The organism is Acinetobacter sp. YH12255, assembly GCF_013417355.1.
Taxonomy (GTDB): Bacteria; Pseudomonadota; Gammaproteobacteria; order Pseudomonadales; family Moraxellaceae; genus Acinetobacter; species Acinetobacter pseudolwoffii.
Map to the genome: position 1 here is coordinate 1 of NZ_VPEC01000026.1, position 42,679 is coordinate 42,679.

A 42,679-nucleotide genomic window follows, 5' to 3' on the forward strand; every position below is an offset into this window, starting at 1 on the left:
TCAAACGAACAAATAGAGCAGATAGAATTTGCACTCAACCATCGTCCTAGAAAAACACTAGGTTGGTATACGCCTAGTGAAGTTATGGCTGGTTTTTATACTGTTGCACTTGCCGCTTGAATCCGCCTAGATAAAAATAACCATATGCCGCTTACTTTTGTTCTTGCTCCAGATTCCTTTAAAGAAAGTATGAGTGCTGAACAAGCCTGTCAGGCCATGCAGCGTGGCATTCAAAACGTGTTGCCTGATGCTTTGTGCATTCATGTTCCTATGGCGGATGGAGGGGAAGGCACGGTCGATACACTGATCTCAAGTTCAAAAGGACAGCGCATTCCCTGTGAAGTGACAGGGCCATTGCCTGATCAGCGCATCCAGACGTATTTTGGCGTAATTGATGCAGGAAAAACCGCAATCATTGAAATGGCCAAAGCCAATGGCATAGATCTGCTGGAAGCTGCAAGGCGTAATCCTCTGCTGACCTCAACCTGTGGCACAGGAGAAATGATCAAGTCTGCGCTCGATTTAGAGGCCAGTAAAATCATCATTGGCTTAGGTGGCAGTGTGACGAACGATGCCGGTGCGGGAATGATACAGGCCTTAGGCGCTCGGTTTTTAGATGCCCAAGGATTAGAAATACAGGTTTGCGGTGGAAACCTAGATCAAATCATAGCAATTGATTTATCCGAACTGGATTCACGGCTGGCGGATATTGAAATTATCATTGCATCGGATGTGAATAATCCGCTGTGTGGACCCAATGGTGCTTCAGCGATCTTTGGCCCACAAAAAGGTGCGACACCGGAAATGGTCAAGCAACTGGATCAAAACCTCAGTCATTTCGCCGATCTGGTTGCTCGGCACATTGGACGTGATCATCGTCATGTTGCAGGTGCGGGTGCGGCAGGTGGACTCGGTTTTGGCTTAATGGCATTCACAGCTGCTTCTATTCGATCAGGTGTGGAACTCATCATTCAGCAGACAGATTTAGCCAATAAAATAGCTCAAGCCGATTATGTTCTGACCGGTGAAGGCAAGCTTGATCAGCAAACTAAATTAGGCAAAACCCCATTTGGCGTGGCACAAGTAGCACAAAAATTCAATAAACCGGTGCTTGCATTTGCTGGACTGGTGGGGGATGGGATTGAGTCACTATATGAGTCTGGATTTAGTCAGATTATCGGGATTAATCCACCAGATTGTAGCCGGGAAGAAGCCTTAAAAAATGCGGAAGTGAATCTGGAAAAAGCAGTGTCCAAAACAATTAAAAATATTGAGGAACAGCGTATTTAGTTTTCTTTTACAAGATCGTCATTGCTGCACAAGCTTTACGTAATGGCAGATAATAATGCATAAGCAGATCTTGCTTTTCATGAATGAGAAGCACTGCTTCGCAAGGTAACAAAAATTCTTTGCTGGATTGAGGAAATATCCCTATATCTCAATCCAGCAGACGGCATCCATGCTGTCGACCCTCTAGCAAACAAATCAAGAGATAAAATTTTCTGCTGTTTCAGGGCGGATGAAAAGCCATAATTATAAGAGCGATCTGCTAAACTACAGCCATCCACAAAACGATGAGTGAAAATGAGTTTAGCCAACCTGATTGATGAATTAAATCCCCAACAAAAGCAAGCATCGACCACAGAAACAAAACATAGTCTGGTGCTGGCCGGGGCAGGTTGTGGCAAAACCAAGACCATCGTGGCACGTGCAGCTTACCTGATTGAGCGGGGTGTACCCGCCAACCAGATTCAGATTCTGACCTTTACCCGCCGTGCAGCCAGTGAAATTGTAGCGCGGGTGGAATTAGCCTTGGGTGATCAAGCTAAAGGTCTGCGTGCCTCGACCTTTCATACGTTCTGTATGTATCTGTTGCGCCGTATTCCGAAGGCCTTTGGTCTGGAACAGTTCTCGATTATTGATCGTGATGATCAGTTGATGATGTTCCGTCTGATTCGTGGCCGTGATGACAAAAAAAATCCCAATCATCTGCCCAAGCCACAAGAACTCTGCGATTTATATTCCTTTGCACGTAATACTCGGCAGAAGCTCAGTCTCGCGCTGGAAAAGCAGATGCCGGAATATCTGGCCTTAAAAGACCAGATTGCCGAGATTATGAAAGAGTACGAAGTACGTAAGCAGGCACGCAGCTTTCTGGATTATGACGATATTCTGGCAGTGGTGGCGACAGCTTTGGCACAATCAGAAGGTTTGGTCGATTATGTGGCGTCAATCTGTCGACATATGCTGGTCGATGAAATGCAGGATACCAATCCATTGCAATGGGCTTTGTTGGAGCCACTGAAAGACCGGATCAGTCTGTTTTGTGTCGGCGATGATGCCCAGTCGATTTATGGTTTCCGTGGCGCAGACTTTGAAAATATTCATCATTTCAAAGAACGGGTACCAGATGCGCAGATTTTTAAACTGGAAAAAAACTACCGCTCGACCCAGGAAATTCTGGATCTGTCCAACTGGCTGCTGGATCAGTCTGAAATCAAATATGACAAACGTCTGGAAGCTTATCGTGGCGAGGGTGTAAAGCCGCGCATGCATATATTTCCGAATGAGTTTGATGAAGCCAAATGGATCGCAATTGATATTAAAGAGCGTCATTATCTACAGGGCAGCAAATGGGGCGAACATATGGTACTGGTGCGTTCCAGTTTTGCCGCGCGGCATATTGAAGCAGCCTGTATCGCGGCCAATGTACCGTATCGATTTATTGGCGGTATGAAGCTGCTGGAAACGGCACATGTCAAAGATTTGCTCAGCATGCTGCGTGTGGTCGCCAATCCGCTGGATGATATCGCCTGGATGCGTTTCTTGACCCTGTGGAATGGTGTCGGTGATGTCGGTGCAAGCAAGCTGGCGCAACACATTTTGCTGGAACCTGAAATCGATAAAATCTCCGATAAACTGGAGAAATTTGGCAAGATACCTCTAAATGCGATTCTGATCATGAAGCAGATGAGCGTGCTGAAAGGCGAAGTGCAGGCTTGTGTCAGTCTTGCGATTCAGGCAATTGAAACACAACTGGCAGAGAACTATAAAAAAGACTGGCCACGTCGTCAGGGTGATTTTGAACTGGTGAAACAACTGGCCTCCAAGCATTCACAACTAAGTGAATTTTTAGAGGAATATGTGCTCGATCCAGTGTCGATTTCGGAAATTGAACGCCAGTCCGATCATGATGTGGTGACCCTGATTACCATTCATTCAGCAAAAGGCACCGAACAGAATGTCTGTTATGTGGCCAATGTCACGCCGGGAAATTATCCGCATGCACGCGCCCAAGGCGACTTTGATGATGTTGAAGAAGAACGTCGTGTGCTGTATGTGGCGCTGACCCGAGCCAAAAATGAATTGATTCTAACCAAACAAAATCTGAATCACTGGGCGCGGGAAACGATCGATGCGCAGGGACGTAAAGTCGCAAGTTATTTCTTGAATGATCTCACCCGGCATTTATGCACCACGGAAACCCATTACAAAACCCGGCAGCAGACCGTGAAAAGTGCCTTAATTGAACGTCAATCGATTAATTTAGATTTTGGCATTGATCTCGATTAAACTATAGCAAAGTTGTTGCATACAAAAAGTAGAGTAGGCGCGTGCTTTTTGATATTTTTTGCCTATCTTCTTAAGGTTATCAGATGAAAATTTTAGTTCGTAATTTAGAACGTACGGTCACAGAAGCCGAGTTGCTGAAGTTGTTCCAGGAATATGGCACAGTGAATACTTGTACTTTGGTGCTCGATGCGGCAACCGGGAAATCAAAAGGTTTTGCCTTTGTAGAAATGCCGCATGCACGTGAAGCCATCAAATCCATTAAAGGCCTGAATACTTTGCGCTTGCACGGACATGGAATCCGGGTAAAACAAGCAGAAGATAAGCCCGAGGCTTAAACTGGAAAAGGAGCACTTGATATGCTCCTTTTTTATGGCTGAAATTTAACCTTGTTGTGCTCATGGTTGTACTCGTGCAGGCAGTTAGATTTTCTGGATTTCAGTACTGGATGGATTCAGTTTAAACATGTTTTGATTGCGAAATGAAAGCGAACCTTTTACTTTATAAAAGCCAAAATTTGTTTAAAACCTTAGGAAATATCAATGACCCGTGTTGCTCGCTATCATGCGGACCGTACCAATCAAAAACTGTATTTTGCCCGTCTTGCCTGCCAGCAGGCAGAGCAAACCCAGCATGTGCAACAGGCTCAGGCACAACGTGAGGCGACTGTATTTCATTTACATGGCGCTTTATTGGCATTTTTGCAGGAACTGGTGCGTTACTATCGCCTGAATGATGCCAATCCGACGCTGAAATCAATCGAAGAACTAATGGCAGCCAAAGGCCAGATTTCACCCGAAGTAGCCGTATTACAACACTTATCCAAGAGCGGTTTCATTGCTGAACTGAAACGTGCCTATCGTCTGTGCCAGTATGCGCCTGAACCGAGTACACCGGAACCCGAAGACGAAACCTCCTCAAATCTCATCATTAAAGTCACACAGTCTCCACAAGCATGGTTACCTGATCCTGCTATATTAAGAGAATGGCATCGTGACTTAACACAACTCATCGATGGTTTTCGCAATGAGATGATTGAATTTTAATCGGATCGACCGTACTTGAAATTAGAATTTTTAACCCTATATCAATTACTCTAATGATGCAAAGTGCACCCGGCTCTTTGCCACCATGTTGAACATGGAGGATATATGTCTATAGAACAGTTGAAAGACTTATTTGGTAATCAAGACGCGATTTTAGAACTCGTTCAACTTGAAGGTGGTGCCTTGGCTTTACGCAATGCAGGTTCGCATAAACAGCCTTTGGTCATGATTCAGTTTAATGACGAGGTGAAGGCTCTACTCGGAGAGCAGACGCCTGTGATTGCGCAGCAGATGATTCAGGCGGCCCTGTATGGCTTGCTGGAACAGCAGGTCAATGAATGGCAGGCTGAAGTCGTAGATGAAGAGCCGAAGTATATGAGTTAAGATTACAATGTATTCAAAAGCACACTATCGGTGTGCTTTTTGATTTTAAAGGGTTGGGGAATAAGTTAGATTTTAAGTACGAGCTCAAGGTGAGTTTCAAGAAATGAAAACCTCGTTTCTTTGATTTTACTCCTGATGATTTGAAGTCAGCTTATTACAAAAAATCTTGTGATTATGCATAAAAAAAGTTGCCATATTGGGCAACTTTTTTTATGCAGAGAGATTAATGAGAAGGGGGATGCTGATGCGCAATTTCGATCTGGTTTAAAATATGATTACTCATATTTTTCGCCATTTCTTCTTTGGCATAATACACCGCGCCGATATTATCACGACGGATCGCTTCAGCTTCTTCCTTGCTTTCTGCACAGACCAGTACCTGAATTTGTGGATTCAAGGTCTTAGCAATGTCGACAATTTTATGAATATCGATGATATCCATAGGGGAAATGACCAGTAAGCGCGCATGCTGAATATGTGCCTGAATCAGGACCCCGGCTTCAGTAGCAACACCAGACACCGCAGCAATACCTTTTTCACGCAGATTTTCGACGATGTCACGGTTTTCTTCGGCAATGACCACCTTGATGTTTTCTTCCATCAATGAGCGGGTAATGCGACGACCGACCTCACCATGGCCAATAATCACCACCTGATCGCGCAGGTAATCCTGTGAGACTTCATCGGGTAACATTGCCAGAGGGTCACCACTGCGTTCCAGTAAACGTGCCAGGGTCGAGCGTTCCCGAATCCATTTCTGTACTGGCTCAATTGCGGAAAAGATAAAGGAATTGAGGGTAATCGAAATCAAGGCACCTGCCAGAATCAGGTTTTGACCTTCCAGCGAAAGCAGGTTGAGTGAAACACCGAGTACAGCCAAAATAAAGGAGAACTCACCAATCTGTGCCAGCGAAGCGCCAACAGTCAGCGCGGTATTGATTGGATAGCGGAAGAACAATACCAGTGCCATTGCTGCAAGAGTTTTACCAATCAGAATAATGCCGACGACTGTCAGCACATGGAGTGGCTGTTCCAGTAAAATACGCGGATCAAACAGCATGCCGACAGAAACAAAGAATAAGATTGAGAAGATTTCACGCAGCGGCAAGGTTTCTTGTTCCGCGCGATGACTGAAATCTGACTCTTTCACCACCATCCCGGCAAAGAAAGCCCCCAGTGCCATAGATACCCCAAAAACCTTATAGGCCCCAAAGGCAATCGAGATGGCCGCAGCGACCACAGTCAGGGTAAACAGCTCACGAGAACCCAGACGTGCCACGACTTGGATGATCATCGGCACCAGACGTTTACCAATAATCAGCATAAAGGCAATAAAGCCTGCGACTTTCAGCAGGGTAATGCCTAAAGTGGCCCAGATATTTTCATCGCTCGCACCTTCAAGTGCTTGTCCGCCTAGAAGTAAGGCAGTGGCCGGCAATAATACCAAGGCCAAGACCATGACCAGATCTTCGACCAAAAGCCAACCGACGGCAATCCGGCCATTAATTGAATCGAGCAGACCACGATCACCGAGTGCTTTGAGTAGAACCACCGTACTGGCACAGGATAGGCTTAAACCGAATACGAGCGCAGAGCCAAAGCTCCAGCCCCATAACATCGAGACTCCCACTCCGAGCAGAGTGGCGACTGCAATTTGCAAAATTGCACCGGGCAATGCAATCCGCCGCACCTGCATCAGATCACTTAGCGAGAAATGCATCCCGACCCCGAACATCAGGAACATGACACCTAATTCTGCCAGCTGGTTGGCCAGATGAATATCGCCGACCACACCGGGTGTATTGGGACTAATCAGAATGCCGGCCACCAGATAGCCGATAAGTGGAGGGAGGCGCAGACGTGCAGCGATATAGCCAAAAACCAGGGCTAAGCCAAAACCAACAGCCAATAATATAATGAGTTCTACGTCATGTGGCACTAAATACTCCTTTAGTTAGGTTTGCTGGGAAATAAGCACAAAAAGTGCCAAAACATGTAGAAAGTTTATCAAGTGGGGTAAAAAAAATGCAAAAAAAAACGACCTGAAAGGGTCGTTTTTTTAAAAAGCCAAAATTATTTGATTTTAGCTTCTTTGAAGATTACGTGTTGACGGATTTTTGGATCAAATTTTTTGATTTCCATTTTTTCCGGCATAGTACGTTTGTTCTTAGTCGTGGTATAGAAATAACCTGTACCAGCTGAAGAAACTAAGCGAATTTTATCACGCATGGTTCAGACTCCTTAGATCTTTTGACCTTGAGCACGTAGGTCAGCAACAACCTTTTCAATGCCCAATTTGTCGATAATACGCATACCTTTAGTGGTTAAACGAAGACGTACAAAACGTTTTTCGCTTTCTAACCAGAAACGGTGGTGGTGCAGGTTCGGCTCGAACCGGCGTTTAGTTTTGTTGTTGGCGTGTGAGACGTTGTTACCAACGACTGGACGCTTGCCGGTAACTTGGCAAACCTTAGACATGGTGTAACTCCATTGATTTAGCCAACAGCAAATCTGTATGGCCAGTCAAAAATAAACGGATTGAAATCATTCAAGGGGCGTTTTATATCAAAAATGCGCTTAAAAGACAAGCGATTTTCGTCAAAACGCAGCACGAGCTATATCGATAGCTCATGCCTTGATCATTTAACGGAGAAGTGTCTTCGAAATCAGCTTGTGAATCGGTTTATTGAACGGCGGCAGAATGTATTTCAAGCTATACAGCTTGGGATTCGACATTACCGAGCGTTCATGCGACAAACTGAAGAAGCCTTCTGGACCGTGATATTTCCCCATACCTGATGCACCGACACCCCCAAATGGTAGATCGTCTTGTGCAACATGGGTTAATACCGTATTTTGCCCGAAATGCCCTGAATGGGTACGCTGTGCGACATAATCGGCACGCGCTTGATCAAAGTCGAAGTAGTATAAAGCAAGTGGGCGTGGACGGCTATTAATAAAGTCGATAACTTCATCAATTTGATCATATTCCATGATTGGCAGCAGTGGACCAAAGATTTCATGCTGCATGATTTGCATGCTTGGTGTGACATTGGTCACAATGGTGGGGGCAATTTTACGCAGATCAGCGGAATTTTCATGGCGCGGATTGATTTCAATAACATGAGCACCCTGTTCACGTGCATCATCCAGATAGCCTTGCAGACGGTTGTACTGTTTGTCATTCACAATCGAGGTGTAATCCTGATTATGGGTGATATCCGGATACATACTTTCTACGCAGGCTTTAAAATGATCAATAAATTCTGCCGTCTTGCCACGAGGCAGGAACATATAGTCCGGTGCGACACAGGTTTGACCGGCATTCCAGAGTTTGCCCACTGCAATCCGCTGTGCGACATCACGCAGATCAATTGATGGATGCACCAGCACTGGCGATTTACCCCCCAGTTCCAGAATCACCGGAACCAGATTTTCTGCTGCGGCTGCCATTATGGTTTTACCCACAGCAGTCGAGCCGGTAAAAATCATTTTGTCGAAGGCTAGACGACAGAAAGCATCTGAGATCACACCGCCACCATTGACCACTGCGACCAGTTCTTTCGGAAAGGCTTCTGCCAAGGCTTTTTCAAGCACTTCACCAAACGCAGCCGATGCGCTAGAAATCTTGATCATGGCGTGGTTGCCGGCAGCCAATGCACAAATGAGCGGGCCAACGGACAGCAACAGCGGATAGTTCCACGGTGCAATAATCCCAATCACGCCCAAAGGCTGATATTGCACCCAAGCTTTGGCCGGTTGATGAATAATGCCGACATGACGCTTGGAGGGTTTCATCCATCGGGTCAAGTTTTTGCTATAATATTTGATATGTTCCAGACAGGTGAGCAGTTCACCAATTTTGGTTTCCCCAATCGAGCGGTTACCATAATCCTGATTAATTGCCTCTGCAAATTGATCTTGATACTTAACTAAGATACGCTTAAGTCGAGCTAAACGATCGATGCGTTCCTTTGCCGTCGGCAAAGGATAGTTTAAGTAAGCATGTTTTTGTTGTGCCAAAAGCTCATTTAAGTATTGGCCATCAAAAAAATGTGGTGTCATTGATATTGTTTTTGTGTGACTGTTCATGCCGCACTACCATTATTCAAAAATCGATTAATTAATTTTTAGAGCAAATACTCTAATTAGTCAAGTGACTTTGTGTGTTAGCCTGCTAATGCACGAACTGAATGGTTATTTTAGGATGTCCCAAACCAAAACCTTAAAAACTAAAGAGCGTATCTTGCAGCTCAGTTTGCAGCTGTTCAATGAGCGTGGCGAACGCTCTGTGACCACCAATCATATTGCGGCTGAACTCGGGATGAGCCCTGGTAACCTGTATTATCATTTCCGTAATAAAAATGAAATTATTAAAGAACTGATGGAGGAGTACCAGCAGCAAACTCTGGAAATGCTGGCGCTGCCGGATGATCGTGCTCTGGATGCCAATGACAAGATTCATTATTTTCAGGTACTGAGCAGTCAGCTGTGGGCTTATCGTTTCCTGCATCGCGATGTCTATCATCTGGTTGAAAATAACGAAGATTTCCGCAAGATGTATCCACGCTTTGCCGGCGAGGTGATGCAGCAAGGTCAGAAAATCTATAAGGCTTTTGTGAATGCTGGCTTGATGGACATGACCGATTCAGAAATTGAAGCACTGATCATTAACCTGTGGATTGTACTGACCAACTGGACCAACTTCCTATATATGTCAGGTCATCTGACCGATTCCAATACGCTGGAAGAAAAATGGGTCTGGCAGGCATTGCGTCAAATGGTGTTCCTGGAAGGGGCCTATTTACGCGGTGAAAGCCGTCAAACTTATGAAGGTTTGCTAAATAGCCTAGGTTCTTCGGAACTTTTTGCCAGCCTGTCATCTGCAAAAAACACAGAAGTCGAGTCGCCTATTCAGAATATCTCGGAAACGCGCTAGAATACTCGGCTTATTTTTTAATTTAACTGATTAGTGACTTAAACCAACATGAATATGACGACTGCTAACACCGCACGTTTATTGATTACTTGTGAAGACAAGCCGGGCATCGTGCAGGCTGTTTCGAGCTTCTTGTATCATCAAGGTGCCAATATTACTGCGCTTGACCAATATGCGACAGCAGCGCAGGGCGGCCGTTACTTCATGCGCGTTGAATTTGAACTGGATCATCTGCAAAGCCGTAAAGAAAGCATTACCCAGACTTTTGCGGTAAATGTCGCAGAGCGTTATGGCATGCAATGGCGTCTGGCTCTGGTCAGCGATGTGAAGAAAGTCGGTATTTTGGTGTCTAAGGTCGATCATGCCTTGCTTGAGCTGTTATGGCGTCATGCCCGTGGTGGTTTGCCATGTGAAATTACCAAGGTGGTATCGAATCACGAGACTTTACGCGAAGCGGTTGAAAACTTTGGGATTCCATTTGAAGTGGTGCCGGTGACCAAAGACAACAAGCCTGAAGCCTATGCAGAAATTGACCAGTTAATGCAGGGCAATGACCTGTTGGTATTGGCGCGCTATATGCAGATTCTAGATGAAGAATTTGTAAGCAAGTGGGAAATGAAAGTGATCAATATTCACCATTCATTCCTGCCCGCATTTGTCGGTGCAAATCCGTATAAACAGGCGCATGAAAAAGGTGTCAAGCTGATCGGTGCGACTGCACACTATGTCACTGCCGATCTGGATCAGGGCCCGATCATCGAGCAGGACGTAGAACGTGTCAATCATGACTTTACCGTTGAACAGTTGCGTGAACTCGGTCAGGACGTAGAACGTAATGTACTGGCACGTGCAGTGAAATGGCATCTGGAAGACCGTATTATTGTCGATGGCAATAAAACTGTGGTGTTCCAATAAAACTTGCATCCCTATTTAAAAAGGCATACTTTTAGTGTGCCTTTTTTGTTTTGATGCAAAAAAAGTCAGTGAAAGGCATGATTAGTAGTTGCAAATGAAAACACTTCTCATTTATTATTGGCGTACTTTAATTGTGCTAACCGATGAGCTTGATTGTTTGTTTCACATCATCTCCTCAAGGTAATAGATTTAATGAGTCAAGTTGCTGCTCCCATGCCACCTACACCGCCCAACAAGATGAAAAAGAAAGTCATCTCGATTCTGGCGGCCGTGTTCGTCGGACATGTGGGCCTATTGTGGGCAGTGAGCCAGATGGACGCACCGGAGCTCAAGCCTGTAGAGAAAGAGCCGCTTAAAGTGCGCTTTGTAAAATTGCAGGAAGCACCAAAACCTTTACCGCCAAAGCCGAAGGCCGAGCCACAAAAAGAGCCGCCTAGGCCCAAAGAAGTCAAAATTGTAGATAAACCGCTGCCACCACCACCAAAAAAAGTTGAAAAAATAGAACAGGTGAAGAAGGCAGAAGCACCTAAAGTCGTGAAAGCACCACCCGTTGAAGCTAAACCAACCCCAAGTCCGGTGGTACCGACAGTGGTCACCGAAACCAAAGTGCAACCGGCACCAGCTCCAGTCGCGCCACCTGCGCCTGTAGCACCGCCAGCACCTGCTGCGCCGCCATCACCAAAAAGTGTCTCGATTGGGGGTGGAGTGAGCTGGCAGCGCGCACCGAAAGTTTCCTTGTCTTCAGGTGAGTTAAGAGCGACTTGTTCGATGGTAGTCGATGTGGCGGCAAATGAGCAGGGTAAAGTGGTTTCTGCGACTGCACGTAATTCGGATTGTAGCTCGGCAGTGAACCGTAAAGTTGAAGCAGCGGTACGCCGCGCGCAACTAACCAAATATGTGGAAAATGGTGTGGCTTATCCAACCCGGGTTGAGCAGCCTTTCGATTTTCAAATTACCAAATAACGGCTAACCCATTAGGAGTTCGAAGATGAACTTTTCAGTTTATTGGCAACACGCTGATGCAGTCAGTAAAACGCTGTACTTCGTGTTATTGGCAATGTCGATTGCGACATGGACCATTTTTGTGCTGCGTTTAATGGGCACTCGCCAGCTTAAACAAGTTGCTTATACCCAGCTGTCTCAAGCATTGGAGCAACTGAAAACCAAATTGGCTCCTTTGGGCTTTGAACAGCGTAAGGCAGTGGCAGAACAGGCGTTATTACGTCAGATTTCAGCCGAAAAAGCCAATGCTGAAAAAGGGGTATCCGTCCTCGGTACGATTGCTTCGATTTCACCATTTGTCGGTTTGTTTGGTACCGTGTGGGGTATTTTCCATGCGCTGGTTGCAGTGGGTAAAAGCGGTCAGGCTGGTCTGGCACAAGTGGCAACCCCAGTCGGTGAAGCCTTGATCATGACGGGTCTAGGCTTGGCCGTCGCGATTCCTGCGGTACTGGCTTATAACATCTGTGTGCGTTTCAATCGTGGTTTGGCGCATGAGTTACAAGATCAGGCACATGGCTTGTTGATTGACACCATGTTGCAACAGGAATCTGCTGCAAAAAAGTCTGATGAAAAAGTAACACAACAGAGTTTAGTGGGAGGTCAAGCTTAATGGCTTTTCAACTGGGTGAAGACAACGATGTAGGTATGAATGAGATGAACCTCATTCCCCTCATCGACATTATGTTGGTATTGATGATCATCTTCTTGGTGACAGCGACCGTTGCGAACCCATCAATTCCATTAACCTTGCCACAAACCACTGCGGAGATTATTGATCTGCCGCCTGAAAATGTCACAATCAGCATCAATGCGGAAGGTGAGATTGCCTGGAATGGCAATGTCCTGACCCTAGACGAATTGCAGACCCGTTTTAATGAAGCAGGTCAGACTGAACGTCAGCCGACGATTGTGCTGAAAGCAGATAAAGAATCCCGTTATGACACGGTAGCTCAAGTCATGTCGCGTGCGAGTGGAGCCGGACTCAGCGATATTGCCTTTGCAACCGATAACTAAGATTCAGCTAACAAAAAAAAGCGACTGATTTCAGTCGCTTTTTTTATCCCCATTTTTTATGCAAATTAATGGGTTTTTAACAAAGTCATAAATTTACTGCGTAATTTATTCAGTTTTGGCGGAATGGCAAAATTGCAGTAACCTTGGTTTGGGTTTTTCGCAAAGAAATTTTGGTGATATTCCTCAGCAGGATAGAAGGTCGGCATCGGGCTGAGTTCAGTCACAATATTCAGGCCTTCATTTTTTAAAGCATCCATGGCTGCTTCTGCCTGAGTTTTTTGTTCAGCATTCAGATAATAAATCACGGAACGATATTGGGTGCCGACGTCATTGCCCTGACGGTTCAAAGTGGTTGGATCATGCGTCGCAAAAAACACCTCAAGGAGCTGGGCATAGCTGATCTGGTTTTCGTCGAAATCAACCAGAATAACTTCAGCATGGCCGGTTTCACCGCCGCACACGGCCTCATAATTTGGCTCAGGGGTATGACCGCCGGCATAGCCACTCAGGACTTGCTGAACGCCCTGAATTTGTAAAAATACCGCTTCGGTACACCAAAAGCATCCACCACCAAAAAGTGCTTGTTGCATGGCTGATTCCTCATTCGATTGAACTGGGCTGATGGTTAAATCCTGGCCCATCAGTATGAAAGATAAAAAAAGCCCGCCAATACAGGCTTTTTGTAGGGAAGTCTTAACGTGGCTGAACTGCACTTTCCAGCTGAATTAACACATTACCATGACGATCCAATAGTTTTAGGGTTTTACCAAATACCTGATAATGCGTCACCTTGGCTAAAGCTTCATTAAATTTCTGATCGAGCTGATCATTATGCATACAGGCCATGCGTGTTGTTGCCATCTGGCTTAAATTCAAAGTATCTTTGCCCGCCATATAGCTGCCCATGATCCGGTTACAACCATCTGAACCGGAAACACGCTGGGTGCTGGTATCAAATTGCAGACTTGGAAGATGAGATGCAGTAGCTGCGGTTTTGATTTCAGTATTGCCAATCTGTGTGGCAATCCAGGTACGATTTTGCAAAAGTTGTAAATGATTCGTGGTTTGTGTGGTGGCGGTATTCGGCACGGTCTCGCAGCCCATTACAGCCAATACCGAGCCTAATAGGGCAATTGCAGTTAATTTTTTTAGCATGAAAGATACTCTGATTATTGACTAGCTATTTGTATATAAACAAAAAAATGACTCAGGTTCCAGTTGATTTTGTATCTTTATTTACAGTGATAAAAACGCCAGTTAATGTGTCTGAGGTGCAGGCAGGCCTTGACGAAGTCGCTGCGAATATTCCTGGCTGGACAGATCGGCGCTCTGTTTGACTCGTGGATTCACATGCGCCCGTTGGTACCAGGTGTGCATATCCCAGGATTGATCCAGCACTTTCAGATCATAGAGATAATTCGGTAAATAGCCGGACGCTAACAGTCGATAATCTGAAGGCAATTGTTGTTGCGATACTGCCTGAACCATATCAAAGACCAGAGTGGTGCAATTACTGGTCAGGGTGTTATACCACTTGGGTTCTCTGGCCAATTCATCGGCCTGGGCCAGATATTCTTTGAATAAGGCTTTGGCCTGAGCTTGTGGCATATTTACCGGAAAGAAATACACCTGCTCCCCGCGAATATTACTACGTGTATACACAATATCTTTTTCGTCCGATGCCACCAGACTCAATTCATATTTACGGAAAAACCCACCAATTGCAGAAAACTCTTCATGTTTTTCCTTGCGGATTTCAATCGAGAAAGTGAGAGGTTTTTGATTGGCAAAATCGAAGCTGACCAGCGTGTGGGCAATTTTCGGACCCATCCAGTAGGAGGTAATGATATTCACCCCGCTAATCTGGTTCAGGTCAAAACTGCGGCTTTCCCAACGTTCGATATAACGACCATCAGCTTGCCAGTCAAAGTTCCGGATATTGTGCAGGGTGACCTGATCGCCTTGTTGTTCATAGTGCAACAACTGAGCCACTTCAGGATTCCACTCCCGATCCTGACGCGCTTGCAGACTAAAATAGCCCAGCAGACAAAACAGAAAGACCAGAAGATATAGAATGCTATCGACTTTACGCGAGATCAGGTGCCGGGTGAAGTAGATCCCGAGTACCAGCAGGGAAAACGTTAACCAAACACCAATCAGGATCAAGCTGCCAATCTTGCCGAGAGGTTGCTGAACCCAGAGCATCAGGCTGAGCCACAGGCTCGACAGAATGACAAAGAGGATAAACAGGCTGCCCAGCAGCCACAGAATCCAGTGCTTGGAAATATATTCGCGTCCCTGCATCATCACTTTTTCATGAGAAATAGGCTTTATTTTCTGTAGGTTGTAAACTCAAAAGCAATCCCGGTTTTGTCGTCAATATGTTGCTCGGTCGCGACTTTTTTGAATTCTGCCGGAATTTCAGGATAATAGGCATGACCTTGTACATCCAGGTCGACATGAGTCAGTTCCAGACGGTCGGCAATGTCCATGGTCTGTTTAAAGATTTCACCGCCACCAATAATAAAAATAGACGTCGGTTTTTCTGAGCTGTGTACATCAGTAACTGCCTGAATAAGCGCATCTTCAATGTTATGAGCAACTTTAGTGCCTTGAAAAGACCAGTCAGGATCACGGGTAATGACCCAGTTCACGCGTTTAGGGAGCGCACGCCCCATCGATTCAAGGGTCTTGCGGCCCATGATAATCACACCGCCCTGAGTGATTTCTTTAAAATGCTTGAGATCGGCTGAGATATGCCAAGGCAGGTCATTGTCCTTACCAATACAGCGCTGCTGATCCATTGCAACGACATGAACGACTTCTAAATCCTGAAATGCCATACCTACACTCAAAAACAAATAAAAATTTGCTCCTATTAAAATGCAAAATCCCACTTTAAGCAAAGTGGGATTTTGATTTTCTTTGGTTTGGGAACATTTACACTGCAACGGGTGCCTTAATCCCCGGATGTGATTCATAACCAATAATTTCAATATCTTCAAATTTGAAGTCGAACAGGTTTTTGATTTCAGGATTCAATTTAAGTTGGCACAGGCCCAAGGGCTCACGGCTGAGCTGTAACTGGGCTTGCTCGAAGTGATTGCTATACAGGTGTGTATCGCCACCGGTCCAGACAAAATCACCGACCTCCAGCTGACAGACTTGCGCGATCATATGCGTCAACAGGGCATAGCTGGCGATATTAAATGGAACACCGAGAAAAACATCGGCGCTACGCTGATACAGCTGACAAGACAATTTGCCATTGTGGACAAAGAACTGGAACAGGGTATGGCAAGGCGGTAATGCCACTTGGCCCGCTTCATTCGGATTCCAGCCAGATACAATCAGACGGCGCGAATTCGGATTGGTTTTAATTTCATTAATCAACCATTTGATCTGATCAAAACCATCCTGATTATAGCTATTATCTGCATTTTTGCTGGCACCAAAATTACGCCACTGGTGACCGTAAACTGGCCCCAGTTCACCTTCAGGGCGGCCAAAACGCGCGGTCTGTTCGGCGGTTGCCCACTCATCCCAAATCGAAACTTTATGCTCTTTTAAATATTGAACGTTGGTATCGCCTTTTAAAAACCATAATAATTCAATCACGATAGAACGGAAATGAACTTTTTTGGTGGTGAGTAAAGGGAAACCTTGGGAAAGATCAAAGCGCATCTGATGACCAAATACCGAACGTGTCCCTGTACCGGTACGGTCGCCTTTATCGCCGCCGTTGTCGAGAATGTGTTGTAAAAGGTCAAGATATTGGCGCATAGGTCTCTCTATTTAAATCTGTTGAAAATCGCCGTTTTAACAGCAGTATAGATTATTTCAAAAATAATTTGCTGTCGAAAGGGACAATTTAAATTGCGCATATCATAGCATTTTTTGATGAGCTTTCATCGCTCAAACCAGAATAAAAAAGACCTCCTGATAGAGGTCTTTGTACAGTAAATTAAGCCGTTTTATGGCCAGTATGCACGGTGTGAATCAGATCGGACAGATCATAACCCAAGGATTCTGCATAGCTTAAATATTCACGTTGAGTGGCTTCATCTAAAGTCGTCCCGCGATGTAGCAGCCATAAGTATTCTTTACCAGGTTCGCCCACAAGGGCCGTCTGATAATCCGGATCGATTTTTAATACCCAATAATCGCCCTTGGTAAACGGAATCCAACGCAGGCCTTCAGGTAAAAAACTGACTTCGAGCTTGGCATGTTCTGCATCGACAATGGTCGCTTCAGCAATGGCTTCATCCAGCTTACCCTCACCATCCAGACAGCGGTTCTGAACCCGAACCTTGCCATTTTCATTTAAGCTATATACCGCAGAAATATCGGTGCTGTTCTCGGGTTGGTGTTTCATCGGCAAACGTGCAATTTCATACCAGGTGCCTAAATATTGTTCTAAATTAAAATTTGAAACGGTACTTAAAGTCTGACTCATTTTTCTTCTCCGTTTAGTTCAATATTTAAAAATGCCGCATCAGTGTAATACAGGGTACAAAGCTCAAAATGATGTAATCATGTAGTGAAATGTTGTCTGAGAATGGCCGAGCCACAAATTAAATCCATAAGGTTTGAGTAGAAAAAAATAACGGCTCATTTTGCGTATTTCAGGCTAAAAAAGCTTTGCAAGGCGTCGAAGTTGGCTTTGCTTTACATTTTTTTTGCAAAGATGATGGGTTTTGTAACTGTATTAGAAAGAACGGCTTAATTTGAATGCCGGAAAAATAGACAAATTTATTTACATTTTTAATGTGAAAGATAACATTTAAACGACTAGTATTCTCGGCTTGTTAACAATATGAAAGCCTAAATTACAGGCGAGGAGCGGTTGGTAAGGCATGATCTATGATCATCAAGTAAACATGAGCGAAGTATATGCTCCTGTCCAAGCGAATATCATGGTGCGTTCCCAATCGGAGCAAAGACCTAAAAAGTCATCCCAGCAAGCCACTGTCCGTAACGCTTCAGGCGTAAGCAATGGCCATCGTATCAATATCGAGAAATTTACCAGTTATCTGCAAGGCATTACCCGAAATACCAGTACACAGAAATGTGCGCGCAGTATTCGTGTCGGTCTGCAATCCTCGGGTGCGAAAATTGTGAATCATCCGGTCGCAGCGGCAGATTGGGGAAGTACCCTGATGCAGCTGGGCTATAAGAAAATTAATGCTTCTTTTGATCGGCCGAAAAAAGGCGATATCTATATTATTGACCGTACTCAGGGACATAAATATGGACATATCGCGGCTTATTCAGGTAGTGCCTGGGTATCGGATTTCAAACAGCGAGATCATGCGGTTTATCGCAATAAAAACGTGACTTATAGTTACTATCGTCTGGAAACTTACTTCTAAGAAAATACTGCGAAGTGATCAGTCCTCAAAACGCTTCGCACGGTTTTCATAGACCGATACGATAAATAATCCAATCGCGGCAAAGCCAAGACATTGCAGACCCAAGGCAAATTTGCCCCATTGCTGGTGCTGTTCTGGTAAATAGCCAAACAGGGTAATTAAGGCAATGATGGGAATCACCCGGCTCAAGGCGCTAAAGCCATTTGCATAGGGATTGGATTTTGAGATTTTCAGGCGGAAATGGTGCAGTAAATGCACGACAATTCCAATCGCTAAACTCACCCCAACAAATACCGGATCTAACTGGGCCACAGTCGATGCCGCATAAATAAAAATACAGGTCGCGATGATGACGATGAGTTTGATTTGACGGCTACAACGTTCTGAATACCAAAAATCAAGCATGCGGCGGCTCTGAATCGTGAGTGTTCTGATTTAACAGAGACAGGGGTGAAAACAGGCAAATTGCCAGTGCCATAAAGGCAATGCCTTGTGCGCCCGGAATCAGGATTTCGCCCTGTTGCATGTTCATAAAAATTAAAGCAATCAATAAGGCAATGGGAATCCAGGTCAGTAATCTATACAGCAAACCGGTCGGATTTTTGCGGGCAAAGTGGATTTTGCAGTAACGACAAATCAGAAAAATGACGCCAGTACCGACAAACATCAGAATCGCGTCCAGGGGCAGTGGTTTCATCCAGTACAACCCTGCAGCAACCAATGCAATCACAATACAGATCAACAGTTTTTTGAGAACAGAGACTTGTGGATTAAACCAGAACTCAAGCATAGTGATGAAGGAATAAAAGAGATAAATGGCACTTTAGCATATTTTCGGTACAAAAAAGCGAGGCTGTTGCCTCGCTAAATTACGCGATTTTCTCAGCTATTTTTGTTTGGACCCCAGTCATAAATTTTCTTCTGGTAGGCATACCACATCATCCACAAGCCAATCAGGATCATTGGCAGACTCAGGAATTGTCCTTTGCTCATCCAGCCAATAAACAGCTGACCATTGTCCGGTTCACGGAAGAATTCAACCACAAAACGTGCCAGACCATAGCCAATCAGGAAGAGCGCAGATACGGCCATACGCGGACGCGGCTTGGAGCTGAACCACCATAGTACAATAAATAGAATTAAACCTTCACACAGCGCCTGATACAGTTGTGAGGGATGACGTACCAGTTGCAGCGGATCGGTCGGGAAGATCATGCCCCAGGCAAAGTTTGGATCGGTCACCTGACGGCCATATAGTTCACCACCAATAAAGTTACCAATCCGGCCAAACATCAAACCTGTGGGTACGCAAGGCGCGATAAAATCCAAGGTCTGGAACCAGGTCATCTTGTATTTCTTGCACCACCATAACATGGCCAGAATGACCCCGAGGAAACCGCCGTGGAAACTCATGCCCCCGGTCCAGATCTGGAACAGCCATAGAGGATCGGCCAGGAACTGGGGAAAACCGTAAAATAAGACATAACCGACACGGCCACCGATGATGACACCGAGTGCGCCGAAGAAGATCAGGTCAGACACCATATCCGGTGTCCAGCCACGTTGTTTGGCGCGAAACGTCGCCAATCCCCAGGCAAATAAAAATGCCAGTAAGTACATCAGTCCATACCAGTGAACTTGTAAGGGCCCGAGCGAAATCGCAACGGGATCAATATTGGGATAGGTGAGCATTCCTGTTCCTTGTGATTCTGTTTTGCACAGATTTTAGCTGAAAGCAAAGAAAAATGTTGTACATTCAATGTGTAAAGATCGAGAGCGTAAATTATGTGTATCGTGGCATTGGCGTGGCGGGTTCTAGATCAGGCCCCGTTATGTCTGATTTCGAACCGGGATGAATTCTATCAGCGGCCTACACAGGCACTGCATGAATGGGAAAATAGTCCGATTATTGCCGGACAGGATCTGCAGTCAGGCGGCACCTGGATGGGAGTGACGGCGGCAGGAAGATGGGCGGTGATTACCAATTTTAGAGATGGGCAGGACCAAAAGTCTTATCCGACTTCACGCGGTCATATTCTTCAGGATTTTCTTGAAGCTGAATTAACACCAATTCGGTTTGCCCAGGAACTGGAAAAAAAGCAATGTGACTATGCAGGCTTTAACCTGTTTGTCGGTGATCGAGAGCAGGCGGTCTATATGAGCAACCGTGGTGAAGCAGCGCAAGTATTGGCGCACGGTGTATATGTGGTATCCAATGGTTTGCTGACTGAGCATTGGGAAAAGACCCGTCACTTACGCAAGCGCTTTACCCAGGAATTCCTGCCCATGATGCAGCATCCCGATATACCTGAGTCGGATCTCTGTTATGCCGTGTGGGATATTCTGGAAGATGAACGTAAAGTGATTCCTGAACTACTACCCGAAACAGGGATTTCGATTGAAATGGAACATCTGCTGTCTTCGACATTTATTCAAAGCCCAGCCTATGGCACGCGCTGTTCCAATTTTTTGAGAATGCAGCCTCAACAATGGCACTGGATTGAAAAGTCACAACAAGGTGCAACCGCAGGTCATACCATTGAGAAAATCATTGCTCTGCAAAAATAATGGAATAAAAAAATGCCGACAGATGTCGGCATTTTAAAAAATTATCTAAATTTTTGAAGTTAGACAAAAAATTACTTAGCTAGCAATGGTGCCTCCATCATTACGCGTAATCACAACAGTTGCTGAACGTGGACGTGCTGTCTTGTTCGAACGATCTGTTTGGCTGGCAGGCCAGTTACTGGTTGGAGCATCAAATTTTTTAGAATCTTCACCCGGATGTTGTACGTTGATGAAAATTGCTTTGTAGTCCGGTGTCATGGTGACACCAGTGATTTCACACTCTACTGGACCGGTCAGGAAGCGACGTAGATTTTCATCGGTCACTTTGGCACCAGCAATTGTTGCTTGACCATTAGAGGTTGTTACTACACCACCATCACCAACTTGTCCAGGTAATGCTGCCAGCATCATACAGTTGGTTACATCTGTATAAGCGCCGTCATCAGTCTGAATCCAGAGTACACCGCGAGGGTCAAACCACATACCATCTGGTGAAGACAGATTATTATTATCATTTAAGCCAGACAGGTTGATATTGGCATCCATCGATGCTTCAGCACCGAACAAGTAGATATCCCATTCAAAGCTTTCTGATGCGGTATTTTCCTCTTTAAAGCGAATAATATGGCCATTCACATTACCTTTACCGCCTTCAGGATCTGAGTAATTACGTGGGTTGGCAGCATCAACAGGTTGTGCCGAGTTATTGCCACGGTTACTGTTATTGGTCAGGGTAACGTAGACCTCACCATTCTCTGGGTTAACAGCTACCCATTCAGGGCGGTCCATCTTCGTTGCACCAACGGCATCGCCTGCTAAACGTGCAAAAGTTAATACATCTGCATCAGAGCTAAATGGATATACTGCATTTTGTGCAGTTAAACCGTTTTTACCATGAGCAAGTTCAATCCATTGACCAGTTCCATCTGCATTGAACTTGGCCACATAGAACTTACCGTTATTCATATATTTGTCACCAGCACGGTAGCCGGTATTGATATCTTTTGGATCCCATTTTGCATCAGAGACAAATTTGTAAATGTATTCACCACGTGAGTCATCGCCCATGTAGAAGGCAAACTGTTGACCTTCAACGGCACGGCTAGCACGACAGTCTTCATGCGCAAAACGACCTAAAGCTGTACGTTTTACTGGGTTTGAGCGACTATCAAATGGATCAATCTCTACAATCCAGCCAAAGGTATTCGGTGCATTACGATAGTCTTGACTTGCTGACGCCTTAGTAACGTCCGCTGACCAACGGTCATACATATCTTGTGATTCAAGACTTGCTGGCGCTGTTTCCCAGGCATAACGAGAAGATTTATCTAAATAAATAGTGCGGCCTTGGTCATCCAGTTCAGGGATTTTTTCACCAAAGGCATCTTTAATATAAATGATGCTGCCTTTCTCATCACGTTTAACTGTACCGTCGGCATTTTTTTCAGTTTGATAAGAAATCTCTAAACCTAAGCCATAACGTTTAAGTGCTATTTTTTCAGCTTCAGTGCGTGCTGCATACTGGTCTGTTCCTGAACGTTGGAAATAACCAATAAAATTTTCTTCGGCAGTTAAATATGTACCCCATGGTGTATAGCCATTACCACAGTTATTTTGTGTACCGCGAGTTTGACGACCGTTAGGAGAGAAAGCTGTGTGGATTAATGGAGAGGTCGTTACCGGCCCAGCAAAATCCATCACTGTTGAAGCCGTAATACGGCGGTTAAAGGGAGATGATTTTACAATTTCAACAGCCTGAGACTCTGTATTTTTCTTAACATGCACAATTGAAACACCATGTGCATTCACTTCACGAATGACTTCATCTTCTGGACGGCGACCATCTACTTTAGTTGCACCCTTAGGGTGTAAAAAAGTTTGATTGATGTATTCATGGTTCATCACCAGCAGGCCATGCTCAGATGCATTTTCCTCATAACGGCCAGTTTTAGTGCTTAAACCAAAATAGCTCATACCATCATGGCAGTCACCCGCACGGAATTGAAAGCTTGGACCCGATGGAACCTCGCTATCATTCCAGTCTGGGTAAAGTGGATGAATCGAGTCACCCATTGCATAGAGGACAGTGGCTGTATAGCCTTCAGGAACAGTAACCCAGTCATCCAGGTTTTTCTTCACCGGGCTAAAGCTTAATTTTTCTGGACGTACATTGTTGTCCGCTGGAGGAGTTGGTTTGTTCTCATCATCCCCAATATTTGCATTATCATCGTCATCGCTACATGCGGTCAGGCTAGAAGCCAAAGCCAATGCTGCAGCGCCACTAGCTGTTTTTTTAATTAAGCTACGACGAGAAATACGCTGCTCTAAAATATCACGAAAGTGCATGTTATTTGAGTTGTTATTATCTAGCTCTTGATCTTCATGATAGGGTGTTTGGTATGTCATTTTTAGTTCCTAGCAAAAAAGGCTTGGTTATAAAGTTATGAACAAATTAGACCTAAAGTATGACAAAATGGTTAAGTCTATATTTCAATAAAGTTAAATAAATCAATATATTGGTGTAAATTTAAACAAAAAGACAGCCAAGGCTGCCTGAGTTAAATACGATTCTTTTTGTTTTTGGATTCTTGTTATTGTTGATCGGTTAAACGGCGTTTTTCAATCAGCTTTCCTGCCAGTAAACCCAGTTCAAACAGTAACCACATGGGGATGGCCAGCATGATCATTGACAGCGCATCGGGTGGGGTCACAAACATCGCCACAAAGAAGCAGCCAACGATAATAAAGCGGCGTTTTTCGACCAGCGTCTGGGTTGAAACCACTCCAATCAGGATCAAAATCAGGGTAATAATCGGGATTTCAAAGGTAAAACCAAAGACCAGAAACAGTTTTAAACAGAAGCTGAGATAACTGTTGATGTCAGTCATCGGGGCCACTGTTTCCGGTGAGACACTGATAAAAAAATGCAGAATAGACGGCAAAGCCACAAAGTAGGCAAAGCAGATCCCGGTGTAAAACAGCACAATACTACCGATCAAAAGCGGCAGGGCCAGGCTCTTTTCTTTGGCATACAACGCAGGCTTAATAAAGGTCCAAAGCTGATACAAGATGAACGGCATTGTGATCATCAGCGCCACAAAGAAATTCAGCTTAAACGGTGCCATGAATGTTGCCGTCACATCCGTGGCAATCATGGTCGAGCTGGCAGGCAATTGTGCCCGTAAAGGTTCAGATAACCATTGATAGGTCTGATTGGCGAAAGGCAGCAAACAGAAAAACAGGCCAATCAGGACAGCAACCACTTTAAACAGATGTTTTCTTAACACCACCAAATGCTGGGTAATCGGCATCTCTTCAAGGTTCAGCGCTGCAGCATCATTTGAAGCAGGTGTGGTCGGTGAAGACGTCATACGGCCACCTTCATTTCTGTATAGCGTTGTTGGGAAATCACTGCTTGAGTTTGTGCAGGCTGAGGTAAATACACCACTGATACGGGCTGTACTACAGGCTGATAGCGAAGCACGGGCTGGGCAGCCTGAGGCTTTACTTTTAATTCATCAGTTGCAATCGGCTGCTGCAAATCTGCCATTTGTGCCTGCATCTTGGCTTCCAGTTGCTGGATCCGCTGCATTTCGGCCTGCATCTGTTCTCGCAGTTCGGACAAGCGTAATTCACGATCCAGATCGTTCTGAACATTGCTGACCATGCGCTTGATCTTGCCATACCATGTTCCGACAAAACGGACTGCCTCAGGCAACTTGTCTGGCCCAAGCACCAGAAGTGCAATAATCCCGAAAATCAGCAGCTCGGTCATTCCGATATTGAGCATAGCGGACTCTTAACTCTTGATCGAGGTTTCAGGGGTTTTGACTTGTGCATCAATCGTTCGCGGTTCTTGCAGCTTGGCCATTTCTGCTTCTTCATCTTTGACTGATTTTTTAAAGTCTTTAATTGCACCGCCGACATCTTTACCCAGGTTTTTCAGCTTCGATGTACCAAACAATAAAATCACCACAATTGCAAAAATCAGCACATGCCAAATTGATAATCCTGCCATTATTTTATCCTCTATATTTCATGCCCCTATCTCAGCAGGCTTGTATGACAATGCAGTGACGCTTTAATGACAGTTTGCCGACACGGCAGCAGGGTAATGAGTAATTCATATGAAAAATCTATCATTAGATGAAAAGGATGCTGTGCTAGCATATAACCTGATATGGAAATCTCAGCAGCACTGTCATGGCCTTGATTCTTCCCCTGCTGTCTTTTTTGATTGGTTATTGGGGTGTGCAATATTTAAAGCCGGTTCGACCTGTCTTGGCGGCTTTATTGGCACGTGTCCTGATTCCTGTGCTGATTATTTACAATATGGTGTTTTATAAAGCGGGCAGTCTGTGGCTGATGGGCTTTAGTATTTTTAGTTCAATTGTGCTGTTTAGCCTGTTTTATTATTTTGCCAAAGATAAATTGCGTGCGCTGTGTTTTAGCTATTTGAATGGCGTATGGCTCGGTCTGCCGTTTGCCTTAGCAGTGTTTGGCACTGACGCAATGTCGACCATGATTGCACTTTATATTGGTGGCTCATTATTTGGGAATGTCAGTGCTGTCATTGCCGTGAGCCAAACTCGCCAAGATTGGACATTTATTCTGAAAAATATCCTGCAATCGCCACCGGTGATCGCACTCAGTATTGCAGGGGTTTTATCATTTTGGGACTTTAGTCATTATGAGTTTCATCCCACCCTTCAATGGGCATATGCAGCCAATAAATTTTTAGTCACTTTTGCAGGAATGTGCATTTTGGGCATGTGGCTTCGTCATGTCCGTATTCAGCTGAGGGATTTAAAGCGCAGTCTGGTGCTGATCAGCGGGCGCTTTATTTTTGCATTAGGCTTGGCTGGTATTGCCTATATATTCTTGCCGATTCCACATCAGCTCCTGACTTATAGTGTAATGATGATGTATTTCTTATTGCCACCGGCAGCGAACATCGTGGCTTTAGAAACCCATTATCAGGGCACAGGGCATTCTGCCAAATATATTGCTTCGGGGACGATTGCGAGTGCAATTTTGATTGGGATCTATGGGCTGGTGTTGCATGCGGTGATGCCTACGCTATAAAGTTTCCTTTTTTGGAGAGAAGGCTAGAAAGAGTTATAAAGTCCCCCCCCCTTTGAAAAATGGGGATTTAGGGGGATTCTTGATAAGAGGTAAATTTGAATCCCTCCCGACCTCCCTTTGGAAAAGGGAGGGGTAAAACAAATTATTTCGCCAAACTGGCTTTAAACAGCTGCATGGCCTGACCACGATGACTGATTTTATTCTTTTCTTCTTTGCTCATTTCTGCACTGGAAATACCGAGTTCCGGCAACCAGAACAGCGGGTCATAACCGAAGCCATTTTCACCGCGTGCTGCTTCTAAAATTTCACCCGTCCAGATGCCCTGGAAAATTTGTGGCAGTGGATCTTCAGCATGTTGAACCAGTGCCAGTACACAGACAAACATGCCTTCAATCGCTTCGCTATCTTTACGCAATGGTTTCAAATCTGCCAGCAGTTTCTTATTGTTGGCGGCATCATTGCCATGTTCACCGGCATAACGTGCTGAGTAGATCCCAGGAGCTCCGCCAAGAACTGGCACACAAATGCCTGAGTCATCGGCAATCGCAGGTTTACCTGAGATTTTAGAGGCATGACGTGCCTTGATAATGGCATTTTCAACAAAGCTTAAGCCATCTTCGATGGCATCTTCGATATTCAATTTACCTTGCGCCACGACTTCAACAGGTAATTGTAATTCAGCAAACATTTTCTCAAACTCGGCAATTTTACCTTTGTTATTACTTGCCAATACCAGTGTGCCTTGGGATAACCAATCTGTAGAAGCCATGTGTCACTCATTCTCTAAATATCAATCGTGCTATTTTAACTGCCATTGCGGGTTTGTAGGCAATAAAAAAGCACCCGAAGGTGCTATTTATACCATTCAGCTTTATTGTGCCTGAATCCATCTGTCGGCACGGTCACGCGCCTGACGGATCTGTTCCTGGGTCAAGTTGGCCGCCAATGCTGTTTTCTTGCCTTCAGAAAGGGTAATCACTTTATTGTCGAGCATGCCATCACGGGTAGACAGTTCATACCACTGATAAGCACCCATGTAGTTTTTCTTTTTCTCTTCCATCATGGCCAGGTTAAAGCTGGCACGGTTATCACCACGGCTGGCTGCTTTTTCAAAATACTGACGTGCCAGCGCTTCATCTTTTCGGGTGCCCATGCCATCTGCCAGCATACGGCCGACATTTAACTGCGCCACGGCTAAACCTTGATCGGCAGCAGCTTTGTACCAGGCAAAGGCCTGTCGTTCATCTTTTTGAATGTCTTTGCCATACTGGTATTTGGTGGCCAGATAAAACTGTGCACCGGCCTGACCTGCTTTAGCTGCTTTGATCAGACTGTTGATATCCATTACTGAATACTGAGCCGCTTGACTGGCAACAGAAGGACTTGGAGCAACATAGTCTGCATGGGCTTGCATGCCAAAAAGTCCAGCCAGTAGCGTCGTACCTAATAATAATTTTTTCATAGCGCGCTCACTCGATAAATTGCGACTTCACCAAATAGATTAGGGAGATGTTTGCTGAGCAAACTATCTTCTTGATTCCCGTTCACAGCGAGTCGATTAATAATTTTGATGTTATTTTCCGCACAGAGTGCTTCAAAGTCACGGAATGTACATAAGTGGATATTCGGGGTGTTATACCACATATAAGGCAAGGCTTCAGAAACCGGCATTTTTCCTTTGATCGCCAAGAAAGAACGGGTCTTCCAGTGGGCAAAGTTTGGAAACGTAATAATGGCCTGTTTCCCTACACGCACCATATCACGCAATAATACGTCAGGTGCATCTACAGCCTGCAAAGCTTGTGCCATGACCACATTGTCAAAAGACTGGTCGGCAAAGCGGCTTAAACCGAGGTTTAAGTCTTGTTGGATGATATTTAACCCGCGACTGACCGCAATTGCAATCTTTTCCTGATCAATTTCCAATCCGTATGCACGAATATCGTGTTTTTTACTCATTTGTGCCAGCAATTCACCATCGCCACAACCCAGGTCGAGCACGCTAGAACCGGGCTTAATCCACTTTTCAGCGAGTTGTTGATCGATACGCATTATACGGCCTCCTTCGGTGTGGCTTTCAGGTGTTCTTCACCACCCAGGAATGCACGCAAAGATTTTACATACAGGGGAATCGGGAACAGGAAGGAATCATGACCCTGTTCGGCATCAATATCTAAATAGCTCACCGGTTTATGGTTGCTAATTAATGCATCCACAATTTCCTGCGAGCGGGCAGGGGTAAAACGCCAGTCAGTCGTGAAGGACACCACCAAAAATTTGCACTGGGTATGGGCCATGGCTTTTTTCAGTGACTGCTCATATTCACGTGACGGATCAAAATAATCCAGTGCTTTGGTCATGATCAGATAGGTATTGGCATCAAAGTTACGGCTGAACTGTTCACCCTGATAACGCAAATAACTTTCGACCTGGAATTCGACATCAAAACCATACATAAATTTGCCAGATTTCAGATCACGGCCAAATTTCTGCTTCATGGCTTCTTCGGACAGGTAGGTAATATGACCGACCATACGCGCCAGGATCAGGCCACGTTTGGGATAGCTGTCATTTTCCAGATAACGGCCGTTGTGGAAGTCAGGATCAGACAAAATTGACTGACGTGCTACTTCATTAAAGGCAATATTCTGTGCTGAAAGTTTTGGCGCACTGGCAATAATCACACATTTTCTTAAACGGTTCGGGTAATCCACTGACCATTGCAGTGCCTGCATGCCACCGAGTGAACCACCAATGATGGCATCCCAAGTCTGAATGCCTAAACGATCGGACAATAAAGCCTGAGTTTTAACCCAGTCGCGGACCGTGACCAGCGGAAAATCTGGACCATAAGGACGGTTTTCATTTTCAGGATTTGGTGAGGTTGGACCGGTAGAGCCACTACAGCCCCCAATATTATTCAGTGAAACCACAAAGAATTTTGCAGTATCAATGGCTTTGCCGGGACCAATACAGGCGTCCCACCAGCCGGCCTTTTTATCATCTTCATGATGATAACCTGCGGCATGATGATGACCAGAAAGGGCATGACAAATCAGAATGGCATTCGACTTGTCAGCATTTAAGGTACCGTAAGTTTCAACCATCAGTTCAAAACGGGGGAGGATGCGACCGCATTCAAGCTCTAACGGCTCTTCAAATTGGAACTTTTGTGGGACAACAATGCCCACTGAGTCAGCTGGAAAAGACACGGGGAGGATTCGCCTTAAAATCTTGAGTATGAATAATAAAAGGATACCACTAGCGGATATCCTTCTAAAGTCATTTTAGTGCTATGAATTATCGCTAATTCTAATACAGCCGGTTAGACCGCAGCAGCGATTACCTGATCAGTGCTTAATACACCTTGATCAATCAGACGGTTGGTCGATGCAAGAATTGCTTCGATCGAAGAGGTCACGATGTTGTCATGCACACCCGCACCAAAGGCAGACTTGCCAGTGCCTTTGACTTGCAGTTCAATCAAGGCCAAGGCTTTGGCATGCGCACCTGAACTGATGCTGCGCTCTTCATAGTTCACCACATCAATCGGTAACTGAAGTGCATCCAAGATTGCAGAAATTGGACCATTGCCTTCACCGCGAACACGGCGGGACTGACCCTCAACTTCAAGATCCAGCTCAATCACCTGATTGCCATTGTCATCCGATAACTTGTAGTTCTTAGTTGAGTAATGTACATGTTTAACATCGACATAAGTCTCTTTAAACAACTTCCAGATCTCGGTTGCAGAAATTTCAGTGCCTTGTTCATCGGTACGTTTTTGTACAATTTGCGAGAACTCGATTTGTAAACGACGTGGTAAAGTCACGTTGTAATTCGATTCTAACAAGTAGGCGATACCGCCTTTACCTGACTGTGAGTTAACGCGAATCACCGCATCATAGTCACGGCCCAAGTCTTTTGGATCGATTGGTAAATATGGCATATCCCACATTTCTTGGTCTTTCTGGAATTCGAAACCTTTTTTGATCGCATCCTGATGTGAGCCGGAGAATGCAGTAAAGACCAAATCACCTGCGTATGGATGACGTGGATGTACTGGCAAACCGGTACATTCTTCTACAGTCGCGATAATTTCATTGATATTGGAGAAATCCAGGTTTGGCGCAACACCTTGGGTATACATGTTCAATGCGATTGCTGCCACATCGACATTACCGGTACGCTCACCGTTCCCAAACACACAACCTTCAACACGATCGGCACCAGCCATAATCGCCAATTCAGATGCCGCGATGCCGCAACCACGGTCATTATGACAGTGCACTGAAATAATCACGCCGTCACGACGCTGAATGTTGCGGTGCATCCATTCGATTTGATCGGCATAGATATGTGGACCTGAAACTTCTACCGTTGCTGGCAAGTTCAAGATCACTTTATTGGTCGGTGATGCTTCCCAGATTTCAGTCACAGCATCACAGACATCTTTTGCAACTTCTAATTCAGTCGCAGTGAAACATTCCGGGCTGTACTGGAAGACAAATTCAGTTTCAGGCTGTTTTGCGGCATATTCTTTGACTTTTTGTGCTGCATTGACGGCTAATTGTTTTGCGCCCGCTACATCTACATTTAAGACTTTCTCGCGGAAAGTCGGTGAATTGGAGTTGTAGATATGCACAATGGCACGTTTTGCACCCTGTAAAGATTCAAAGGTACGAGCAATTAAATGATCACGGGCTTGAACCAAAACTTCGATATAAACATCTTCAGGAATATGATCTTCTTCAATCAATTTACGAGTGAAATCAAAGTCAATTTGCGATGCTGAAGGGAAACCAATTTCAATATGCTTGAAACCGATTTTCACCAACATCTGGAACATCTTGAATTTTTGCTCCATGTTCATTGGCTCGAAGATCGCCTGGTTACCATCACGCAGGTCAGTACTCATCCAGATTGGCGCTTTGTTGATTTCATTGTTCGGCCATTGACGGTCTGGTAAGTCCACACGTTGATACATGCGACGGTATTTTTTACTTGGATCAGCCAACATCATGAGAGAGCTCCTTGTGTAACCTGATAGAGTCTGCGCTTGGTTGAAGCACTGGCAAAGGTTACCGAATAGATTGTGTCTATAATCGTCTACATACAGATTGGAACCAGCATTAAAACTAAAAATCTTCTGGAATATTTGGGATTTAGTTTTAATCAAAAAAACCTGCATGATCAACTTATAACTTTAAGTTTAATCCAGTTAAACCGAAAAGTTTTTGCTTTTTTAATAGATTTTAGTCGTATCTTAATAAAGATTTTCTTATAAGCTTTAAGTTTTGAAAAATATTCCCATATATTTTAAGTATAGTGTTTTATATTTTCTTGATTTTGAAATAAGCCGTTATTTTTTACACCCAATCATGCCATATCAGCCTATATTTTTAGAAAAAATAGCCCTAGATGGCTAAAGGCATTTAATCCGGGCAAGCTTTTAAAGCTCGGCCCATTTGCGCATGAGGTTGTGATACAAATTGGTCAGTTTCATAACTTCTGCATGCTGATCGCCCAGTTGCATTCTCAAGTTTTGAATGCTTTGATCCAGATTAAACAGCATATGCCGTTCTGCATCATCACGAATCATGCTTTGTATCCAGAAAAATGAGGCAATTCGGCAACCTGAGGTGATTGGGGTGACTTCATGCAAACTGGTGGATGGATACAGAATCATATCCCCGGCAGGCAGTTTTACTTCGTGATAGCCATAGGTGTCTTCAACCACCAGTTCACCACCGGCATATTCTTCAGGTTCACTCAAAAAAACCGTACAGGATAAATCTGTTCTGAGACGTTCATTGCTCCCACGAATACGACGAATCGAATTATCGACATGAAAGCCGAAAGATTCATTATTTTCATAGCGGTTAAACAGGGGAGGAATAATATCCAGAGGAATTGCCGCTGATAAAAATAAAGCATGCTGTCCCAGAGATTCCAGAATAATATTGCTGAGATGATGAGTGAGTGGATGATCTTCAGGCAATTGCTGATTCTGTTTCACGCTGGCAGAGAGTGTACCCGCGGTGACTTTGCCATTGACCCACTCAATCTTCTTCATCTCCTCACGGAAATATTGCACCTGTTCTTTGCTCAGTACATTTGGAATATGATGCAGCACTGGAAACCCTCGAATAATTGCATTTTCAAAATAGCATAGCCTCCCATCAGGAGGCTATGCGCTTATATCGAATTAATATTTAAAGTTGACTGCCAGCACTGCACTGCGGCCTTCTGCTTCAGTGGCATAGTGAGAGGCATAAGCTTTAGTGAAGTAACGTTCATCAGACAGGTTGTTGACGTTTAATTGCAAATCAACATTTTCATTCACGTTATAACGCGCCATGGCATCATAACGGACATAACCTGGAACCCACTTGGTATTGGCTGCATCACCATAAACTTTATCCATTGCAACAGCACCCGCTCCTAAAGTTAAAGCAGGTGTTACAGCATAGGTAGTCCAAAGGGTTGCAGAATTTTTAGGTACATTCTGCATTTGCTTACCTTTGGCAGGATTGTCAGGTGTACATACCCCTTGACGGTTACAGGATGGGCCCGGGTTCACAGTTTCACTGTCGAGATAAGTATAACCAGCAGATACAGCCCATTTATCCGTAATTTGGCCATTTACGCCCAGCTCAAGACCGTCTACTTGGGTTTCGCCGCCATTGGTATATGTAGCAGCATCCAGTTGAATCCGTGTATTTTGTTTTTCAGTACGGAACACGGCAGCGGTTAAACTCAGTCTTTCATTTAATACATCCCACTTTGTACCGATTTCAAAGGTACGGCTCTCTTCTGGATCTAAGTCCATATAGACTTGGCCAATTGCTTCTGAACCATCCCCGCCATCTACACCGACCGGATTGGCAGAAGTCGCATAACTTGCATAGATAGAACCATTTTCAACAGGTTTAAAGATTAATCCAGCCTGATAGGTCAGGAAATCGGTATTATTTTCAATAGAGTCGCCAGTCGCGTTTGTGGTTTGCTTGGTATCAAATTTATCCCAACGTAAACCCAAATCTAATAACCATTGCGGGCTAAACTCGATATTATCTAAGAGATAGACAGATGTAGTCTCGGTCGTGGTTGTCGTGAGATTTTTGTTGGCTGCGGAAGAGCCCAACCATTGATCACGTGAGTCTGGATTAGTTAATGATGTACACCATGCATCGTTGATAGCACAGTCGCTGTTGAAACCACCTGTGGTGGTACCTGGATAGCCTGGATAACTTGTTAAGTAGTTACCTTTGTCAGATTTTTGATCTGAGTACTCTGCACCTATATTAAAGCTATGCTTGAATGCACCTGTATTAAACTTACCTGTCAAAGCAAGCTGGTCGGTAAAGATGTTGGTATCAGTAATACGTGAGTTTATACGATGCCAGACTTTATCATTCAGCACGTTCCCTTTGGAGTCATCTGGCTGGGTCCATAAGTAGTCATTTTTGGCAGTGCTATATACCGCTGTATTACTCAGGGTCAGGTTATCCGTTAAATCGTGTTCCAGTTTGATGGTACCGATCTGATTTTCCTGTTTCTGGAAATCACGACTTAATAAACCATAATAAATGCCCTGTTTTACATCGACAGGTTTACCGACGGTGGCTTTTTTTGCCGCATCATACTTATAAGGAACCCCTGAATCCGGCGTGTCATCCGATTTTAAATAGTAATAACTTAAAGTCGCACGGGTAGGGGTGTCCAGACCAAATACAATACTCGGTGCAATACCGGCACGTTTATATTCGGCACCATTTTTCTGGCCAGCTTTTTCATTATGGTGACCCATCACGGCCACACGTGCTGCTATACCATTTCCAAAATCTTTATTGCCATCCAAGGTTATGCGTTGATAGTTGTCAGTACCACCCGCGACAGAACCTTCTAGAAAGTCACCCGCTTTAGCAACTTTAGAAATCATGTTGATACTACCACCAGTCGTTCCTGCACCGCCCATGGCAGATGCAGAACCTTTGGTGACTTCAACCTGTTCGACAGCAAACATTTCACGGTTCTGTGAAGTGGCGTTGCGTACGCCGTCTACATACATGGAGCTTTCAGAATTATAACCCCGAATAAAAGGACGATCACCGTTTGGATTGCCACCTTCACCCGCGCCCAAGGTAATCCCTGGAACTGTACGCAAGGCATCACTTAAGGTAGTGACTTGTGTATCTTCAATTAACTGTTTTGAAATGAGCGCAACTGACTTGGGGGTATCGAGTAAAGGCGCTACAAATTTGCTGTTTGCAGATTGGCTTACTTTGAAGCTAGGTGCCGGTTCAGCTTTGACTTCTTGATGAATCGTCTCTAACTGGATCACCTGTTCTTCTGCCATCGCAGATCCAGCCACCATTGATAAAGATGAAACAATTGCAGAGGAAACGATTTTTTTACGTGTTTTAATGAAAGTCATGTTAAACCTAAAAAATGAATATTAAAAAAGTATGAGAATAATAATGATTCTTGTTTTTATTTTTATCCTTTTGTCATAGGAATTCATGATCTTTAAGAAAATATTAAATGAGATTTCAAATGTAATGTTATATCAATACTTGATTAAACAATTGATTTTAATAAATATTGATAAATAAAGCTGATTGTTAACTTTTTATTGAGAATAATGATGTTTATTAGAAGGGCATGAATTAGCAATGTTTTGGAAAGTATTGATCGCACGATAAGAAAAAAACCCTGCCAGGGCAGGGTTTTTTTAAGAGATGTATTTCTTAGAATTTAAAAGTTGTACTTAACTGAACGCGACGACCTTCTTGGGTATTGCTATATAAGTTATAGGCAGTACCATCAACGATTTCATACTTATTAAAGTCTTTATCGAAAATGTTGTAGAGTGCAACACCAATATCCCAGTTATCATTCACGGCATAATTTGTGCCTAAGTGCATTAAACCATATGCCTCATAGTCACCCAACGTATTATAAACAGTAAGATCATCTCCAGTTAAGTTTGTGGTTTTGAAGCGAGAGCGTTCGGTACGGTATTCACCACGTAACCAAAGATCAGCATTGTCAGCGACATTCCATTTTACAGTTGCATTAAACATATGCTCAGGGGTGTCTTGTAACTTTTTCCCTTTATCTTTACCTTTGGTAACCTCAGTTTCAGTCCAAGTGTAGTTAAAGTTTAATTTCCAATCTTCAGCAAAGCCCCAATTAATACCTAGCTCTGTACCATAAATTTCAACTTCATCAACGTTGTCAGGTCGAGTGATCATAAAAGCACGATCACTGGATTGATTAAGCCACTGCCATGGAGTGCCGAGACCAGTTAAATAGTCTGCACAAGTTTGGTTTACTAAACATTCACCTGGATTGCCACCTGTATTTACCGAAGTATCTGTGATTGCACCTGAAACAATTTTATCTTCAACGGTACTGATAAAACCTGTCAAGTTAATATTTAAGTCATTATTAGGTGTGAAATAAATGCCAAGCTCATAGTTATCGCTAGTTTCAGGTTTTAAATTTTGATTACCAAAAATAGGTTGAGCACCTTGACGTCCAACGTTTACTACACCATTTGTCAACTGTTCTAAACGAGGAGCTTTATAGCCTTCTGAATAACCGCCTTTTAGTGTCCAAGTATCGTTAACATTCCAAACAGCATAAGCACGAGGAGTAATGAAATCACCAAAAGTATCGTGATCATCATAACGCAGACCTAATGTTAAGGCGAAGTTTGGTAAGATATTCCATGTATCTTCTGCAAACAAACCAACTTGAGTAAAGTTAACCTCAGGTTTAGATGAACGTAGGCCATCTGAAATGCTGGCATCCCACCATTGGCCACCTAAGATCAAGTTATGATTTGCTATTGAATTTACAGACAGTTTAGTATCAAAAATAGTATCTTCACTTTCAATTAGTCGCGGGGTTTTAGTAACTAAATCGCCACCTTGCATACGTGATGGAATAAGACGACCAACAGTTTCACTTTCATTACGGGTAATGCTGCTGTCTAAAGTACCAATGTCATTACGCCATTGATGAGCTAGCACATATTTATCACGATTAAATTCCATCTCATTATCATAGCCACCTGCTGGGCCTACAGTACCTAATTGGAAACCGCTGGTATTTTTCGGATTTTCATATGATTGGCGCTGAGACTCTGCATCAATAGATATGTCATGCTTGTCTGTGGGTGTTAATGTTAAACGTGCACCTAGGGTATCAATTTTACCTTCAGATGGATTATTACCTGTACCTAATGTTGTTTGGTCAATATCTCTAGTTACATTCGATTCGTCACGTTCCCAATGTTTTGCGCGAATTTGTAAGCCCAAAAGGTTTTGTACTAAGGGACCAGTTGCATACAAATCGATACTACGTTGGTTACCAAAATCAGAGCTTTTCGGCAAGATTGATCCTTCTAAACCAATCGAACCGGTCCATTCGCTGCTTACTTTTTTAGTAATAATATTTACGACACCTCCCATTGCATCCGAACCATATAAGGTAGATGCCGGGCCACGAATAATTTCGATGCGTTCAATTGCAGACAATGGAGGAATAAAATTATTTTTTGTTTCACCAAAGCCATTCGGTGTAATATCGCCGGTACTGTTTTGACGGCGACCATCAATGAGTACAAGTGTGTACTCAGATGGTAAGCCACGAATGCTAATATCTAGACCGCCTGTTTTACCAGCCGTAGGACTAATATCAATACCTTCTACATCGCTTAAAGCATCTGCTAAAGAAGTAATACGTTTTGTTTTAAAATCTTCTTCGGTGAGTACAGTAATTGAAGCGGGTGCGTCCTTAATCTTTTGTTCATAACCCGCCGCTGAAACCACAATCGTAGACAATTGTGTTACTGGTACAGTGGTATTATTTGTTTCAGCATGTGCAGAAGCAGCTGTAACCCCAAGAATAGCCACTGCAAGTGGGCGAAGATTAAAATTACGCATAACCGAAATTCCGAGATGGAGAAAGTTAAAGATTCAAATCAAATTTCAGGAATATTAATGATAATATTTATCATTTGCAATAAAAATATACAATTCCTTCATTTCAATTTAATCACCTGAATATTTGAAAAGATGCCAATTCAAGTAAAAAAAGGGTTTAAAAACTGGAACTCGCGCGTATTTTTTGTATATCCTTAAATGTTGTCATATAATGTGGCACATTTTTATAAACCTGTTATAACCTAATATATAGAGGAAGCCATGCAAGTAACTTCTGAAGCGGTTTCGGGCGTTGCCCGTCGTTTAAATGTTTCTGTACCGACGAGCCGTATTAATGAGCAATTTGAAGCTCGTTTAAAACGCACTGCTAAAACTGCGAAGATCAACGGCTTCCGTCCAGGTAAAGTGCCTGTAAACGTAGTTCGTCGTGAATACGGCGCGGGTATCTACCAAGAAGTGGTAAACGATATTATTCGTGACACAGTTTTCGAAGCAATCCAGCAAGAGAAAATCAATGCTGTGGGCATGCCAAACATCGAAAAAACTGAAATGAAAGACGACGCGCTGGTATATACAGCGACTGTTGAAGTTTATCCAGAAGTTGAAGTGAAATTCGAAGGTCTGGAAGTTGAACGTAAAGCAACTGAAGTCAACGATAAAGACGTTGAGAAGATGATCGAAAATCTTCAAAAACAACGTGCTGCTTGGGCTGAAACCAAAGGCATGGCTAAAAAAGACATGCAAGTGACTTTCGATTTTGAAGGTACGGTTGATGGCGAGAAATTTGAAGGCGGCGCTGCTGAAGACTTCAAACTTGTACTCGGTTCTGGCCGTATGATTCCTGGCTTCGAAGACGGCATCGTTGGTATGAAGAAAGGCGAAGAGAAAGTGATTGATGTAACTTTCCCTGAAGATTACCAAGCTGAAAACCTTGCTGGTAAACAAGCTCAATTCAAAATCACTGTGAAGCTTGTTGAAAAACAAAAACTTCCAGAAATTGATGCTGAATTCCTGGAAATCTTCGGTGTATCTGAAGAAGAAGGCGTTGAGAAGTTGAAAGCTGACGTTCGTAAAAACATGGAACGTGAAGTGAAAAACGGCCTGCGTAACCAGGTAAAAGGTGCGACTTTTGATGCGCTTGTTGCTGCAAACGAAGTTGAACTTCCAGCGGCTATGCTTGCTCAAGAAATTGACCGTCAACGTCAACAAATGATTCAGCAGTTCACTCAACAGTTCGGTGCTCAAGGTGCGCAAGCATTTGATTCAAGCATGCTTCCAGACGAATTGTTCAAAGAACAAGCTGAAAAATCTGTAAAACTTGGCGTATTGGTTAGCCGTGTTTTAGCTGATGCGAAAATCGAAGTAGATGCTGCACGTGTTGAAGCGTATATCCAAGACATGGCATCTTCTTATGAAGATCCAAACGAAGTGATCGAATACTTCAAAAACGATGCGCAACAACGTCAACAAATCGAAGCTGTTGTACTAGAAGACCAAGTTGTTGATTACATTTTGGCTTCTGCTAAAGTAACTGATGCGACTGTAAGCTATGAAGACTTATTGAAAGAGCAGCAAGCTCGTCAACAAGCTTAATTTTAGCTTTCCATAAAAAAGGCGCTTGATGCGCCTTTTTTTCATCGAACTCTCTGTGGAAACCACCTCTCTTTAGGGGTGGAGGAAACGGAGGATTTTTTTAGAATACAAGCCAAATAAACTTGTTTTTCAAAGCATTTCAATTAATGATAAAGTTATGAAAAATGATACCCTCGTAATAACTGCTAAAGTGCAGATATTCCCGAACAAGCAACAAGTTCTTGAGCTTAAACAAATGTTTGAGCTGTATTCGCTTGCTTGTAATTGGTTGTCAAAAAAAGTTTTTCAAAATAAAATTCTCAATCAAGTTAAATTGCACTATCTTGTTTATGACCAAATGCGGTCTGAATTAGGCACAAAAGCCCAATTTACTCAGTCTGTGATTAAAACCGTTGTTGCTCGATATAAGTCTGCTAAGTCAAATGGTCACGATTGGTCATTGGTGAAATTTAGTGGTAACGATTACGACCTTGTATGGAATCGTGATTACTCACTTGTAGGTAATCAGTTTTCGTTAGGTGTAAGCTCAGGGCGCATCAAGGTTAATTTCGCTAAAAAACCTTTAAATCAATTTCAGAAAGCTAAAACCAAGTTTGGTTCTGCCAAGATGGTTAATAAATTCGGGAAATGGTTTTTACATATCCCAATGAGCAAGGAAGCCCCTGCTTTAACAATTGATGACGTTACTAATGTGGTCGGTGTTGATCTGGGCATCAACCATCTTGCAACCACCTACGCTAGTAAAGGAAAAACTGACTTCTATCGGGGTGGAATAGTTAAACAGAAGCGTGGCATATTTAAAGCAATACGCAAATCTTTACAGGAGAAACAAACTTCGTCTGCAAGGCATAGGCTTAAGCAGATTGGGAGTAGAGAAAACCGTTATATGACTGATGTTAATCATCAGATCACAAAGGCACTCACTCAAAAGCATCCAAAAGGCACTGTATTCGTTCTTGAGGATTTGACAGGTATAAGGCAGGCAACCGAAAAGGTACGTCTGAAAAACCGCTATGTCAGTGTATCGTGGGCGTTCTATCAGTTTAAGCAATTACTCTGCTATAAAGCCAAAGAAAATGGTCAGTCTGTTATTTTGATTGACCCCAAATACACATCACAAACTTGCCCGAAATGTGGACACCGTGAAAAATCAAATCGTGATAAGAAAAAGCATCACTTTGACTGTAAGCGTTGTCATTATCAATCAAATGATGATCGTATTGGCGCAATGAATATACATCGCAAAGGCATTGAGTTTGTTTCTCAATCTGACCCTTCGATGGTAATAGAACAAGCTTCTATTGCTAAGGTTGAAGTCAATCAACCTGATATGCCGACAGCCTAATTTTAGGTAAAAAAGGTGGGAGTAGAAATACGCTTGCACCACTTGTCAGGCATGAGCCTAGTAAACACCATGATTGGTGTGGCAAACCTCCTCATTTATGGGGAGGTCATTGATATTGATGCCTGAAAAAAAGCATTTCTGATTTTCACAAAACTAATGCAAAAAATATGATGGATTTATTGGCGAATTTTTTGCAATTTCAGTGATTATCCCTCATATTGTGATTATGGGTTAGGTCACAAAAAATTTAGGAATAAATAAACGTATGTATGTTCCAACGATTGAAAACGCTTTAGTGCCAATGGTGGTAGAACAATCCTCTCGTGGTGAGCGTTCTTTTGATATTTATTCACGCCTTTTGCGTGAACGTGTAATTTTTATGACGGGCGAAGTTGAAGACAATATGGCGAACCTTATCGTTGCGCAAATGTTGTTTTTAGAGGCTGAAAATCCAGATAAAGATATTCATTTATATATCAACTCGCCAGGTGGTTCAGTGACTGCAGGTATGGCAATTTATGACACCATGCAGTTTATCAAACCTGACGTGGTGACCTATTGTATGGGGCAGGCAGCATCTATGGGTGCCTTCCTGCTCAATGCCGGAACTAAAGGTAAGCGTTACTGCTTAGAAAATGCCCGTGTTATGATTCATCAGCCACTCGGTGGTTTCCGTGGTCAGGCTTCGGATATTGAAATTCATGCCCGTGAAATTCTATTTATTAAAGAACGTTTAAATCGTTTAATGGCTGAACACAGCGGTCAGGAATACGAGAAAGTAGCACGCGATACAGACCGTGATAACTTTATGACTGCTCAGCAAGCGAAAGAATACGGTCTTGTGGACGAAGTTTTAACTAAACGTCCATAAGTTTTAAAGATTCAGATAGTGGAGTAAATATGTCCGAACATCCTCAAGGACAAAAGCATTGTTCATTTTGCGGTAAAACGCAGTCTGAAGTCGGGAAGCTGATTGCAGGCGAGGACGCATACATTTGTAACGAATGTGTGGACGTATGCTTAGATTTGGTTCAAACCAGTCAACAGGTGGAAACCAATGACTGGGCCAATCGTCCTTTGCCGAAACCACAGGAAATCCGTGCGGCCTTGGATCAATATGTCATTGGTCAGGATATCGCAAAAAAGACCTTGTCGGTTGCAGTGTATAACCATTACAAGCGCCTGAAAGTGCAGAATAATGGCAAAAAAGCTGACGATTCAGTTGAACTTTCAAAAAGTAATATCATGCTGGTCGGCCCGACGGGCTCAGGCAAAACCTTGTTGGCACAAACGCTGGCGCGCCTTCTTGATGTACCCTTTGCCATGGCAGATGCAACCACACTGACAGAAGCAGGTTATGTGGGTGAAGATGTAGAAAACATTGTACAGAAGCTTTTGCAAAAAGCCGATTACGATGTCGAGAAAGCACAGAAGGGCATTATCTATATCGACGAGATCGACAAGATTACCCGCAAGTCTGAAAATCCATCGATTACGCGTGATGTATCGGGTGAAGGCGTACAGCAGGCTTTATTGAAAATGATCGAAGGTACGGTTGCTTCGATTCCGCCCCAAGGTGGCCGTAAGCATCCGCAGCAAGAATTCATTCAGATTGATACATCCAACATTCTGTTTATCTGTGGTGGTGCATTCTCTGGACTTGAGAAAATTGTGCAGCAGCGTCAGGAAAAAGGTGGCATCGGCTTTACCGCAGAAGTGCGTAAAAAAGATGAAACCAAGAAGCTGTCTGATCTGTTCCGTCAAGTTGAAGCAACTGACCTGGTAAAATTTGGTTTGATTCCAGAATTTATTGGTCGTTTGCCGGTGATTGCCACTTTGGATGAGTTAGATGAAGAAGCATTGATGCAGATTCTGACTGAACCGAAGAATGCATTAACCCGTCAGTATCAACATCTGTTTGATATGGAAGACGTGGATCTGGTCTTTGAAGAATCCGCATTACGTGCCGTGGCGAAAAAAGCGGTTGAGCGTAATACTGGCGCGCGTGGTCTACGTTCGATCCTGGAAAATTCATTACTCGAAACCATGTATGACCTGCCAAGCCGTAGCGATGTCGGCACGGTGGTCGTCAATGAAGCGGTGATTAAAGGTGAAGCAGAGCCAGAATATCGTGCCGAGCGTCAACCGCATGAGCAGCAAGAGACAGCGACAAAAATAGATTTAAAAGTGGTGAATAGCAAATCTGCTTAACTGCTATTCATCCGAAACCTGCGAAAACTCCGTGTTTTCGCAGGTTTTTTATTTCCAAAAATAAAGCTGGGTGTTAATCTGATTGACTAGGCGTGGATGCCTAAAACTTATAAAAAATAAATCGCAAAGCACTTGCATATAAAAGAATAAAGACGCAGTGAGGGATAAGCATGCGTGGAGTCGCAATTGTACTCATCAGCAGTTTGGCATTGCTGGGGTGTCATGGTAAGAAAGCCGTCGTTGAGCCTACACAGTCACTCAGCACTCTAAAAAATATTGATCTTGAAAAAAAACCGGGCTTTGTGGAACAGCATCGTATTGGTATGTTTACTATTGGTGGCTGGGTCAATCAAAAGCAGGGCAATCAGTTTCAAACGGTGAAACCACAACATGATCAAGCCGCCATCGTGTATTTATACCGTCCTGATTCCAGATGGAACCGTCAGGAAATTGTCGCTGCCAGCCTGTTTATCAATCAAGAACATATTCCAAGTCTTTTGCATAATCATTATTACTGGATTGAAGTTCCTACAGGAACATATCGTTTAAGGGTGGTGTTTCAAAAAGTATGCTGGCGTTAAACAAATCCGTTATTAAGGTAAAAGAAAGTCAAATCAAAGGCTTTAAAATGATTTTCAAGCTTTTTAGAAAAGTTGCAACTTCTCCTAAATCCACGC

42 protein-coding genes and 3 pseudogenes are annotated in these 42,679 nt (G+C 43.8%); 19 read left to right on the forward strand and 26 right to left on the reverse strand.

Annotated features, from left to right (window positions below; genetic code table 11):
* The 6 genes and pseudogenes from FTV30_RS11240 to FTV30_RS11265 form a co-directional block, all read left to right on the forward strand.
* Positions 1-120, forward strand: a pseudogene (locus tag FTV30_RS11240) (IS30 family transposase); the annotation flags it as partial.
* A gap of 24 nt (positions 121-144) precedes the next feature.
* The gene (locus tag FTV30_RS11245; RefSeq protein ID WP_180001619.1) at positions 145-1,290 is read left to right on the forward strand and encodes a glycerate kinase; all 1,146 of its coding nucleotides are present in this window, start codon (positions 145-147) and stop codon (positions 1,288-1,290) included.
* 294 nt (positions 1,291-1,584) lie between these two features.
* A complete protein-coding gene (locus tag FTV30_RS11250; protein ID WP_180001620.1) occupies positions 1,585-3,573 on the forward strand; it encodes an ATP-dependent helicase in 1,989 nt (662 codons plus the stop codon).
* Positions 3,574-3,656: 83 nt separating this feature from the next.
* Positions 3,657-3,908 (forward strand): RNA-binding protein, encoded by a 252-nt coding sequence (locus FTV30_RS11255; protein WP_180001621.1) that lies wholly within the window; start codon positions 3,657-3,659, stop codon positions 3,906-3,908.
* A 204-nt stretch (positions 3,909-4,112) separates the two neighbouring features.
* A complete protein-coding gene (locus tag FTV30_RS11260; RefSeq protein WP_005172799.1) occupies positions 4,113-4,616 on the forward strand; it encodes a DUF6586 family protein in 504 nt (167 codons plus the stop codon).
* A 105-nt stretch (positions 4,617-4,721) separates the two neighbouring features.
* Positions 4,722-5,000 (forward strand): hypothetical protein, encoded by a 279-nt coding sequence (locus tag FTV30_RS11265; protein ID WP_004278462.1) that lies wholly within the window; start codon positions 4,722-4,724, stop codon positions 4,998-5,000.
* A 223-nt stretch (positions 5,001-5,223) separates the two neighbouring features.
* On the opposite strand, the gene FTV30_RS11270 is transcribed toward FTV30_RS11265, so the two are convergent.
* From FTV30_RS11270 to FTV30_RS11285, 4 genes are all read right to left on the reverse strand, one after another.
* A complete protein-coding gene (locus FTV30_RS11270; RefSeq protein ID WP_180001622.1) occupies positions 5,224-6,939 on the reverse strand; it encodes a cation:proton antiporter in 1,716 nt (571 codons plus the stop codon).
* Positions 6,940-7,073: 134 nt separating this feature from the next.
* Positions 7,074-7,229 (reverse strand): 50S ribosomal protein L33, encoded by a 156-nt coding sequence (rpmG, locus tag FTV30_RS11275; RefSeq protein ID WP_001205031.1) that lies wholly within the window; start codon positions 7,227-7,229, stop codon positions 7,074-7,076.
* 12 nt (positions 7,230-7,241) lie between these two features.
* Entirely contained in the window at positions 7,242-7,478 is a 237-nt protein-coding gene (gene rpmB, locus FTV30_RS11280; RefSeq protein WP_000048256.1) for a 50S ribosomal protein L28, read from the reverse strand.
* 165 nt (positions 7,479-7,643) lie between these two features.
* A complete protein-coding gene (locus FTV30_RS11285; RefSeq protein ID WP_100355797.1) occupies positions 7,644-9,092 on the reverse strand; it encodes a coniferyl aldehyde dehydrogenase in 1,449 nt (482 codons plus the stop codon).
* 115 nt (positions 9,093-9,207) lie between these two features.
* On the opposite strand from FTV30_RS11285, the gene FTV30_RS11290 reads away from it, so the two are divergent.
* From FTV30_RS11290 to FTV30_RS11310, 5 genes are all read left to right on the forward strand, one after another.
* The gene (locus tag FTV30_RS11290; RefSeq protein ID WP_034608773.1) at positions 9,208-9,939 is read left to right on the forward strand and encodes a TetR/AcrR family transcriptional regulator; all 732 of its coding nucleotides are present in this window, start codon (positions 9,208-9,210) and stop codon (positions 9,937-9,939) included.
* Positions 9,940-9,987: 48 nt separating this feature from the next.
* Entirely contained in the window at positions 9,988-10,854 is an 867-nt protein-coding gene (purU, locus tag FTV30_RS11295; protein ID WP_005095527.1) for a formyltetrahydrofolate deformylase, read from the forward strand.
* 192 nt (positions 10,855-11,046) lie between these two features.
* Positions 11,047-11,817, forward strand: a complete 771-nt coding sequence (locus FTV30_RS11300) for a TonB-dependent receptor (protein ID WP_034608769.1) — start codon at positions 11,047-11,049, stop codon at positions 11,815-11,817.
* Between the two features lie 25 nt (positions 11,818-11,842).
* A complete protein-coding gene (locus FTV30_RS11305) occupies positions 11,843-12,466 on the forward strand; it encodes a MotA/TolQ/ExbB proton channel family protein (RefSeq protein ID WP_005095531.1) in 624 nt (207 codons plus the stop codon).
* Entirely contained in the window at positions 12,466-12,870 is a 405-nt protein-coding gene (locus tag FTV30_RS11310; protein WP_005172785.1) for a biopolymer transporter ExbD, read from the forward strand. The genes FTV30_RS11305 and FTV30_RS11310 overlap by 1 nt, the downstream gene beginning before the upstream one ends.
* A gap of 65 nt (positions 12,871-12,935) precedes the next feature.
* On the opposite strand, the gene msrA is transcribed toward FTV30_RS11310, so the two are convergent.
* The 6 genes from msrA to FTV30_RS11340 form a co-directional block, all read right to left on the reverse strand.
* Entirely contained in the window at positions 12,936-13,460 is a 525-nt protein-coding gene (gene msrA / locus FTV30_RS11315) for a peptide-methionine (S)-S-oxide reductase MsrA (RefSeq protein WP_005095533.1), read from the reverse strand.
* Positions 13,461-13,563: 103 nt separating this feature from the next.
* Entirely contained in the window at positions 13,564-14,025 is a 462-nt protein-coding gene (locus FTV30_RS11320) for an META domain-containing protein (RefSeq protein WP_180001623.1), read from the reverse strand.
* Between the two features lie 102 nt (positions 14,026-14,127).
* A complete protein-coding gene (locus tag FTV30_RS11325; RefSeq protein WP_180001624.1) occupies positions 14,128-15,177 on the reverse strand; it encodes a DUF4105 domain-containing protein in 1,050 nt (349 codons plus the stop codon).
* A 23-nt stretch (positions 15,178-15,200) separates the two neighbouring features.
* The gene (locus FTV30_RS11330; protein ID WP_180001625.1) at positions 15,201-15,713 is read right to left on the reverse strand and encodes a dihydrofolate reductase; all 513 of its coding nucleotides are present in this window, start codon (positions 15,711-15,713) and stop codon (positions 15,201-15,203) included.
* A 97-nt stretch (positions 15,714-15,810) separates the two neighbouring features.
* Positions 15,811-16,653, reverse strand: a complete 843-nt coding sequence (thyA, locus tag FTV30_RS11335) for a thymidylate synthase (protein WP_180001626.1) — start codon at positions 16,651-16,653, stop codon at positions 15,811-15,813.
* 181 nt (positions 16,654-16,834) lie between these two features.
* Complete coding sequence (locus tag FTV30_RS11340) at positions 16,835-17,326, reverse strand: lipocalin family protein (RefSeq protein ID WP_100329265.1); 492 nt, start codon at positions 17,324-17,326, stop codon at positions 16,835-16,837.
* 400 nt (positions 17,327-17,726) lie between these two features.
* On the opposite strand from FTV30_RS11340, the gene FTV30_RS11345 reads away from it, so the two are divergent.
* Positions 17,727-18,242: a CHAP domain-containing protein gene (locus FTV30_RS11345; protein WP_180001627.1), complete on the forward strand. Its 516-nt coding sequence runs from the start codon at positions 17,727-17,729 to the stop codon at positions 18,240-18,242.
* 18 nt (positions 18,243-18,260) lie between these two features.
* On the opposite strand, the gene FTV30_RS11350 is transcribed toward FTV30_RS11345, so the two are convergent.
* The 3 genes from FTV30_RS11350 to lgt all read right to left on the reverse strand — a co-directional run bounded on the left by FTV30_RS11350 (position 18,261) and on the right by lgt (position 19,934).
* The gene (locus FTV30_RS11350) at positions 18,261-18,647 is read right to left on the reverse strand and encodes a hypothetical protein (protein ID WP_180001628.1); all 387 of its coding nucleotides are present in this window, start codon (positions 18,645-18,647) and stop codon (positions 18,261-18,263) included.
* Positions 18,640-19,032, reverse strand: coding sequence for a hypothetical protein (locus tag FTV30_RS11355; RefSeq protein WP_180001629.1), 393 nt, complete (start codon positions 19,030-19,032; stop codon positions 18,640-18,642). Before FTV30_RS11355 ends, FTV30_RS11350 begins: the two co-directional genes overlap by 8 nt.
* Positions 19,033-19,124: 92 nt before the next feature.
* A complete protein-coding gene (gene lgt / locus FTV30_RS11360) occupies positions 19,125-19,934 on the reverse strand; it encodes a prolipoprotein diacylglyceryl transferase (protein ID WP_180001630.1) in 810 nt (269 codons plus the stop codon).
* Positions 19,935-20,027: 93 nt separating this feature from the next.
* On the opposite strand from lgt, the gene FTV30_RS11365 reads away from it, so the two are divergent.
* Positions 20,028-20,810 (forward strand): NRDE family protein, encoded by a 783-nt coding sequence (locus FTV30_RS11365; protein ID WP_005103148.1) that lies wholly within the window; start codon positions 20,028-20,030, stop codon positions 20,808-20,810.
* Between the two features lie 75 nt (positions 20,811-20,885).
* Here the strand turns inward: FTV30_RS11365 and FTV30_RS11370 are convergent, their stop codons facing one another.
* The 4 genes from FTV30_RS11370 to tatA form a co-directional block, all read right to left on the reverse strand.
* Positions 20,886-23,216, reverse strand: coding sequence for a PhoX family phosphatase (locus tag FTV30_RS11370; RefSeq protein ID WP_180001631.1), 2,331 nt, complete (start codon positions 23,214-23,216; stop codon positions 20,886-20,888).
* A 185-nt stretch (positions 23,217-23,401) separates the two neighbouring features.
* Positions 23,402-24,181 carry a twin-arginine translocase subunit TatC gene (tatC, locus tag FTV30_RS11375; RefSeq protein ID WP_180001632.1) on the reverse strand — a complete coding sequence of 260 codons (780 nt, stop codon included), beginning with the start codon at positions 24,179-24,181 and terminating at the stop codon, positions 23,402-23,404.
* A complete protein-coding gene (gene tatB / locus FTV30_RS11380; RefSeq protein ID WP_005095555.1) occupies positions 24,178-24,600 on the reverse strand; it encodes a Sec-independent protein translocase protein TatB in 423 nt (140 codons plus the stop codon). The genes tatC and tatB overlap by 4 nt, the downstream gene beginning before the upstream one ends.
* Positions 24,601-24,609: 9 nt before the next feature.
* Entirely contained in the window at positions 24,610-24,828 is a 219-nt protein-coding gene (gene tatA, locus FTV30_RS11385; protein ID WP_100355649.1) for a Sec-independent protein translocase subunit TatA, read from the reverse strand.
* 185 nt (positions 24,829-25,013) lie between these two features.
* On the opposite strand from tatA, the gene FTV30_RS11390 reads away from it, so the two are divergent.
* Entirely contained in the window at positions 25,014-25,895 is an 882-nt protein-coding gene (locus tag FTV30_RS11390; RefSeq protein ID WP_005172765.1) for a hypothetical protein, read from the forward strand.
* A 142-nt stretch (positions 25,896-26,037) separates the two neighbouring features.
* On the opposite strand, the gene rdgB is transcribed toward FTV30_RS11390, so the two are convergent.
* From rdgB to FTV30_RS11430, 8 genes are all read right to left on the reverse strand, one after another.
* On the reverse strand, positions 26,038-26,664 hold the full coding sequence (gene rdgB, locus FTV30_RS11395) for an RdgB/HAM1 family non-canonical purine NTP pyrophosphatase (protein WP_180001633.1): 627 nt from the start codon (positions 26,662-26,664) through the stop codon (positions 26,038-26,040).
* A 102-nt stretch (positions 26,665-26,766) separates the two neighbouring features.
* The gene (locus tag FTV30_RS11400; protein WP_100534625.1) at positions 26,767-27,357 is read right to left on the reverse strand and encodes a tetratricopeptide repeat protein; all 591 of its coding nucleotides are present in this window, start codon (positions 27,355-27,357) and stop codon (positions 26,767-26,769) included.
* Positions 27,354-27,947, reverse strand: coding sequence for a methionine biosynthesis protein MetW (gene metW / locus FTV30_RS11405; RefSeq protein WP_005095565.1), 594 nt, complete (start codon positions 27,945-27,947; stop codon positions 27,354-27,356). The genes FTV30_RS11400 and metW overlap by 4 nt, the downstream gene beginning before the upstream one ends.
* Positions 27,947-29,107 carry a homoserine O-acetyltransferase gene (locus FTV30_RS11410; protein ID WP_005095567.1) on the reverse strand — a complete coding sequence of 387 codons (1,161 nt, stop codon included), beginning with the start codon at positions 29,105-29,107 and terminating at the stop codon, positions 27,947-27,949. The genes metW and FTV30_RS11410 overlap by 1 nt, the downstream gene beginning before the upstream one ends.
* Before the next feature lie 113 nt (positions 29,108-29,220).
* A complete protein-coding gene (leuA, locus tag FTV30_RS11415; RefSeq protein WP_005095570.1) occupies positions 29,221-30,918 on the reverse strand; it encodes a 2-isopropylmalate synthase in 1,698 nt (565 codons plus the stop codon).
* A gap of 429 nt (positions 30,919-31,347) precedes the next feature.
* On the reverse strand, positions 31,348-32,031 hold the full coding sequence (locus tag FTV30_RS11420; RefSeq protein ID WP_180001634.1) for a Fe2+-dependent dioxygenase: 684 nt from the start codon (positions 32,029-32,031) through the stop codon (positions 31,348-31,350).
* A 72-nt stretch (positions 32,032-32,103) separates the two neighbouring features.
* Positions 32,104-34,335, reverse strand: a complete 2,232-nt coding sequence (locus FTV30_RS11425; RefSeq protein WP_180001635.1) for a TonB-dependent siderophore receptor — start codon at positions 34,333-34,335, stop codon at positions 32,104-32,106.
* A 313-nt stretch (positions 34,336-34,648) separates the two neighbouring features.
* Positions 34,649-36,853 (reverse strand): TonB-dependent receptor domain-containing protein, encoded by a 2,205-nt coding sequence (locus FTV30_RS11430; RefSeq protein ID WP_180001636.1) that lies wholly within the window; start codon positions 36,851-36,853, stop codon positions 34,649-34,651.
* A 261-nt stretch (positions 36,854-37,114) separates the two neighbouring features.
* Here FTV30_RS11430 and tig point away from each other — a divergent pair, with 261 nt between their 5' ends.
* The 5 genes and pseudogenes from tig to FTV30_RS11455 form a co-directional block, all read left to right on the forward strand.
* The gene (tig, locus tag FTV30_RS11435) at positions 37,115-38,446 is read left to right on the forward strand and encodes a trigger factor (protein ID WP_005095580.1); all 1,332 of its coding nucleotides are present in this window, start codon (positions 37,115-37,117) and stop codon (positions 38,444-38,446) included.
* A gap of 157 nt (positions 38,447-38,603) precedes the next feature.
* The gene (locus FTV30_RS11440) at positions 38,604-39,791 is read left to right on the forward strand and encodes an RNA-guided endonuclease TnpB family protein (RefSeq protein ID WP_218208810.1); all 1,188 of its coding nucleotides are present in this window, start codon (positions 38,604-38,606) and stop codon (positions 39,789-39,791) included.
* 265 nt (positions 39,792-40,056) lie between these two features.
* Positions 40,057-40,662: an ATP-dependent Clp endopeptidase proteolytic subunit ClpP gene (clpP, locus tag FTV30_RS11445; RefSeq protein WP_005095582.1), complete on the forward strand. Its 606-nt coding sequence runs from the start codon at positions 40,057-40,059 to the stop codon at positions 40,660-40,662.
* Positions 40,663-40,691: 29 nt separating this feature from the next.
* Positions 40,692-42,002 carry an ATP-dependent protease ATP-binding subunit ClpX gene (gene clpX / locus FTV30_RS11450; protein WP_005095585.1) on the forward strand — a complete coding sequence of 437 codons (1,311 nt, stop codon included), beginning with the start codon at positions 40,692-40,694 and terminating at the stop codon, positions 42,000-42,002.
* Between the two features lie 170 nt (positions 42,003-42,172).
* Positions 42,173-42,550: pseudogene (locus FTV30_RS11455) on the forward strand (DUF2846 domain-containing protein); the annotation flags it as partial.
* Positions 42,551-42,579: 29 nt separating this feature from the next.
* Here the strand turns inward: FTV30_RS11455 and FTV30_RS11460 are convergent.
* Positions 42,580-42,679 (reverse strand): annotated as a pseudogene (locus FTV30_RS11460) (IS1 family transposase); the annotation flags it as partial.

What these genes read in the sequence shown, in the direction of transcription:
- tatA (WP_100355649.1), bottom strand. Translation starts at nt 24,828, where the DNA reads ATGGCAGGATTATCAATTTGGCATGTGCTGATTTTTGCAATTGTGGTG.
- rpmB (WP_000048256.1), bottom strand. Translation starts at nt 7,478, where the DNA reads ATGTCTAAGGTTTGCCAAGTTACCGGCAAGCGTCCAGTCGTTGGTAAC.
- clpX (WP_005095585.1), top strand. Translation starts at nt 40,692, where the DNA reads ATGTCCGAACATCCTCAAGGACAAAAGCATTGTTCATTTTGCGGTAAA.
- FTV30_RS11285 (WP_100355797.1), bottom strand. Translation starts at nt 9,092, where the DNA reads ATGAACAGTCACACAAAAACAATATCAATGACACCACATTTTTTTGAT.
- FTV30_RS11350 (WP_180001628.1), bottom strand. Translation starts at nt 18,647, where the DNA reads ATGCTTGATTTTTGGTATTCAGAACGTTGTAGCCGTCAAATCAAACTC.
- msrA (WP_005095533.1), bottom strand. Translation starts at nt 13,460, where the DNA reads ATGCAACAAGCACTTTTTGGTGGTGGATGCTTTTGGTGTACCGAAGCG.
- clpP (WP_005095582.1), top strand. Translation starts at nt 40,057, where the DNA reads ATGTATGTTCCAACGATTGAAAACGCTTTAGTGCCAATGGTGGTAGAA.
- FTV30_RS11440 (WP_218208810.1), top strand. Translation starts at nt 38,604, where the DNA reads ATGAAAAATGATACCCTCGTAATAACTGCTAAAGTGCAGATATTCCCG.
- FTV30_RS11430 (WP_180001636.1), bottom strand. Translation starts at nt 36,853, where the DNA reads ATGCGTAATTTTAATCTTCGCCCACTTGCAGTGGCTATTCTTGGGGTT.
- FTV30_RS11340 (WP_100329265.1), bottom strand. Translation starts at nt 17,326, where the DNA reads ATGAGTCAGACTTTAAGTACCGTTTCAAATTTTAATTTAGAACAATAT.
- purU (WP_005095527.1), top strand. Translation starts at nt 9,988, where the DNA reads ATGAATATGACGACTGCTAACACCGCACGTTTATTGATTACTTGTGAA.
- FTV30_RS11400 (WP_100534625.1), bottom strand. Translation starts at nt 27,357, where the DNA reads ATGAAAAAATTATTATTAGGTACGACGCTACTGGCTGGACTTTTTGGC.
- FTV30_RS11245 (WP_180001619.1), top strand. Translation starts at nt 145, where the DNA reads ATGCCGCTTACTTTTGTTCTTGCTCCAGATTCCTTTAAAGAAAGTATG.
- FTV30_RS11310 (WP_005172785.1), top strand. Translation starts at nt 12,466, where the DNA reads ATGGCTTTTCAACTGGGTGAAGACAACGATGTAGGTATGAATGAGATG.
- FTV30_RS11390 (WP_005172765.1), top strand. Translation starts at nt 25,014, where the DNA reads ATGGCCTTGATTCTTCCCCTGCTGTCTTTTTTGATTGGTTATTGGGGT.
- FTV30_RS11370 (WP_180001631.1), bottom strand. Translation starts at nt 23,216, where the DNA reads ATGACATACCAAACACCCTATCATGAAGATCAAGAGCTAGATAATAAC.
- FTV30_RS11425 (WP_180001635.1), bottom strand. Translation starts at nt 34,335, where the DNA reads ATGACTTTCATTAAAACACGTAAAAAAATCGTTTCCTCTGCAATTGTT.
- FTV30_RS11355 (WP_180001629.1), bottom strand. Translation starts at nt 19,032, where the DNA reads ATGCTTGAGTTCTGGTTTAATCCACAAGTCTCTGTTCTCAAAAAACTG.
- FTV30_RS11325 (WP_180001624.1), bottom strand. Translation starts at nt 15,177, where the DNA reads ATGATGCAGGGACGCGAATATATTTCCAAGCACTGGATTCTGTGGCTG.
- rdgB (WP_180001633.1), bottom strand. Translation starts at nt 26,664, where the DNA reads ATGGCTTCTACAGATTGGTTATCCCAAGGCACACTGGTATTGGCAAGT.
- thyA (WP_180001626.1), bottom strand. Translation starts at nt 16,653, where the DNA reads ATGCGCCAATATCTTGACCTTTTACAACACATTCTCGACAACGGCGGC.
- FTV30_RS11250 (WP_180001620.1), top strand. Translation starts at nt 1,585, where the DNA reads ATGAGTTTAGCCAACCTGATTGATGAATTAAATCCCCAACAAAAGCAA.
- FTV30_RS11260 (WP_005172799.1), top strand. Translation starts at nt 4,113, where the DNA reads ATGACCCGTGTTGCTCGCTATCATGCGGACCGTACCAATCAAAAACTG.
- FTV30_RS11265 (WP_004278462.1), top strand. Translation starts at nt 4,722, where the DNA reads ATGTCTATAGAACAGTTGAAAGACTTATTTGGTAATCAAGACGCGATT.
- FTV30_RS11255 (WP_180001621.1), top strand. Translation starts at nt 3,657, where the DNA reads ATGAAAATTTTAGTTCGTAATTTAGAACGTACGGTCACAGAAGCCGAG.
- tig (WP_005095580.1), top strand. Translation starts at nt 37,115, where the DNA reads ATGCAAGTAACTTCTGAAGCGGTTTCGGGCGTTGCCCGTCGTTTAAAT.
- FTV30_RS11290 (WP_034608773.1), top strand. Translation starts at nt 9,208, where the DNA reads ATGTCCCAAACCAAAACCTTAAAAACTAAAGAGCGTATCTTGCAGCTC.
- FTV30_RS11300 (WP_034608769.1), top strand. Translation starts at nt 11,047, where the DNA reads ATGAGTCAAGTTGCTGCTCCCATGCCACCTACACCGCCCAACAAGATG.
- FTV30_RS11305 (WP_005095531.1), top strand. Translation starts at nt 11,843, where the DNA reads ATGAACTTTTCAGTTTATTGGCAACACGCTGATGCAGTCAGTAAAACG.
- tatB (WP_005095555.1), bottom strand. Translation starts at nt 24,600, where the DNA reads ATGCTCAATATCGGAATGACCGAGCTGCTGATTTTCGGGATTATTGCA.
- FTV30_RS11365 (WP_005103148.1), top strand. Translation starts at nt 20,028, where the DNA reads ATGTGTATCGTGGCATTGGCGTGGCGGGTTCTAGATCAGGCCCCGTTA.
- FTV30_RS11330 (WP_180001625.1), bottom strand. Translation starts at nt 15,713, where the DNA reads ATGGCATTTCAGGATTTAGAAGTCGTTCATGTCGTTGCAATGGATCAG.
- FTV30_RS11345 (WP_180001627.1), top strand. Translation starts at nt 17,727, where the DNA reads ATGATCTATGATCATCAAGTAAACATGAGCGAAGTATATGCTCCTGTC.
- metW (WP_005095565.1), bottom strand. Translation starts at nt 27,947, where the DNA reads ATGCGTATCGATCAACAACTCGCTGAAAAGTGGATTAAGCCCGGTTCT.
- tatC (WP_180001632.1), bottom strand. Translation starts at nt 24,181, where the DNA reads ATGACGTCTTCACCGACCACACCTGCTTCAAATGATGCTGCAGCGCTG.
- FTV30_RS11320 (WP_180001623.1), bottom strand. Translation starts at nt 14,025, where the DNA reads ATGCTAAAAAAATTAACTGCAATTGCCCTATTAGGCTCGGTATTGGCT.
- rpmG (WP_001205031.1), bottom strand. Translation starts at nt 7,229, where the DNA reads ATGCGTGATAAAATTCGCTTAGTTTCTTCAGCTGGTACAGGTTATTTC.
- leuA (WP_005095570.1), bottom strand. Translation starts at nt 30,918, where the DNA reads ATGATGTTGGCTGATCCAAGTAAAAAATACCGTCGCATGTATCAACGT.
- lgt (WP_180001630.1), bottom strand. Translation starts at nt 19,934, where the DNA reads ATGCTCACCTATCCCAATATTGATCCCGTTGCGATTTCGCTCGGGCCC.